The 55,410-nt window shown below is 60.6% G+C and carries 54 protein-coding genes, 1 pseudogene and 1 riboswitch (2 of these 56 running past the window's edge); of the genes and pseudogenes, 23 read left to right on the top strand and 32 right to left on the bottom strand.

Annotation, left to right across the window (positions count from 1 at the left end; genetic code table 11):
* From ogt to ACUTQY_RS00490, 5 genes and pseudogenes are all read right to left on the bottom strand, one after another.
* On the bottom strand, positions 1-470 hold the 5' portion of the coding sequence (gene ogt / locus ACUTQY_RS00510; protein ID WP_004938274.1) for a methylated-DNA--[protein]-cysteine S-methyltransferase. 55 nt of this gene lie to the left of the window's left edge; only the first 470 of its 525 coding nucleotides appear in the window; the start codon lies at positions 468-470; the stop codon falls past the left edge of the window.
* Positions 471-689: 219 nt separating this feature from the next.
* Positions 690-1,001: a hypothetical protein gene (locus ACUTQY_RS00505; protein WP_033643206.1), complete on the bottom strand. Its 312-nt coding sequence runs from the start codon at positions 999-1,001 to the stop codon at positions 690-692.
* Positions 1,002-1,307: 306 nt separating this feature from the next.
* Positions 1,308-2,162, bottom strand: coding sequence for a tagatose bisphosphate family class II aldolase (locus ACUTQY_RS00500; RefSeq protein WP_033650298.1), 855 nt, complete (start codon positions 2,160-2,162; stop codon positions 1,308-1,310).
* Positions 2,163-2,171: 9 nt separating this feature from the next.
* Positions 2,172-3,338: an SIS domain-containing protein gene (locus ACUTQY_RS00495; protein WP_046687120.1), complete on the bottom strand. Its 1,167-nt coding sequence runs from the start codon at positions 3,336-3,338 to the stop codon at positions 2,172-2,174.
* Positions 3,339-3,364: 26 nt separating this feature from the next.
* Positions 3,365-3,516, bottom strand: a pseudogene (locus tag ACUTQY_RS00490) (transcriptional repressor AgaR); the annotation flags it as partial.
* Between the two features lie 798 nt (positions 3,517-4,314).
* Here ACUTQY_RS00490 and ACUTQY_RS00485 point away from each other — a divergent pair.
* The 3 genes from ACUTQY_RS00485 to ACUTQY_RS00475 all read left to right on the top strand — a co-directional run bounded on the left by ACUTQY_RS00485 (position 4,315) and on the right by ACUTQY_RS00475 (position 7,710).
* A complete protein-coding gene (locus tag ACUTQY_RS00485; protein ID WP_033643203.1) occupies positions 4,315-6,036 on the top strand; it encodes a lysophospholipid acyltransferase family protein in 1,722 nt (573 codons plus the stop codon).
* Positions 6,037-6,137: 101 nt separating this feature from the next.
* Complete coding sequence (locus tag ACUTQY_RS00480; protein WP_042784616.1) at positions 6,138-6,920, top strand: N-formylglutamate amidohydrolase; 783 nt, start codon at positions 6,138-6,140, stop codon at positions 6,918-6,920.
* 76 nt (positions 6,921-6,996) lie between these two features.
* A complete protein-coding gene (locus ACUTQY_RS00475; protein WP_033643201.1) occupies positions 6,997-7,710 on the top strand; it encodes a flagellar brake protein in 714 nt (237 codons plus the stop codon).
* 43 nt (positions 7,711-7,753) lie between these two features.
* Here the strand turns inward: ACUTQY_RS00475 and ACUTQY_RS00470 are convergent, their stop codons facing one another.
* From ACUTQY_RS00470 to ACUTQY_RS00460, 3 genes are read right to left on the bottom strand one after another with little or no spacing between them, the layout of a single operon-like run.
* Positions 7,754-8,596, bottom strand: a complete 843-nt coding sequence (locus tag ACUTQY_RS00470; protein WP_128868463.1) for a PfkB family carbohydrate kinase — start codon at positions 8,594-8,596, stop codon at positions 7,754-7,756.
* 3 nt (positions 8,597-8,599) lie between these two features.
* Complete coding sequence (locus tag ACUTQY_RS00465; protein WP_046687117.1) at positions 8,600-9,316, bottom strand: glutamine amidotransferase; 717 nt, start codon at positions 9,314-9,316, stop codon at positions 8,600-8,602.
* Entirely contained in the window at positions 9,313-9,567 is a 255-nt protein-coding gene (locus tag ACUTQY_RS00460) for a hypothetical protein (protein ID WP_046687116.1), read from the bottom strand. The genes ACUTQY_RS00465 and ACUTQY_RS00460 overlap by 4 nt, the downstream gene beginning before the upstream one ends.
* 66 nt (positions 9,568-9,633) lie before the next feature.
* Here ACUTQY_RS00460 and ACUTQY_RS00455 point away from each other — a divergent pair, with 66 nt between their 5' ends.
* On the top strand, positions 9,634-10,938 hold the full coding sequence (locus ACUTQY_RS00455) for an aminotransferase class I/II-fold pyridoxal phosphate-dependent enzyme (RefSeq protein ID WP_046687115.1): 1,305 nt from the start codon (positions 9,634-9,636) through the stop codon (positions 10,936-10,938).
* Here ACUTQY_RS00455 and ACUTQY_RS00450 read toward each other — a convergent pair.
* The 3 genes from ACUTQY_RS00450 to nudI form a co-directional block, all read right to left on the bottom strand.
* The gene (locus ACUTQY_RS00450) at positions 10,935-11,921 is read right to left on the bottom strand and encodes an MsnO8 family LLM class oxidoreductase (protein WP_046687114.1); all 987 of its coding nucleotides are present in this window, start codon (positions 11,919-11,921) and stop codon (positions 10,935-10,937) included. The genes ACUTQY_RS00455 and ACUTQY_RS00450 overlap by 4 nt on opposite strands.
* A 139-nt stretch (positions 11,922-12,060) precedes the next feature.
* The gene (gene pbpG / locus ACUTQY_RS00445; protein WP_046687113.1) at positions 12,061-12,897 is read right to left on the bottom strand and encodes a D-alanyl-D-alanine endopeptidase; all 837 of its coding nucleotides are present in this window, start codon (positions 12,895-12,897) and stop codon (positions 12,061-12,063) included.
* 93 nt (positions 12,898-12,990) lie between these two features.
* Positions 12,991-13,416: a nucleoside triphosphatase NudI gene (gene nudI, locus ACUTQY_RS00440; RefSeq protein ID WP_046687112.1), complete on the bottom strand. Its 426-nt coding sequence runs from the start codon at positions 13,414-13,416 to the stop codon at positions 12,991-12,993.
* A 235-nt stretch (positions 13,417-13,651) separates the two neighbouring features.
* On the opposite strand from nudI, the gene ACUTQY_RS00435 reads away from it, so the two are divergent.
* On the top strand, positions 13,652-15,082 hold the full coding sequence (locus tag ACUTQY_RS00435; RefSeq protein WP_033643193.1) for an SH3 domain-containing C40 family peptidase: 1,431 nt from the start codon (positions 13,652-13,654) through the stop codon (positions 15,080-15,082).
* Positions 15,083-15,150: 68 nt separating this feature from the next.
* Here the strand turns inward: ACUTQY_RS00435 and ACUTQY_RS00430 are convergent, their stop codons facing one another.
* The gene (locus tag ACUTQY_RS00430; protein ID WP_046687111.1) at positions 15,151-15,903 is read right to left on the bottom strand and encodes a hypothetical protein; all 753 of its coding nucleotides are present in this window, start codon (positions 15,901-15,903) and stop codon (positions 15,151-15,153) included.
* A 256-nt stretch (positions 15,904-16,159) separates the two neighbouring features.
* Here ACUTQY_RS00430 and ACUTQY_RS00425 point away from each other — a divergent pair, with 256 nt between their 5' ends.
* Entirely contained in the window at positions 16,160-17,188 is a 1,029-nt protein-coding gene (locus ACUTQY_RS00425) for a transporter (protein ID WP_033643191.1), read from the top strand.
* On the opposite strand, the gene ACUTQY_RS00420 is transcribed toward ACUTQY_RS00425, so the two are convergent.
* From ACUTQY_RS00420 to ACUTQY_RS00380, 9 genes are all read right to left on the bottom strand, one after another.
* Positions 17,189-17,722 carry an SRPBCC family protein gene (locus tag ACUTQY_RS00420; protein ID WP_033643190.1) on the bottom strand — a complete coding sequence of 178 codons (534 nt, stop codon included), beginning with the start codon at positions 17,720-17,722 and terminating at the stop codon, positions 17,189-17,191.
* A gap of 3 nt (positions 17,723-17,725) precedes the next feature.
* Positions 17,726-18,073 (bottom strand): ArsR/SmtB family transcription factor, encoded by a 348-nt coding sequence (locus ACUTQY_RS00415; RefSeq protein WP_004938187.1) that lies wholly within the window; start codon positions 18,071-18,073, stop codon positions 17,726-17,728.
* A gap of 82 nt (positions 18,074-18,155) precedes the next feature.
* A complete protein-coding gene (locus ACUTQY_RS00410) occupies positions 18,156-19,382 on the bottom strand; it encodes a Zn-dependent hydrolase (protein WP_033650317.1) in 1,227 nt (408 codons plus the stop codon).
* Positions 19,379-19,870: an L-2-amino-thiazoline-4-carboxylic acid hydrolase gene (locus ACUTQY_RS00405; protein WP_033643188.1), complete on the bottom strand. Its 492-nt coding sequence runs from the start codon at positions 19,868-19,870 to the stop codon at positions 19,379-19,381. The genes ACUTQY_RS00410 and ACUTQY_RS00405 overlap by 4 nt, the downstream gene beginning before the upstream one ends.
* Positions 19,871-19,888: 18 nt before the next feature.
* Positions 19,889-20,998, bottom strand: a complete 1,110-nt coding sequence (locus ACUTQY_RS00400; protein WP_346405209.1) for a branched-chain amino acid ABC transporter substrate-binding protein — start codon at positions 20,996-20,998, stop codon at positions 19,889-19,891.
* 76 nt (positions 20,999-21,074) lie between these two features.
* The gene (locus ACUTQY_RS00395; RefSeq protein ID WP_046687109.1) at positions 21,075-21,788 is read right to left on the bottom strand and encodes an ABC transporter ATP-binding protein; all 714 of its coding nucleotides are present in this window, start codon (positions 21,786-21,788) and stop codon (positions 21,075-21,077) included.
* Entirely contained in the window at positions 21,781-22,551 is a 771-nt protein-coding gene (locus ACUTQY_RS00390) for an ABC transporter ATP-binding protein (protein ID WP_033643185.1), read from the bottom strand. Before ACUTQY_RS00390 ends, ACUTQY_RS00395 begins: the two co-directional genes overlap by 8 nt.
* A complete protein-coding gene (locus tag ACUTQY_RS00385) occupies positions 22,548-23,660 on the bottom strand; it encodes an ABC transporter permease subunit (protein WP_033643184.1) in 1,113 nt (370 codons plus the stop codon). The genes ACUTQY_RS00390 and ACUTQY_RS00385 overlap by 4 nt, the downstream gene beginning before the upstream one ends.
* A 10-nt stretch (positions 23,661-23,670) precedes the next feature.
* Positions 23,671-24,621, bottom strand: a complete 951-nt coding sequence (locus tag ACUTQY_RS00380; protein WP_046687108.1) for a branched-chain amino acid ABC transporter permease — start codon at positions 24,619-24,621, stop codon at positions 23,671-23,673.
* A gap of 170 nt (positions 24,622-24,791) precedes the next feature.
* Here ACUTQY_RS00380 and ACUTQY_RS00375 point away from each other — a divergent pair, with 170 nt between their 5' ends.
* The 4 genes from ACUTQY_RS00375 (at position 24,792) to ACUTQY_RS00360 (ending at position 29,189) form a co-directional block, all read left to right on the top strand.
* The gene (locus ACUTQY_RS00375) at positions 24,792-25,721 is read left to right on the top strand and encodes a LysR substrate-binding domain-containing protein (protein WP_046687107.1); all 930 of its coding nucleotides are present in this window, start codon (positions 24,792-24,794) and stop codon (positions 25,719-25,721) included.
* A 256-nt stretch (positions 25,722-25,977) separates the two neighbouring features.
* Positions 25,978-27,858 (top strand): potassium transporter Kup, encoded by a 1,881-nt coding sequence (locus ACUTQY_RS00370; protein WP_046687106.1) that lies wholly within the window; start codon positions 25,978-25,980, stop codon positions 27,856-27,858.
* A 190-nt stretch (positions 27,859-28,048) separates the two neighbouring features.
* Positions 28,049-28,768, top strand: coding sequence for a glucosamine-6-phosphate deaminase (locus tag ACUTQY_RS00365; protein WP_046687105.1), 720 nt, complete (start codon positions 28,049-28,051; stop codon positions 28,766-28,768).
* Between the two features lie 118 nt (positions 28,769-28,886).
* On the top strand, positions 28,887-29,189 hold the full coding sequence (locus ACUTQY_RS00360) for a cupin domain-containing protein (protein WP_047026060.1): 303 nt from the start codon (positions 28,887-28,889) through the stop codon (positions 29,187-29,189).
* On the opposite strand, the gene ACUTQY_RS00355 is transcribed toward ACUTQY_RS00360, so the two are convergent.
* Positions 29,186-30,343 (bottom strand): alpha/beta fold hydrolase, encoded by a 1,158-nt coding sequence (locus ACUTQY_RS00355; RefSeq protein ID WP_197705153.1) that lies wholly within the window; start codon positions 30,341-30,343, stop codon positions 29,186-29,188. The two genes, ACUTQY_RS00360 and ACUTQY_RS00355, sit on opposite strands and share 4 nt — an antisense overlap.
* Positions 30,344-30,407: 64 nt before the next feature.
* On the opposite strand from ACUTQY_RS00355, the gene ACUTQY_RS00350 reads away from it, so the two are divergent.
* Entirely contained in the window at positions 30,408-31,301 is an 894-nt protein-coding gene (locus tag ACUTQY_RS00350; RefSeq protein ID WP_046687103.1) for a LysR family transcriptional regulator, read from the top strand.
* Between the two features lie 39 nt (positions 31,302-31,340).
* Here the strand turns inward: ACUTQY_RS00350 and ACUTQY_RS00345 are convergent, their stop codons facing one another.
* Positions 31,341-31,934 (bottom strand): TetR/AcrR family transcriptional regulator, encoded by a 594-nt coding sequence (locus tag ACUTQY_RS00345; RefSeq protein ID WP_033643177.1) that lies wholly within the window; start codon positions 31,932-31,934, stop codon positions 31,341-31,343.
* 140 nt (positions 31,935-32,074) lie between these two features.
* On the opposite strand from ACUTQY_RS00345, the gene ACUTQY_RS00340 reads away from it, so the two are divergent.
* Genes ACUTQY_RS00340 through ACUTQY_RS00330 form a run of 3 tightly spaced genes read left to right on the top strand, consistent with a single transcriptional unit; the run spans position 32,075 to position 34,942 of the window.
* Positions 32,075-33,130: a sugar phosphate isomerase/epimerase family protein gene (locus ACUTQY_RS00340; RefSeq protein ID WP_042784599.1), complete on the top strand. Its 1,056-nt coding sequence runs from the start codon at positions 32,075-32,077 to the stop codon at positions 33,128-33,130.
* Positions 33,131-33,156: 26 nt separating this feature from the next.
* On the top strand, positions 33,157-34,053 hold the full coding sequence (locus ACUTQY_RS00335; protein WP_046687102.1) for an alpha/beta fold hydrolase: 897 nt from the start codon (positions 33,157-33,159) through the stop codon (positions 34,051-34,053).
* Positions 34,040-34,942, top strand: a complete 903-nt coding sequence (locus tag ACUTQY_RS00330) for an alpha/beta hydrolase (RefSeq protein ID WP_197754745.1) — start codon at positions 34,040-34,042, stop codon at positions 34,940-34,942. Before ACUTQY_RS00335 ends, ACUTQY_RS00330 begins: the two co-directional genes overlap by 14 nt.
* Before the next feature lie 428 nt (positions 34,943-35,370).
* Here the strand turns inward: ACUTQY_RS00330 and ACUTQY_RS00325 are convergent, their stop codons facing one another.
* Positions 35,371-36,804 (bottom strand): NAD-dependent succinate-semialdehyde dehydrogenase, encoded by a 1,434-nt coding sequence (locus tag ACUTQY_RS00325; RefSeq protein ID WP_046687101.1) that lies wholly within the window; start codon positions 36,802-36,804, stop codon positions 35,371-35,373.
* A 196-nt stretch (positions 36,805-37,000) separates the two neighbouring features.
* Between ACUTQY_RS00325 and ACUTQY_RS00320 the strand changes: the two genes are divergently transcribed.
* Together ACUTQY_RS00320 and ACUTQY_RS00315 are read left to right on the top strand one after the other, a co-directional pair.
* Positions 37,001-37,828 (top strand): AraC family transcriptional regulator, encoded by an 828-nt coding sequence (locus tag ACUTQY_RS00320; protein ID WP_046687100.1) that lies wholly within the window; start codon positions 37,001-37,003, stop codon positions 37,826-37,828.
* A gap of 98 nt (positions 37,829-37,926) precedes the next feature.
* Positions 37,927-38,895: a DMT family transporter gene (locus ACUTQY_RS00315; protein WP_096242278.1), complete on the top strand. Its 969-nt coding sequence runs from the start codon at positions 37,927-37,929 to the stop codon at positions 38,893-38,895.
* Between the two features lie 27 nt (positions 38,896-38,922).
* Here ACUTQY_RS00315 and fusA read toward each other — a convergent pair whose 3' ends face one another.
* Together fusA and ACUTQY_RS00305 are read right to left on the bottom strand one after the other, a co-directional pair.
* Positions 38,923-41,028: an elongation factor G gene (gene fusA, locus ACUTQY_RS00310; protein ID WP_046687098.1), complete on the bottom strand. Its 2,106-nt coding sequence runs from the start codon at positions 41,026-41,028 to the stop codon at positions 38,923-38,925.
* Between the two features lie 239 nt (positions 41,029-41,267).
* Complete coding sequence (locus tag ACUTQY_RS00305) at positions 41,268-41,516, bottom strand: glycine zipper domain-containing protein (protein WP_004938127.1); 249 nt, start codon at positions 41,514-41,516, stop codon at positions 41,268-41,270.
* A gap of 221 nt (positions 41,517-41,737) precedes the next feature.
* Here ACUTQY_RS00305 and ACUTQY_RS00300 point away from each other — a divergent pair, with 221 nt between their 5' ends.
* On the top strand, positions 41,738-43,234 hold the full coding sequence (locus ACUTQY_RS00300; RefSeq protein ID WP_046687097.1) for an alpha/beta hydrolase: 1,497 nt from the start codon (positions 41,738-41,740) through the stop codon (positions 43,232-43,234).
* Between the two features lie 45 nt (positions 43,235-43,279).
* Here the strand turns inward: ACUTQY_RS00300 and ACUTQY_RS00295 are convergent, their stop codons facing one another.
* From ACUTQY_RS00295 to ACUTQY_RS00275, 5 genes are all read right to left on the bottom strand, one after another.
* Positions 43,280-43,825: a cysteine hydrolase family protein gene (locus tag ACUTQY_RS00295; protein WP_046687096.1), complete on the bottom strand. Its 546-nt coding sequence runs from the start codon at positions 43,823-43,825 to the stop codon at positions 43,280-43,282.
* Positions 43,826-44,039: 214 nt separating this feature from the next.
* Positions 44,040-45,077 carry an ABC transporter ATP-binding protein gene (locus ACUTQY_RS00290; RefSeq protein ID WP_046687095.1) on the bottom strand — a complete coding sequence of 346 codons (1,038 nt, stop codon included), beginning with the start codon at positions 45,075-45,077 and terminating at the stop codon, positions 44,040-44,042.
* A complete protein-coding gene (locus ACUTQY_RS00285) occupies positions 45,074-46,657 on the bottom strand; it encodes an ABC transporter permease (protein ID WP_046687094.1) in 1,584 nt (527 codons plus the stop codon). Before ACUTQY_RS00285 ends, ACUTQY_RS00290 begins: the two co-directional genes overlap by 4 nt.
* Before the next feature lie 33 nt (positions 46,658-46,690).
* Complete coding sequence (locus tag ACUTQY_RS00280) at positions 46,691-47,707, bottom strand: iron ABC transporter substrate-binding protein (RefSeq protein WP_033650336.1); 1,017 nt, start codon at positions 47,705-47,707, stop codon at positions 46,691-46,693.
* A 274-nt stretch (positions 47,708-47,981) separates the two neighbouring features.
* A complete protein-coding gene (locus ACUTQY_RS00275; protein WP_033643163.1) occupies positions 47,982-48,557 on the bottom strand; it encodes a hypothetical protein in 576 nt (191 codons plus the stop codon).
* A 708-nt stretch (positions 48,558-49,265) separates the two neighbouring features.
* Between ACUTQY_RS00275 and ACUTQY_RS00270 the strand changes: the two genes are divergently transcribed.
* From ACUTQY_RS00270 to ACUTQY_RS00245, 6 genes are all read left to right on the top strand, one after another.
* Entirely contained in the window at positions 49,266-49,535 is a 270-nt protein-coding gene (locus tag ACUTQY_RS00270; RefSeq protein WP_033643162.1) for a hypothetical protein, read from the top strand.
* A 174-nt stretch (positions 49,536-49,709) separates the two neighbouring features.
* The gene (locus ACUTQY_RS00265) at positions 49,710-51,329 is read left to right on the top strand and encodes an ABC transporter substrate-binding protein (RefSeq protein WP_046687093.1); all 1,620 of its coding nucleotides are present in this window, start codon (positions 49,710-49,712) and stop codon (positions 51,327-51,329) included.
* Positions 51,330-51,472: 143 nt separating this feature from the next.
* Positions 51,473-51,646: riboswitch (M-box (ykoK) riboswitch) on the top strand.
* Positions 51,647-51,719: 73 nt separating this feature from the next.
* Complete coding sequence (locus tag ACUTQY_RS00260; protein ID WP_033643160.1) at positions 51,720-52,742, top strand: magnesium transporter; 1,023 nt, start codon at positions 51,720-51,722, stop codon at positions 52,740-52,742.
* A 132-nt stretch (positions 52,743-52,874) separates the two neighbouring features.
* Positions 52,875-52,967 carry a protein MgtS gene (gene mgtS / locus ACUTQY_RS00255; RefSeq protein ID WP_004938109.1) on the top strand — a complete coding sequence of 31 codons (93 nt, stop codon included), beginning with the start codon at positions 52,875-52,877 and terminating at the stop codon, positions 52,965-52,967.
* A 107-nt stretch (positions 52,968-53,074) separates the two neighbouring features.
* Positions 53,075-53,254: a hypothetical protein gene (locus ACUTQY_RS00250; protein ID WP_004938106.1), complete on the top strand. Its 180-nt coding sequence runs from the start codon at positions 53,075-53,077 to the stop codon at positions 53,252-53,254.
* Positions 53,255-53,280: 26 nt separating this feature from the next.
* The gene (locus ACUTQY_RS00245) at positions 53,281-54,657 is read left to right on the top strand and encodes a cation diffusion facilitator family transporter (RefSeq protein WP_033650337.1); all 1,377 of its coding nucleotides are present in this window, start codon (positions 53,281-53,283) and stop codon (positions 54,655-54,657) included.
* Here the strand turns inward: ACUTQY_RS00245 and ACUTQY_RS00240 are convergent.
* On the bottom strand, positions 54,600-55,410 hold the 3' portion of the coding sequence (locus tag ACUTQY_RS00240) for an inositol monophosphatase family protein (RefSeq protein WP_046687092.1). It continues 35 nt past the right edge of the window; the window shows 811 of its 846 coding nt (coding positions 36-846); its start codon lies beyond the right edge, outside the window; its stop codon occupies positions 54,600-54,602. The two genes, ACUTQY_RS00245 and ACUTQY_RS00240, sit on opposite strands and share 58 nt — an antisense overlap.

Genomic DNA, 55,410 nt, shown 5'->3' with positions numbered 1-55,410 from the left:
TGTACGCCGCCGGCATAGCCGGTCAGTGCGCCTTGCGAACCGATCACTCGGTGGCAGGGCACGACGATGCTGATCGGATTTGAACCGTTGGCCATGCCGACTGCGCGCGAGGCGGTCGGACGGCCGATGCGTTGCGCGAGCTGGCCGTAGGTCAGGATCTCGCCGCAGGGGATTTGGCGCAGCTGTTGCCAGACGGTGCGTTGGAACTCGGTGCCGGCGGTCATCACCGGCAACCGATCGATAATGCTCAGTTCACCGGCGAAATAGCGCTGCATGGCGTCGGTCAGCCCGCTGGGATCGCGCTGTTCGCGCAGGGTGAACCGATCGGCGCGGTAGTGGGTATTCAGCAGCTTCATCAGGCGCGCTTCGTGATCGGTCCAGTCAATCGCCCGCAGGCGCCCCTGTTCATCGGCAATCAGCACCAGTTCTCCCACCGGCGTGGCGGTACGATCAATCAAAAAAGTCTGCATCTGGATCACTCCTCGGTTTGGTAGGGCGATTATCGCATGAAACGCAAGGGAGCGATGGCGGATTTCGGACATGCTGATGGGCAACCGCAGGGTTGCCCGAATAGCCGGCTTACGGTAAGGCGGGGAGTTATTGTGCGATAAATTTATAAAATAAATTTATAAGTCATCAAGTCAAGTTGTGTCTTGTTTATTATTTCAGCAGGCAGTAACGCTTTGTGGTTACTTATAGCTGATGGTCACGCGTTTTAAATGGGGATCGTTATTCACCATCTCACTGCTGACGGCAGAAACTAATTCTTTTGGCATCGCTTTTAACGAAGAGGATATATACCCGTTCTGATATTCCGTCACTTTACCGAAGCAGCTGGAGATAAGCTTTTCATCCTGATGTTTGACGGTGCATGCAGGCGTGGTAATGGCGCCGGTGAAGCGGACGACGCCAGAGGCGACCTGGCTGCCGGAAAGCGGTTTTGCTTGCAGAGCGAAGGGCAGAATGACCAATGCGCTTAATACGGCTAAGTAATGGTTCATACGCTGTTCCTTTCAGAGTAAAAACACTGCCAATTAAAAAACAAGCGCGCTTGTTTTCATCAAATAAGCTATTTCGCTTGGCGAAATAAAAACGAATGGGCAAAAATCCTACTGCCTGCATTCAATGGATTTGATAATAGAGAGGTAGGATGAGTAAAACCATGATTTGGATCATAGTGAAGACCGGTTAATGGTTTCAGGCGCGGGCGGGATAACAGGCTGTGATCGTTCTCTCAGGAAAGCGGAAAATGGCGGGATGTTTTCGCCCCCGTGGTGCAGCCACTGAAACCGGGGGCGGGCGTGGGGTTACAGCATGCCGCTGCTGCCGCAGATGCGGATCTTTTCCGCCACCACTTCTTTCATCGCCAGCTTGCCGGGGACGATGTATTTGCGCGGATCGTTGGCATCCGGGTGCTGTGAAAAGTAGCTTTTCACCGCATCGGCGAAGGCGATTTTCAATTCGGTGGCGACGTTGACCTTGCAAACGCCGAGCGAGATCGCGCGCTTGACCATCGCTTCCGGAATGCCGGAGGCGCCATGCAGCACCAACGGCACGTCCACCTGTTCGCGGATCAGCGCCAGGCGTTCGAAGTCCAGCTTCGGTTCGCCGTGATACAGGCCGTGGGCGGAACCGATCGCCACCGCCAGCGAATCGATGCCGGTGGCGGCGACAAACTCGCGTGCCGCCACCGGGTCGGTATAGAAGCTGTCCGCCGTATCGACGATCAGATCGTCCTCTTGCCCGCCCAGGCGGCCCAGCTCCGCCTCCACGCTGGCGCCGTAGCGATGGCACAGGGCCACTGCGGCGGCCACCTTGGCGATATTCTGCTCGAACGGCAAATGGGAGCCGTCGATCATGACCGAGCGGATGCCGCTTTTCACCTTGTGCTCGATGTCATCGAGCTCTTCGTGATGATCCAGATGCAGCGCCAGCGGCAGATCGTAGCGGTGCGCGGCCGCCTGACAGATACCGATCAGGTAGTCGGTGCCGGCATAGCTGAAGGTGCCGGGCGTGCCGGCCATGATCACCGGCGAGCGCAGTTCGGCGGCGGTCTCCGCCACCACCTGCACGGTTTCCAGATTGTGAACGTTAAACGCCGGAACGGCGTAACCCTGGCGCTGCGCCTTGAGCAGCATGTCTCGGTTGGCTATCAGATACATGGGATCTCCTTACTGCACGGGGGAAGGAAAACGGTAAATCGTCACGCCTTTCACCACCCGGTTAACCTCGCCGGTCGGGCAAGGGTTGTCTGGGGTCAGCCCCAGCGCCAGCGAACTCTCGAAGGCCAGCATTTGGGTGAACAGCAGATACGGGAACAGCAGCCAGATATCGTCTGCCGCATCGTGCATATGCAGCAGGGTATCGGCGAGGGGTTGGCGCCCGCCGGTCAATCCGACCAGCTGCATCGCCTGCCCATCGCGCTGCAGTTCGTTCCACAGATCGCGGTCATACTGGCGGGCGTAGTCGTCGCGCGAGAACATCAACACCACCAGCGTCTGGCCGTCGACCATGAATTTCGGACCATGACGCAGGCCGAGCGGCGAGTCGTAGCGCGTCACGATGCGCCCGGCGGTCAGCTCCAGCATCTTGAGCGAGGCCTCTTCGGCGAGGCCGGTAAAGCAGCTGCCGCCAAGGGTGATGTAGCGGCGGAAACCGCCGGCGGCCAGCGCCTTCACCTGCGGCGGCAACGTTTCTCGCAGAGCGCGGCAGCGCTGCACCATGGCGTGCAGCGGCGCCTGGGCGGCCTCGAGCGACAGGGGGCCGAGCAGCAGCGCGGCGCTCAGCATCATGCAGCTGAAGCTGGAGGTCATGGCGAAGCTTTGATCGTTAGAACCTTGCGGCATCACCAGCGAACAGACATTGTCGCGCCGATGCGCATACTGCGCCAGCTTGCTGTCCGGGTTGCACACCAGCATCAGGTGGTAGCTTTCCGGCAGCAGTTGGTCGGCCAGCTCCACCGTCGCCACGCTCTCCGGGCTGTTGCCTGAGCGGGCGAAGGAGACCAGCAGCGTCGGCCGCTCAGGGTCGAGATACTGCAGCGGGTTGGCGACGATATCGGTGGTGCCGTAGGCCACCACGTCGCGGCCGGTGCGTTCGCGCAGCCAGGGGGCCAGGGCGCGGCCGGCGAACGCCGAGCTGCCGGCGCCGCACAGCACGATCTGCAGGCGCGGATTGGCCAGCAGCGGCGCCAGAAACGGCTGCCATTGCGCCTGTTTATCCTGCAGCTGCCGGTGCAGCGCCGCCCACAGATCCGGCTGTTGCCAAATTTCTGCGGCGGTGTGCCAGGCGTTGCGCTGCTTCAGCCAATTCGCCTCGTAAGAGAAATACGCGTTCATGATGACAGCTCCTTAAAAAGCCTCGGTTAACGGTCGGCGATAATCACGTCGATCCCTAAAGGGTGTAGCGCCTGCAGACAGTGTTCCGGAATGCGGCTGTCGGTGACCAGGCGGTGGATCTGGCCGATGTCGCGATCGTGCAAAAACTTGTGCGGCCGAATTTGCTGGCGTCGGCGAGGGTGTGTTTGACGTCGCGATTGATGTGGATGGTGACGCTGGAGACCGAAAGCAGCTGGCTGAGCGGTTCCACGCGCGACGCGCCTTCGCGGCACAGCGGGTCGATAATTAATTCCCGGCGTTTTGCGGTAGTGATCATTAACGCAGACTCCTGATTTACCTGTAGCCGTGCCCGACCGCGGCTTAATAAGCCGCAGCGATACCGACCGGAGCGCTTTCAGTTGTTCGTGGCGAATTACAGCAAACGAAACACTGAAATGCAATCGATTAATTTTAAAATATCTATATCTATCAGTTGGTTATATTTGATTTTGCTTTCGTTTGAGCGCCAACCGAAAGCAGCGTCAACGCAAAGTGAAAACGGCAAATTCGTTATTTTTCAGTCGACAATTCCCGGCATTTAATTATTCAGTCCGTCGAGGCCGAAAGCCGCAGCGATAATTCGGCAGCCGCCGGGCTTTCACTGTTTTTTTATGCCGGCGCGTGTAATAGCGCCGCATTGCAGCGGGTGAGGGTGAACGACAGCGGCCATGCGTTTCCCTCCGGCGATCCGTTCGTGGCCCATCCCGGCGAGGATCTGCAGCCGATAGCGCCTGCGTGAGGCGGTGAACCGCCGCATTGAAGCGTTGCTGGCGCCGATGTGAGGGGAAGTGGGGGCGAAAATGCGTCTTTCGCTCCCAAATCGCCATTACTTTGCTATACCTGATAGTCGATGGATTCATTTTATTGTCATGTGACTGACATGTCAGAGTCATGGCTCTGGCTTAAGTTTGCAGCGACTACGTCAGGAGATAACGCGATGTTCAGCCTGGATTCTCTGTTGCAAGATGCATTTCCACACCGCAATACCCCTGCCTGGCAGCGCAGCCTGCTAAGAACCCTTCTCTTCGAAAAAGAATTCAAACAGTTCGCCGCCGACTATCCCCACCTGAAAGGGCTCGATCTGATCGAGCAGGTGGTGGACTACTTTAACCTCAGCTGCGAGCTGGTGGACGGCGATCTGGAAAACATCCCCAGCCAGGGGCCGGTGGTGCTCGTGGCCAATCACCCGATCGGCTCGCTCGACGGACTGGTGCTGTTGCGCGCCGTCGCGGCGGTGCGTCCGGATGTGAAAGTGGTGGCCAGCCAACTGCTGACTTACATCGAACCGCTGCGCAACCTGTTCGTGCCGGTGGATAACGTCGCTTATAAAACCAGCCGCAAACAGATAGAAGGCATGCAGCAGCAGCTGGACAATCAGGGCGCGCTGATCCTGTTCCCGGCCGGCGAAGTGTCGCGCATGAGCCCGAAAGGCATCCGCGACGGCCACTGGCATACCGGTTTTCTGCGTCTGGCCGCCAAGGCGCGCGCGCCGATCGTGCCGATTCATATCAGCGCGCGCAACAGCAACCTGTTCTACTTTACCTCGCTGGTCTATCGTCCGCTGTCGACGCTGCTGCTGGTGCGTGAAATGTTCCAGCAGCGGGGCGGGCGCATCAGGATCCGCATCGGCGGCCGCGTGCCGTTCGCCAACTGGCACGATGGCCACACCAGCGCCAAGGATCTGGCGGAGCGCTTTCGCCGCCACGTGTATCGCCTGGGCCAGGGCAAACCGGGGCTGTTCGCCAGCGAATCGCCGATCGCGTTGCCGGAAGAGCGTCTGGAGCTGAAAAAGGCGCTGGCGAACTGCGAAAGACTGGGGGTGACACCGGACGGCAAAACCATCTATCTCTATCGCCGTCACGATGAAGCGCGCACGCCGATCCTGCGCGAGCTGGGGCGCCTGCGCGAGATCGCTTTCCGCGCGGTGGGGGAAGGATCCGGCCGCCGCCGCGATCTGGACAGCTACGACGACGATTATTATCACCTGGTGCTGTGGGATGAAGAGGAGCTGGAGATCGTCGGCGCCTATCGTTTTATCCCCACCGCCGAACAAATCGCGCGTAAGGGCCTGGAGAGCATCTACAGCAACAGCCTGTTCCACTATGACCGCGATATGGAACCGATCCTGGCGCAGGGCATCGAACTGGGGCGCAGCTTCATTCAGCCGGCCTATTGGGGCAAGCGCGGGCTGGATTATTTGTGGCTGGGCATCGGCGCCTATCTGTCGAAATACCCGCAGTATCGCTATCTGTTCGGCCCGGTATCCATTTCCGGCGGCATGCCGCTGGCGGCGCGGGATCTGTTGATCGCCTTCTATCGACTCTATTTCTCGCCGGACCACGCCTTCGCGCAGTCGCGTCGTCCTTATCCGGCGTCGTTGCCGCAGGTGCTGGCGCAGTTTGCCGGGGATAACTACCAGGAAGATCTGGTGCGGCTGAAGAGCCTGCTCAGCAACATCGGCTGCTCGATCCCGACGCTGTACAAACAGTACACCGAGCTGTGCGAACCGGGCGGGGTGCAGTTTATCGACTTTGGCACCGATCCGGCCTTCAACAACTGCATCGACGGCCTGGTGCTGGTGGATACCTCGCGGCTCAAGCCGTCGCGTTATCAACGTTATATTGCGGTGCATCAGCCGCAGGAAGCCGAGACGGCATGATCGGCGTCTGACTCATGCCTTTTTGATCTAAGTACGACCTTGGGGCCGGCGACGGGATAGCGCTACGATAAACGTTTTGCTTTCCACCGCCGGAGCCTTTCATGCCTCATTCGTTTATCCCGCCGTTATTGTCCGCCGATGAACCGCCCGCCGCCGCCGTTGAAACCCCGCGCGGCAAAGCGCCATTTTTGCTGCTGTGCGATCACGCCGGCAAGGCGATACCGCAATCCCTCGGGGATCTCGGCTTACCGCCGGGGGAGATCGAGCGCCACATCGGCTGGGATATCGGCGCGCTGGGCGTATCGCGCCATCTGAGCCGCCAACTGGACGCCACGCTGATTCATCAGCGTTACTCACGGTTGGTGATCGACTGCAACCGGGCGCCCGGCATCGCCAGCTCGATCCCGCATTTGTCTGAACTGACGCCGATCCCCGGCAATATCGGCATCGACGCCGAACACGCGCTGGCGCGTGAGCGCGAGGTATTTTTGCCGTATCACCACGCCATCGACGAGCATCTGGGGCAACGCCAACTGCGCGAACTGCCGACGGCGGTGATCGCCATGCACAGCTTCACGCCGGTGTTCAAGGGGCAATCGCGCCCCTGGCAGGTGGGGCTGCTGTTTAACCGCTACCCGGAATTTGCGCTGCTGTTGGCTGAACTGCTGCGTGAAGAGGGGGATCTGCAGGTGGGTATTAACGAACCTTATGCGATGACGGACGCCACCGATTACACGTTGCCGGTGCACGCGGAGCGCCGCGGTTTGCCTTACGTCGGCATCGAAATTCGCCAGGATTTGGTCGCTGACGAACGCGGGCAACAGGCATGGGCGAAACGTTTCGCGCGCCTGCTGCCGCAGGCCTGGCAACGCTGGCAAATTTGACTTTAGGAATATTCCCAGAGATGATAACCGTAAGGAATACGTAAGACGTCATTAGAAAAAAAGTCAGGAGACACGTGTGGAGCACAGCGATAACGGACTGTTTATCAAACGGGAGCGTTTTGAAGTTCTGGCGATTCTGCGAGAAATTTGCAAACAACGCACGCCGCTGCGCGTAGAAAATCAGCAGCACCGGTTTCAAAGTCTGTTATTGAGCGTCGGGCCGGACAATATCGTGTTTAGCGGTGAGGAAGCCTCGAGCGCCATCGACGGCGCTTGCACCATCGTGATTGAAAGCAACGACGCCAAAATCGAGTTTTCCGTCCCCCAGGCGGAGCTGACCGAACATCAGGGCGTACAGGCCTGTTCGACCCGGCTGCCGCAGGAGCTGGTCTATATCCAGCGTCGCCGTCAATTCCGCATCACTACGCCGCACTGGCGCCAATTCTTTTGTACCGGCGAATACCCGGACGGCACGCCGTACGAGCTGCGGATCCACGATCTCTCAGCCGGCGGCGTCGGTTTACGCTTCGACGGCCCGCTGCCGGATTTCTTCCAGCCAGGCTTGCAGTTCAAGAAAGCGGAGCTGGATCTGGGCAGCTACGGCAGCTTCAAGGTCAACATGGAGCTGGTGGTGGTCAACGACGATCAGGAAACCGACGATAACGACCAGGTGGTGCACTTCTCGCGCCTGTCATGCCGCTTTCTTAAGCTCGGATTGGCGATGGAGCGCAAAATTCAGAGCGCGGTGTTCGCCTTCGAGCTGGATTTCAACAAAAAGAAAAAACGCTGATATTTATCAGGGGCGGCACGCTGCCCCTGACTCTCCACAGGCCTTACGGTTTTAACGCCCGCAGGCTGCCGATCTCTTCCCAACCGAAATGCGCCGCTTCGGCCAGCACGTCGCACACTTCGTCCCCGGCGGCGACCACGGCTGCGTCAAGCGCAGCACCGTGCAGCAGATGGCTGACCAGCAATGCGGTGAACAGATCGCCGGTGCCTTTGACCGCCGATTTGACCTTCGGATGAGTAAAGCACTGCGTTTCCTGCCGGGTGACCAGCATCAATCCCACTTCGTCTTCGTGTTGCGCTACGCCCGGTGCGCTGGTGACCAACACCCATTCGGTGGTGTCGTTCAACAGCGCCTGCGCGGCGTGTTGCGTCTGCTCGCGGTTGCTCAGTTGCCGGCCGCACAGCTGCTCCAGTTCGAAACCGTTCGGCGTCAGGCCGTTGGCCAGCCGCAGGAACGGCGAGCGATAGCAGTTGACGATGCGTTCATCCACGTAGATCCCTTCACCGTAATCGCCCATCACCGGATCGATATAGATGTTTATCTGCGGATTGAGCGAGCGCACCCGCTGCAGCCAGTTGGCCAGAATATGGCACTGCATCACGTCGCCCAGGTAGCCGACGATCACCGCCCGTGCGCGCTTCATGACGCCGCGGGCGATCAGGTCGTCGAGAAAACCGCCGAACCAATCGCCGGAGATGACACCGCCGTGCGGTTTGCCGTAATAGGGCGGGCAGCCGAACAGCACGCTGGGCACCTGCAGCGCCTCCAGTCCCTTTTTCAGCAGAGCGCGGTAGGCGATGCCGTTGCCGACGCTGCCGTAGACCACCTGAGATTGAATGCTGATCACGTCGATAGACGGTGACCGCAAAGGTGAAGCCTGTTGCATGAGTTACTTCCTTGGTTCGTTGTTATCCAGCCAGCGCGCGAACACCTGCCGCGCGCGCTGTTCCAGCTGCGCGCCGTGGCGCGCGGCCTGGTCGCGCAGGGTCTGGGGCGCGATGCCGACCAGTTCCAGCTCGCAGGCATGGCCAATCAGCCAGCGTTCGATATCGCGATAATCCGCCTCCAAATGGAACTGCAGGCCGAGCGCGAACCCCTGATAGTCGAAGGCCTGATGCGGGCATACCGCCGTGCCGGCCAGGCAGCGGGCGCCGTCCGGGATCATGAACATATCCCCGTGCCAGTGCAGTACCGGCGTGTCGGCCAGCGGCGCCAGCACCGACTCCTCTTCCGCCGGCGGCGTGGTCAGCGGGGCGAAGCCTATCTCTTTCACGCCGAGCGAAATAACCTCAGCGCCCAGCGCCTGGGCGATCACTTGCGCGCCGAGGCAAACCCCGAGGGTCGGCCGCCGCTGCGCCAGGCGCTGTTTGACCAGCGCGAATTCATGGTCGAGAAAATCATATCGCTGCTCGCCGGAAAAGTGCTGAGCGGCGCTGATCGGCCCGCCGAGCACCACCAACAGATCGGTCTCTTCATTATTGATAGCACGAATATCATCGCGGCCGGCATCGTAATAATCGATCTGATAGCCGCGCAGTGACAGCAGGGAACCGAGGATGCCCAGGTTTTCAAAGTTGACGTGCCGAATGGCGACGGCTTTTTTCATTGTTTAACCTCGCTAGCGTGAGTGAAGGGGATCAGCGCCAGCGACTCGCCCAGCACCGTGATGCCCTGCGCGCCGCTCTGGTAGACGATGCGGCGTTCGCTGACCTGGCTGAGCTGCACCTGATAACCCTGTGCGGCCGGGAACAGCGCGCAGGCCTGCTCCAGCTGCTCGGCTGCCCACGGGGTGAACAGCTGCAGGCGGGCAAAGGCTTTTCCTGCATACTGAATGTCGAGCACGTAATGTTTATCCATGGAACCCCTTACTTTTGGCCGCAGAAGCTGCTAATCTTATTTGAACTAGTACAAAAGGATTTATGTATGACTTCATTGTATGCAAAAGGCGGCGGCGCTGTCCAGATTGCCGAGCAGATCGCCGCACGCATCAAAAACGGCGCGCTGCGGCCGGGCGAACTGTTGCCGCCGGTACGCCAGCTGGCGGCGGAGCTGGAGGTCAATCCGAATACCGTGGCTAGTGCATACGCCAGATTGCGCGATGCCGGCCTGGTGGCGACGCGCGGGCGGGCGGGTACGGTGGTGCTGGAGCGGCCGCTGGCGGCGGTGAGTGCGGCCTATGCGCCGCGCCAGGTGCCGGCGGGGATGTGCGATCTGGCCAGCGGCAACCTGGATGCCGCTTTGCTGCCGGCGCTGAGGCTTGGCGCGGCGGAGGTGTTCCCTCAGCAAAACGGCTATGACATCAGCGGCGACCTGCCGGTATTGACCGGTCTCGGGCGTGAGTGGCTCGGGCGCCAGGGCGTGGCCCTGGGGGAACCGGCGGTGTTTTCCGGCGCGTTGGACGCGATGGAAAAGGCGCTGCGCTGCCATGCCCAGCCTGGGGCGGCGGTGTGGGTGGAAGATCCCTGCTGGCCGCCGCTATTGACGCTGCTGCGTCACCTGCGCCTGCGGCCGCTGCCGCTGGCGGTGGATGAACAGGGCTGTCGGCTGCCGGAGAGCGGCGCGGCCGACGCGGTGATCCTGACGCCGCGCGCCCATAATCCGACCGGCGCTTCGCTTTCAGCGCAACGTGCGCAGCAGTGGCGAGGTTTTCTGCGCGGCCATCCGCAGTGTCTGGCGATCGTCGACGATTTCTGGGGGCCGCTGTCGCAGCAGCCGCTGCATCTGCCGTTCGACGGCGATCGCGGCCTGTACGTGCTGTCGCTCAGCAAGTTTCTCAGCCCGGATCTGCGCATCGCGTTGGCCTGCGGCAGCCCGACCTTGCTGCAGGCGATGCGCGCCGATCAGTACATCAGCGAACGCTGGGTCAGCCATATCTTGCAGCAGATCGCCGCCAGACTGTGGGAACAAGCCTTGCAGGAAGGGCAATTGCAGCGGGCGCAACAGGCGTATCAGGCCAGACGGGACGAGCTGGTCCAGCGGCTCAATGCGTTGAATCACACGGCGCTGGCGGTAGGTGAAGGGCTGCATCTGTGGGTGCCGGTGCGTTCGGAAACCGCCGCCGCGCAGCTGATGGCGCAGCGGGGATGGCTGGTGCAGGGCGGTGAACCTTTCCGCCTGAAGGGCGGTCCGGCGCTCCGCGTCAGCCTGGCGAACGTCACGCCGTCGCAGTTGGCGCCGCTGGCGCAGGATCTGTCCGAAGCCATGCGGGCGGCGGCGGCGATCAACTAAGCCGGCGTCAAACTCTCCTCCGCCAGTAACTGCAGCGAGGCTAACCGGGCGGCCGGTTCGGCGATCGGCGTGTCGATGATGAACTCTTCCACGCCGTACTGTTGCTGCAGCTGCGCCAGTTGCTGATGCACCTGCTGCGCGGTGCCGAGCAGAATATGGCTTTCCCGCGGCTCGATGCGGTAGTCGGTGGCGCCGGCCTGCTGCACGAAACTCTCCGCCTGCGCCAGGCTGCCGACGGTCACACTCTGCTCACCGGCAATGTGCACGCGGTATTGCCGAATGTCGGCCGCCAATGCCGCGGCCTGTTCCTCGCTGGGGGCCACGATCGCCGCCACCGCCAGCAGCGCCTTGCGGCCGCCGCTGTGTGCGGCGTAGTGCTCCAGCGCGTCGCGGATATCCTGCGGATTGCCGTTCAAATGCGCGGCGAACACGAAGGCCCAGCCGGACTCGGCCGCCAGCGTCGCGCTTTCTTTACTGGCGCCGAGCAGAAAACGCTGCGCGCCCTGCGGCGGCAGCGGTGTGGCGCTCAGGCCGGGCTCGGCGTCGTCGTTCAGATAGGCGGTCAACTGCGACAGCTGCTGAGGAAAGTCCGGCTTGCGTTGCCGATCGTGGGCCGCCTGCAGCGCCTGGGTTGCGAGCGGCAGCCCGCCGGGCGCTTTGCCCACCCCGAGATCGACGCGTCCCGGCGCCAGCGCCGCCAGCAGGTTGAAGTTTTCGGCCACCTTGTAGGCGCTGTAGTGCTGCAGCATCACGCCGCCGGAGCCGATGCGAATGCGCGTCGTCTGGCCGAGCAGGTAGCCGATCAGCACTTCCGGCGACGGGCAGGCGAGCTGCGGCGTGTTGTGGTGCTCCGCCAGCCAGAAACGCCGATACCCCCAGCGTTCCGCCCGTTGCGCCAGCTGCAGCGTGCGCGCCAGCGCCTGCGCGGCGCTTTCCCCGTCGGCGATCGGACTTTTTTCCAATATGCTCAAGGCATAAGCCATTTTTCCCGCTCCTTTCATCATCAGATATGCCTGACAAATACCATGCGGGCGGCGCGCGGCTTAATACTGATTGGCGATAGGATATTCCATTGATCCAAAACGGATTTGGATATGCGCAGAACGGTAAAGCGCCGCGATTTTACCGCTCCAGCCAGGCCTTCAGACGAATGGCGTCACGGTAGTGGCCGTAGCGCGGCTGCGCGCCAAGCAAGATCATCACCACCGGCTGCCCTTTGATGGTGGTGCGCATCACCAGGCAGTGACCGGCCTCGTCGGTAAAGCCGGTTTTCTGCAGCTGGATCTTCCAGGCCGGGTTGTTGATCAGACCGTTGGAACTGCGATAGACCAGCTGGCCGCGGCCAGGACGCACGATCTGCTGCTTGTCGGTGCTGAAGCGGCGAATCAATGGATAGCGATAGGCGTGATTGGCCATTTTCAGCAGATCGCTGGCGGTGGCTACGTTGCGCGGCGTTAGCCCGGTCGGATCGTAGAAACGGGCGCGTTTCATGCCGATGGCGCGCGCTTTCTGATTCATTTTCGCCACGAAGGCCTTGCGCCCGCCGGGATAACTGCGGCTCAGCGCCGCGGCGGCGCGGTTTTCCGAAGACATCAGGGCGATGTGCAGCATGTCGCGGCGGCTGAGCACCGAGCCGATGGTCAGCCGCGAATGGGTTTTTTTCAGCAGATCGCGATCGGCGGCGGTGACTTTGAGTTGACTGCCCATGGGGCGTTTGCTGTCCAGGGCGACCATGGCGGTCATCAGCTTGGACAGAGACGCGATCGGCAGCACGCGGTTCGGTTGCTTCTGATAGAGCGTTTTTCCGGTACGCTGATTGACGACCAGCACCGATTTGGCATTCAACACCAATGGCGGCGCGGCGGCATGGGCGGGTGCCAAAACGAACAGCAGGCTGAACAGGGCGGCGGCGCCGAAGCGCCGGACGGACAGACGGAGAACAGGGAGAAATAAAAGCATAGCGACGGCAATAGTGACCCTAAGTGATTAAAAAATATCAAAAGAGTCTGCCCGGCAAATGTGAAGGAAATAGGGTGATAATCGCTCAAACTGTTACAGCAATCCCTTTTGCCGCAGCGTGAAGCGGGTGGCTTCGTTCAGATCGTAGTCCGCCAGGCGTTCGCGCGGCACCCAGGCGTAGTCGTCGAATTCATCGTTGATCGTCACGTCGCGGTTGGCGGCGTGGCAGTCGAAAATCAAGTAAATCATGTAGATTTGTTCCCGGCTGCCGTCGGCGTAGGTTTTGATGCGCACGTCGTCGCGGAAGGTCCAGGGCGTGATGCTGTCGAGGATCAGTGCGGGGCCCAGCTCTTCGCGCACTTCGCGCCGCAGCGCTTGCTCTATCCGCTCACCCGGCTCGACGCCGCCGCCGGACAGCGCCCACTGGCCGGGAAATACGCCCTTGTGCGCGGCCATTTTGCACAGCAGGAAGGCGTTATCGTTTTCAATCAGCGGGCAGACAATGATGCGTTGGCGCATGGAGGACTCCTGTCAGAAAGCAAAGCCGCAGGATAGCAGATTTGGCGGCGCAGGGCGGGAAGGTCGATCGCATTCTGTGCGGCGGCGGGAAATCCGGTCGGCATTTGTCATGGGGTTGCCTCCGGCTTTGTTTTCTTCAACGGGAAATCAATCGCAGGTGTTATTAAGTATCAATTCGAATAATTTCGCGTCAGGATAAAGCAGGGATTTTAACCTATCATGGAGTTGATAACGTATGCCTAATGGAATAAAACCGCTGTGCCTGATGACTCTGCTGCTGCTGTCGGCCTGCCACAGCGCGCCGGTCAGCCAGCCCCCTCAAGACGCCACGGCGACAGCCCCTATCGATGCCACCAAATCGTTGTTCCCGCTGGGGAACTATTCGCAGTCTGTCGATAAATGGTTGCCGCCTGGTCCGCAGCAGCGGATGCCTGTGATGGATGCCGCCACGCAGCAACGTCATTTTTCCGCCCTCAAATCTCACTATTTTGGCATGGGGCCGAACGATGAATCCCCCTGGAATCCGCATTACATCGCTGCCGTCCTGAACCGCGAAGCGGAAAGCCACCGTGATGCCGCAATGGATAAATACCTTGGCCGTGGAAGTGTCTCCTGGGGGGAAAACTTCAGGACTCACACCGACCGCTGGAAACAGCAAGTCAGAGATAACGCGTCTACGGACATTAGCCAGGTTTATCATTCTTCGGCCCGAGGCATTGCGGTCAGGGAGACGCTGGTCAGGATCCTGCCGACGGACGATCCGGCTTATGACGACCCTCGCCTGGCTGGACAAGGTTATCCCTTTGATAATCTGCAGGATTCGTCTATCCGCCCCGGCACTCCGGTATACGTTATTACGCAAAGCCGCGATAAACGCTGGAAATACGTCATGTCGCCTACGGTGATCGGTTGGGTGCATAGCGAAGACATCGCGGCGGCGGATCAGCGGTTTGTCTCAGAATGGCTGGCGCTGGCGGGGAAAAATCTGGGGGCATTCATTAAACAGCCGGTTTCGGTGCAAACGGGCGGCCAGTTTTATTTTACGGCGCGCCACGGCACGATTCTGCCATTTTACCGTCACCGACAGGGCCTTTTTGTGGTCGCCGTGCCGGTACGCCGAGAGGATGGCCGCGCACAGATGCGCCGGGTCGTTGTCAAGAAGGGGGAATTTGCCGCCATGCCGTGGAAAATGACGCCCGAACATCTTGCCGTACTGATGCGGTCAATGAGCGGCAGGCCTTATGGCTGGGGGAACTATAACTTCAATAATGACTGCTCCGCCGAACTGCGCAGTCTGTTGATGCCTTTTGGCCTCTTTCTTCCCAGAAATTCCGCCGCGCAGATACAGGCGGCCACCCGGGTGGTTGATCTTGCTCAAGCGAACACCAGTGAACGGTTGCGCTATCTCAAAGATCACGGCAAACCCTTCACCACGCTGGTTTACATTCCGGGCCATATCATGCTGTATATCGGCAATGCGCTCATTGACGGCCAGGTCGTGCCGATGACGTACCAGAATATCTGGGGGCTGCGCCCGGCAGATTCAAAGCGCCGCAGCATTATCGGCGGCGCAGTCTTTTTCCCGCTGCTGGCGACCTATCCTGAAGATGCGAGCCTGATGTCGCTGGCGGGCAAGGCGCAGTTTAAACTGGGATTTATTGAATAGCCCTTTCTTTAGCTGATAAAGCGACCGCGAATGCGGCCGCTCTTTGTGCGGTGACAAATCGAACGGCGCTAATTGCCTAGCCGGCGCTGGATAATTTTATCGTGCTCATCCGTCAGGTTAGCGTAATTCCAAATAAATAATCCGCCAAGGTTAAAGTCCAAAACCTGATCGATAAAGTAATTTAAATTCCAGTCGGTCAATCCTTTGGTCGTCAGGGCCAGAATGCATTTTTTATTTTCGGCCCCGTTCGCCAACGATTGTTTTAATGCCGGGATCACATTAGCGAGAATATCGTCATTGCTCCACATCGCTGCCGCATAACAGTAATGGATAAAGCGGTCGCATTGGTCTGATTGAATGATTTTTCTGACTTTCTCGTTGAGCTTGTTGCCATTTTCCGTATTGGGGTGGTTGTAAGAATAACCGGCAATAAAACCAAAGCTGGTCTCTTTCCCGGCCTCTTTTAGCCGTTTCATGGCTTCGATGACCCGTTCGGTGTTCATATTGCATTCGTCATCAAAATCGACGCCATCCCAGCCCCGATCGACCGTGGCCGCGACGATCCTCAACACTTCATCCTCATTGGCCGGCTTTTGCTGCGGGGAGCATCCGCCGCCGCCGTAAACCCATAGCGTCTTTCCGTTAAAGCCGGGAAGCGTATCGGGTTTGTTTTGTTTTTCCGGACTCCATCCTGGCTGGGCTGAGCTGCCTGTGGTTAATCCATCAAGGTTGGTTACCATGCCGTACATCATGACATCGAACGCTTTATGCGGTTGGCCAGCCAGAGACTGGCTCCATCCGCCCGTAATAAACTTGTTCATTGTCGTTGTCTCCTTATTGAGCGTGTTCCTTAAATGAATGTGTCTTGCATGATGGAGGGTATCAGCCGCTATATTCATTTAGCCATTGTGCGGTTGCTGAACGGGCAAGGGATGAAAACTTTTTAAAATGAAATGACGTTTTTATGACGGAAATATTAATGAGCAAGAGCGTTGAAAATCATTAACGCCGAGCGATAAAGATTGTTATAACAGCGTGGACGATCTGGGCTAACGGCAATAGGCAGGATAAGGCGTTATGGTGCAAAGGGCAGCGGAAAAGATGCACAAGCTGGATTTTGATGATGAAGTGACCGGGCTGATCTACGGCCATGCGTTTCGCTCCGGCGAGCCGCCGGCGCGCCTGAACTCGCAGCAGGTTTGCCTGGCTTACCAAACGTTGTCGCCCGGCGACGGTTTTATCTGGCTGCACCTCAATCTCAACCACGCGGCGGCGGAGAAGTGGCTGAAAAACCATTTCGCCATTTCCGATTTTTTCTTTCACGAAATTCGCCACGGTTCCCACACTACGCGCATCGAGCGGCAGGGCGACGATCTGTTCGCCGTGCTCAACGACGTGATCTTCCACCCTGAAGACAACAACCCGGAAACGGCGACGCTGTGGCTGTATTGCCGCCGTGGGCTGGTGGTGACCGTGCGTCATAAACCGGTGCGATTGATCGAGCGGTTGCTGGGCCGCCTGACGGCGCTGCAGCTGGCGTCGTCCACCGAACTGCTGGCGCACCTGCTGGAAGAGCAGGAGGATGTGCTGGAGCAGGTGGTGCGGCAGGCCAACCAGTATGTCGATACCATCGAGGATCGTCTGCTGACGAGCCGCGTTAAACGCAACCGCGCCGAGCTGGGGCGCATGCGCCGCATGCTATTGCGCTTTCAGCGCCTGTTGGCGCCGGAGCCGGCCGCGCTGTTTCGCCTGTTGAACCGGCCGCCGAGCTGGCTGAGCCGTGAGGTGGTGCAGGATCTGCGGCAGTTTACCGAAGAGTTCACCGTGGTGTTGAACGATCTCGCCAGCCTGACCGAACGCATTCGGCTGCTGCAGGAAGAGCTGGGCGCCAAACTGATGGAGCAGAATAACCGCACGCTTTACACCCTGACGGTGATCACCGTGCTGGCGTTGCCTATCAACATCGTCGCCGGTTTTTTCGGCATGAACGTCGGAGGGATACCGCTGGCCAGCAATCACCACGGTTTTATCCTGCTGGTGTTGCTGGTCGGCAGTTTTACGCTGATCGCCGGTTATCTGGCGTTCAGGCGCAGGGACGAGTCGTAATTACAGGCGGGCGCGGTACTCTTCTTCCAGCCGGGCATGGGTGCTCCAGAACGGCTGCGGAGCCCGATCGTGCAGGCGATCCAGCAGAATATCCAGATGGGTATGCCAGCCGCCGGCGACGCTGAGCATCTCGTCGCGGTTAGCCAGGCGCCGGTGGGTGACCGTTAGCAGCACCGCGTTTCCCTGTTCCGTCAACTCGAAGGTCACTTCGGAAGGGCGCCCCTGCTCCTGTTCGGCCCAGGTAAAGCTCAGCAGGCGCGGCGGGAACAGGCAGGTGATGTGGCCGCGGTTGCTGACGCAGCCGCCGTGCTGTTTGTACTTGGCCGGCGGTTGCTCGTGCTCGCCCGCCAGATCGGAGTTGCGAAACTCCAGCTCCAGCGGCGCGCCGTTTTCCAACTTCATGGCGCCGGCCGCCAGCCAGGTGGCGCGCTTGTCGGATTCGGTCAGGTAAGCCCACACCCGCTCGATGGGGCCGGGCAGCAACCGCTGGATGCGCAGCGTACCGGGTTCGATAATCATGCCGTAATCATTCATGGTTCACTCCTTGGGAGGAAGCTGTTCGGGCTGCAGCAGCGCCTGTTCGAGCGCATCCAGCCGTTCAGTCCAGAAATGTTCATAGGTTTGCAGCCAGTGCATGGCCTGCGCCATAGGCTCGGGTTCGAGCCGGCAGATATGGTTTCTTCCTTGCACGGTGCGTTGCACCAGGCCCGCATGTTCCAGTGCTTTCACGTGCTTGGAGGCGCCGGCGAACGACATCTGCAACGGCGCGGCCAGTTCGCCGATGCTGCGTTCACCGCCGGCCAGCGCGCGTAACATCGAGCGGCGGGTCGGATCGGCCAGCGCATGAAAAATGGCGTCCAGCTGTGAGGAAGATAATTCAACCATATGGTTGAATATAGATCAGGCAGGCTAATATTCAACCGTTTTGTTGAATATTTTTTGCCCCGGCGCCAAACCGGGGCGAGGATCAGGCGTCGGCGTGCGCCAGCAGGGCGTTGAGCAACACATCGGCGCCGGCGGCGGCCCAGGCGGGGGTGATATCTTCCCGCTCGTTGTGGCTGATGCCGTCCACGCAGGGAATGAAGATCATGGCGGTCGGGGCGACGCGATTAAGGTAACAGGCGTCGTGGCCGGCGCCGGAAATCATGTCGCGATGGCGATAGCCCAACGCCTGTGCGGCGTGACGCACGCTGCCAATACACCCCGGATCGAAGGCGACCGGGGGATACTGGAAGATGCGCTCGGCCCGGGCGGCCAGGCCGCCGCCGTTGACCTCGTTTACCGCCGCCAGTAGGCGCTGCTCCATCTGCGCCAGAATAGCCTCCTGCGGATGGCGGAATTCGACGCTGAAAAAGACGCGCCCCGGCACCACGTTACGCGAATTGGGGGTGATTTGCGCCATGCCCACCGTGGCGCGCGCGTCGGGCGCGAAATCCCAACCGATGCGGTTGACCGCCGTGACCAGCGCCGCAAAGCCAAGCAGGGCGTCGCGGCGCCGATCCATCGGCGTGGTGCCGGCATGGGCGCTGAAGCCGACGACCTCCAGTTCATACCAGCGCTGCCCTTGTGCGGCGGTGACTACGCCGATGTCGAGATGCTCCGCTTCCAGAATCGGCCCCTGTTCGATGTGCAACTCGAAGGCGGCATGGATCGGCGTACCGCCCACCGGATACTCGCCGGCGTAGCCGATGCGCTCCAGCGCGTCGCCGAGGCTGACGCCGTGCTCGTCGCGGCGCGTCAGGCCGTATTCCAGGTCGAATACCCCGGCGAACACGCCCGAGGCGATCATCGCCGGCGCGAAGCGCGCGCCTTCTTCGTTGGTCCAGTTGATCACTTCAATCGGGCGTTCGGTGACGATCTGCCGATCGTTAAGGGTACGAATAACCTCTAATCCGGCCAGCACGCCGTAGATGCCGTCGAAACGGCCGCCGCGGGGCTGCGAATCACCGTGCGAGCCGGTGACGACCGGCGCCAGCTCGGGGCGAGCGCCTTCACGCCGCAGGAACATGTTGCCCATTTTGTCGACGCGTACGGTGCAACCCGCCTCCAGCGCCCAGGCGCGCAGCTGATCGCGCGCTTGCCGATCTTCTTCACTCAGCGCCAGCCGGGTGACGCCGTTATTGGCGATGGCGCCGAACTGCGCCATCGTCTGCAGGCTTTGCCACAGGCGCTCGCCGTTGACTCGATACGTCATTGATCTTCTCCCGGCGTTTTAGCGGTGTAGCGGAAATCGCAGCAGGGGGCGCCGGACATGATGGTCTGGCTGCGCTGCAGGTCGACGTCAGGGGCATAGCCAACGATAAACTGACTGTCGCGAGCGCAGGAGAGCAGGTGACCGATCTCCCCCAGCCCCATCTCGTGATACATCTCGGCGTAGCGGCAGCGGGTGACGTTATAGTCGAAGTGCTGCGCGTCCTGATTGATCACCTCGACGCGCAGCGCATCGTCTTTTTCCCACAGGTACTGCAAGGCGGCGAAGCTGCGCAGATCCGCGCCGTTCGGTTCCTGGGCGGCGAACTGTTTGCCCGCCTCGATGGCGGCATTCTCGATGGCTTCGCCGATTACCGCCTGAGCGCGCGCCTTGCCGATTTCACGCACCAGAATCTGGTAGATCGGCTTGATGATCTCCGCCTCGATCTTTCTGCGGGCCAAAATGCCCAATTCGTTTTTTGCACAGCTCATCGCCTTGCTCCTCTTGATTTATTGTGACTTGGCGCCGCCCAACACGGTTTGCGGCTGCCATTTGCCGTCAACCACCCGGTACAGGGTGAAGCTCGGCTGTTGCAGGTTGCCTTGCGCATCGAAGGCGATGTCGCCGGTGACGCCCTGGTAATGTATGGCGCGCAGTTTCGGCAGATAATCGGCCGGATTGGCCGAATCGGCTTGCTCAATGGCGGCGATCAGCACCCGGGTGGCGTCGTAGGCGAAGGGCGCATGCAGTTCGATGTGGGTGTGATAACGATCGCGGTAGGCTTGTTCAAACGCCTTGCCGCCCGGCATCTGTTCCAGCGGTAGCCCCGGCTCCAGCGCGACGACGCCTTCGCCTTCCCGCTGCGCCAGCGTCAGGAAGGTTTGGCTGACGAAGCCGCCGGCGCCCATCAGCTGCGCGTTCATGCCCAGCTGTTTCAGTTTGCGCGCCAGCGGCGCCGCCTGCGAATCCACGCCGCCGAAGAAGATCAGATCGGCGTTTTTACTGCGGACGGTGGTCAGTACGGCGCTGAAATCAACGGTCTTGTCATCCACATACTCACGGGTGACCGGCTGCACGCCCTGGGCCTGCAGCGATTTGATAAACTCGTCCGCCAGCCCCTGGCCGAAAGCGGTGCGATCGTCTATCACTGCGATGCGCTTGGCTTTCAGCGTCTTCACCGCATATTGCCCGGCGTAGTTGCCGCCGTCGTCGTCGTGGCCCATCACGCGAAAGCTGGTGTCAAAACCTTGCTGCGTGTAGCCGTGACCGGTCGCCACTGGCGCCACCTGAGCGATGCCGGCGTCGTGATAGATGCGCGCCGCCGGGATGCTGGTGCCGGTGTTCCAGTGGCCGACCACGCCGGCGACGCCTTCGTCGACCAAACGCTGCGCCACGGCCACGGCGGTGCGCGGGTCGGACTGATCGTCCTCGGACACCAGCTTGAAGGTGACCGGTTTGCCGTTCAGCGTCGGTTTCTGTGCGTTAGCGTCGGCGATCGCCAGCCGTGCGCCGTTTTCGAGATCTTTGCCGATGCGCGCGGAAGGGCCCGTCAGCGGCCCGGCAAGACCGATCAACACGGTGTCGTCCGCCAGCGCCGGGAGGCTCAGGATCATTGTCATGGCGGCCAGCGCCAACGGCTTGATGCGAATGTTCTGCTGCATGTCATACTCCTGGTGCGGTTAAAGGTAACAACGGTTATTCACCCAAATAGACCCGTTTGATTTTTTCATCGTCCAGCATGTCGGCGGAGCGGCCGCTGTGGCTCAGGCTGCCGCTGTCCAATACGTAGGCGCGATCGGTGGACGCCAGCGCCAGGCGGGCGTTCTGCTCGACCAACAGCAGCGTGACGCTGTCACGGGCTAACTGCTTGATGACCGAGAAAATGGCCTCCACCACAATCGGCGCCAGCCCCATCGACGGTTCGTCCAATATCAGCAGCCGCGGGCGGCTGAGCAGCGCGCGGCCCATCGCCACCATCTGTTGTTCACCGCCGGAAAGCAGCCCGGCCGGTTGATGCAGGCGCTCGCTCAGCCGTGGGAAGGTGGCGCACACGCGTTCAAAATCTTGCCGCACCGCCGATGCGTCACGCCGCGCATAGGCACCCAGCTGCAGGTTTTCTCGCACCGTCAGGCGGGTGAAAATGCCGCGTCCCTCCGGCACCATCACCAGCCCTTGTTGCAGCAAGCGGTGCGGCGGCATGCCGCGAATCGAACGGCCGTCGAACAGGATGTCGCCCTCAAACGGCTGCAGGCCGGTCAGCGCCCGCAGGCTCGAGGTTTTGCCCGCGCCATTGGCGCCGATCAGCGTCACCTGTTCGCCGGCGCTCACCGTGAAATCGATGCCTTTGACCGCATGAATGCCGCCATAAGACACTTTGAGTCGTTTAACGCTCAGCAGGGCTTCAGACATGCGCGCCGCCTCCCAGATAGGCTTGAATGACCGCCGGTTCGCGCCGCACCTGAGCCGGTTCGCCTTCGGCGATCGCTTTGCCGTAATCCAGCACCGTCAGCCGATCGCACAGACCCATCACCAGCTTGACGTCGTGTTCGATCAGCAGCAGCGTTTTGCCGCTGTCGCGGATGCGCAGCAGCAGTTCGCGCAGCGCCACTTTTTCTCCGGCGTTCATGCCGGCCGCCGGTTCGTCCAGCGCCAGCAACCGGGGCTCGGTCGCCAGCGCGCGGGCGATCTCCAGCCGCCGCTGATGGCCGTAGGCGAGATCGCCGGCGCGGTAATGGGCGAATTGGCTGATGCCGACGTACTCCAGCAGCGCATGAGATTTATCGCGCACCGCCTGTTCCTCCTCCCTGGCGCGACGGTGCCGGGCGATCGCCGCCCACAGGCCGTTGCGGGTGCGCACGTGGCAGCCGACCATCACGTTTTCCAGCACGCTCATTTCATTGAACAACCGCAGGTTTTGGAAGGTGCGGGCAATGCCGGCCTGCGCCACTTTGTCGATCGCCTGGGGCTTATAGCGCTGGCCCGCCAGGCGGAACTCGCCCGCGTCGGCGCGATACAGGCCGGTGATCAGGTTGAAGCAGGTGGTCTTACCGGCGCCGTTCGGCCCAATCAGGCCGTAGATTTCCCCCTGGCGGATGCTCATGCTGACGTCATCCACCGCCGTCAGGCCGCCGAAGCGTTTGCTGATATGGTGTAAAGCGAGCAGCGGCGTCATGCGGCGTTCCCCCGTGCGTGGCGGGCCGGCCACAGGCCCGCCGGGCGATACAGCATCACCAGGATCAGCGCCAGGCCGTAAAACAGTTGGCGGATGATTTCCGGGTCGATCAGCACCTGGCCGAACAGCGCCTGCTGCAGCGGCCCCATGCTGCTGCGCAGCAGCTCCGGCAGGGCGGCCAGCAGCAGCGCGCCCAGGATCACGCCGGGGATGTGCCCCATGCCGCCGAGCACCACCATCGCCAGTACGGCGATCGATTCCTGCAGGGTGAACGATTCCGGCGACACGAAGCCCTGAAACGCGGCGAACAGCGCGCCGGCCACGCCGCCGAAGGTGGCGCCGATGGCGAAGGCCAGCAGCTTGAAGTTGCGGGTGTTGATGCCCATCGCCCGCGCGGCGTCCTCGTCTTCGCGGATCGCCGTCCACGCGCGGCCGATGCGCGAGTTCTGCAGCCGCAGGCTGATAAACAGGATCGCCAGCAGCAGGGCGGCGAACAGGTAGTAATACAGGTACAGGCCGGAAAAACGCACGCCGAACCACTCATGCATGCCGGAAAACTTCAGGCCGAACAGGCTGACCGGATCGATGCCGGAAATGCCTTTGGGGCCGTTGGTGAGGTTGACCGGGCGGTCGAGATTGCGCATCAGAATGCGCACGATTTCGCCGAAACCGAGCGTGACGATCGCCAGATAATCGCCGCGCAGCCGCAGCGTCGGCGCGCCGAGCAGGATGCCGCACGCCGCCGCCAGCAGCGCCGCCAGCGGGATCAGACCCAGCATCGACAGGTGCAGCCCGTCGGGGAACCACTGCAGCAGCAGCGGGAATTGCTGTGTCAGATGCGGTGACGACAGCAGCGCGGCCAAATAGGCGCCGACGGCGTAAAAGGCGATAAAGCCCATGTCCAGCAACCCGGTCATGCCCACCACGATGTTCAGCCCGAGCGCCAGCATCAGGTACAGCAGGGCGAAATCGACGACCCGCACCCAGTAGTTGCCCCCGGCGGCGCCCGCCACCCAGGGCGCCAGCAGCAGCGCGAGAATGAACAGCGTCAGCCCCAGCCTGGCGCGGCGCGGCGTGGCCAGAGGAACGGGAGGAGTCAAAACGGTCATGGTGATGTCCTTATGCGCGCGTGGCGATGCGTTCGCCCAAGAGCCCGGAGGGGCGGAAGACCAGCACGGCGATCAGCACCAGAAACGCGAACACGTCCTGGTAGTTGCTGCCGAACACGCCGCCGGTCAGCTCGCCGAGATAGCCGGTGCCCAGCGATTCGAACAGGCCCAGCAGCAATCCGCCGAGCATCGCGCCGCGCAGGTTGCCGATGCCGCCAAGCACGGCAGCGGTAAACGCCTTGATGCCCGGCAGAAAGCCCATCGAGAAACCGGCGTTGCCGTAGTTGCTGGCCATCATGATGCCGGCCACCGCCGCCAGCGCGCCGCCGAGCGCGAAGGTCAGAACGATGATGCGGTCAGGACTGATGCCCATCAGGCCGGCGACCTGCGGGTTTTCCGCCGTGGCGCGCATGGCGCGGCCGAAACGGCTGTGTTCGACCAGCAGCCATAAGCCGGCCATGACCGCGACGGCCACCGCCAGCGTGACGATCGCCGTGCCGGTGATCACCGCCGGCGCATGCCCGCCGCTGCCTGCGGTCAGGGCGATGGGGGTCATTGGCAGCAGCTGCGGAAACATCAGGGGATTGCGTGACCAGATCAGCATCGCCAGGGTTTGCAGCAGCAGCGAGACGCCGATACCGCTGATCAGCGGGGCCAGGCGCGGTGCATTGCGCAACCGGCGGTAGGCGAGATGCTCGATCGCCATCGAGGTGATGGCGCAGACCGCCATGGCGAACAGGGCCGCCAGCAGCAGCGTGGCGTACGGTGGTAACGCGGGAAAGTGGTGTTGCAACAGGCTTATCGCCGACAACGCGCTCAGCGCACCGACCATCAGCACGTCGCCGTGCGCGAAATTGATGATGCGCAGGATGCCGTACACCATGGTGTAACCGAGCGCGATCAGCGCATAGATGCTGCCGAGCATCAAACCGTTGACGGTTTGCTGTACCAGCGTATCCATAGAGAGAGTCCGGAGATAATGAGTCAGGAGGGTCACAGTAGAGAATTTAAAAAAATTGTAAAATACGGAAAAATACTTTCTTATACAAAAAACGAGTGATTTTAATGCGTTGATTTTTATGTATATTGAATCCATTCCTTCAGTGTTGATTTCCCAAAAACAGTCAATATATGAAAAAAACAGAACAGTACGATGAGCCATTGCCGATGCTGCAGAACGATCCGCCGCTGCGCGCCGTGCGGGCGTTCGAAGCCATCGCGCGCCTGGGGGGCATCAGCGCGGCGGCTAACGAGCTGATGATTTCGCCTTCGGCGGTCAGTCATCAACTCAAAACGTTGGAGGCATTTTTGCAGATGCCGTTGACCGAACGGCAGGGGCGTAACCTGGTGCTGCGCAGCGAGGGGCGGGAGTATTACCGTTCGATTCGCTCGGCGTTCAACGTGCTGCGCCAGGCGACCGAACACGTGCGCGAGCAATCCGCGTCGCGGCAGGTGACCATCAGCCTGATCCCGCTGTTCGGCATGGGTTGGTTCATTCCGCGGCTGCGCGGTTTCCTGCGCGAAAATCCGGATATCGACATCAATGTGGTCTACGCCAACCACCGCAATTACCTGAGCGACGCCGCCGACCTGTCGATCCGCTTTGGGGTCGGGCAGTGGACCGGCTATCGCAGCGAGAAGCTGATGTCCGGCAAAATGGTGCCGGTGTGCAGCCGGGCATTCAGTAAACTGCATGGTTTGCTCGATACGCCGGAGCAGCTGGCGACGCTGCCGCTGCTGCACGACGAGGAGCGCAATACCTGGATGCAATGGTTTCAGCAGGCCGGCGTCAAGCGTCCGCTGCGCAGTATCGGCCCGATGTTTGAGGACGGATTGTTGACGTTGGCGGCGGTGCAGGCGGGGTTAGGGTGCGCGTTGATGCGTGAACCGTTAATCGCCCAGTACCTTGAAAGCGGTGAGTTGATCAAAATGTTCGATCTGTCGATCGACGACGGCCGCGATTATTACCTGTGCGCTCGACTGGATAGCGAGCTGTCGCAGGAAGGCGAAAATCTGCGGCAGTGGCTGCGCCGCGAAGCCGATGAGAGCCGGCTCGCGTAACGCCGGGCGGAAACAGGGGGGAGCCGGACGTTCATTTCACTTTCCCACGACGCACGCCACGCCAACAGGAAAGTAATAGGCCCTCCGGGGTGGGCGTTTTTAAACCGTTGCTCACCGGCGATGATTGCTGAAGCTTCAACGCGCGATGCTGTCACTGGCGAAGATGACGGCTATGCTTAACTTGCCGATCACGTGGCGCGACGGCCACAAAGTGACAATAATTCCCACTCTCAGCGCAACGTCAAGGAGCGAGCAGATGTCTGTCGGCAATGATACGGAAACCGTGAATAAGACGGGGCTGGCGCCGCTGGCGTTGGGCGCATTGGGCGTGGTGTTCGGCGATATCGGCACCAGCCCGCTGTACACCCTGAAAACCGTGCTGTTTCTCTCCGGCGACGCGCCTTCAGCGCCGGTGATCCTTGGCCTGCTGTCGCTGATATTCTGGACGCTGGTGATCGTCACTTCTCTCAAATACGCCATGTTCGCCATGCGCATCGGCAACCGCGGCGAGGGCGGCATCATGGCGCTGATGTCGCTGCTGGTCAGCAAGCGAAAATCCCGGCCGCTGGTGTTGTTCGCCGGCCTGTTCGGCGCCGCGCTCATTTACGGCGACGGCGCCATCACGCCGGCCATTTCGGTGCTCTCGGCCCTCGAAGGGCTGAACATCGTGCTGCCGGCGTCGCAGCCCTATATTCTGCCGGCGGCGGTGGTGATTTTGCTCAGTCTGTTCGCCATTCAGCCGCTGGGTACCGCGCGCATCGGCCGCGTGTTCGGGCCGATCATGGCGCTGTGGTTCCTGTCGATCGCTGCGTTGGGCGTGTGGGGTATCATCCAGCATCCGGCGGTTTTGCTGGCGCTGAACCCGCTCTACGGCATTCACTTCCTGTTCTCCAACGGACTGACCAGCTTCCTGGTGCTGGGCGGCGTGTTTTTGTGCGTCACCGGCGCCGAAGCGCTGTATGCCGACATGGGGCATTTCGGCAAACGGCCGATTTGGCTGGCCTGGTTCGGCATCGTTTTTCCCAGCCTGTTGCTTAACTACGCCGGTCAGGCCGCGCTGATCCTGAGCGGCGCCGATGTCACGCAGAACATCTTCTTCCGTTTATGCCCGCCGGCGATGCTGATCCCGCTGGTGATCCTGGCCACGCTGGCGACGATCATCGCCAGCCAGGCGATCATCAGCGGTGCGTTTTCCATGACCCGGCAGGCGATCCAACTGGGGTGGCTGCCGCGGCTGCGGGTCAAACAAACCACCGAGGAAAGTTACGGGCAGATCTACATTGGCGCCATCAACTGGCTGCTGATGGTGGTGACGCTGTTCCTGACCGTGTTCTTTAAATCGTCGGACAATCTGGCCGCCGCCTACGGCATCGCCGTCTCGTTGACCATGATCATGACCACCGGCCTGCTGTTCGTCGCCATGCGCGAGGTGTGGCGCTGGGGGCCGATCGCCAGCCTGTTGGCGGCGGGCGGTTTCTTCGTGGTCGATTTGAGCTTCCTGACGGCCAACATGACTAAAGTGCTGCAGGGCGGTTATATCCCGCTGCTGTTGGCCGCCGCGGTCTATACCGTGATGCTGGTCTGGCATCGCGGGGTGCTGGCGGCCGCGCGCACCCTCGGTGAAACGACAGTGCCGGTAGAGGATTTCCTGGAGAAAATCCGCCGTGAATCCGTGCCGCGCGTGCCGGGCACCGCAGTATTCCTGACTCGCAGCCTGCAGGGGACGCCGCCGGTGATGAAATGGCAGGTCAAGCGTAACGGTTCGCTGCACGCCAACGTGCTGGCGCTCACCATTGCCATCGTCAATGAGCCGCGGGTCTCGAATGCTGAACGGTTGGTGATGCGCGAGCTGTCGCCGGGCTTTTGGTGCGGCGTGGCCAGCTATGGCTTTATGGAGCGGCCTAACATCCCGCAGCTGTTGCAGCACGTCGAGGCGCAGAAATCCGGTCTGAACTTCGACGAGGCGACCTACTATCTCGGGCACGAGACCGTGGTGCGCCGCGAAGCGAACGACCGGTTGCCATCCTGGCAGCGCAACCTGTTCGCGCTGATGGTGCGCAACGGCATGCACGTCACGGATTATTACTACCTGCCCAGCGATCAGGTGGTGGAGATTAGCCGCCGCGTGCCGGTATAGGGCGCGAAAAAGGCATCGCCGCAATTGCGGCTTGCATCACACAACGCGGTTTGCATTTCATTCCTGGCCGCCATAACCTGACAAGAAACGGATTGTTACTGACGCGATCAGGCAAAACCTAACTTCTCTCCCGGCATCGAACATGGCCGGATGGGCGGTTAGGTTTTTTTTTTGCAAAAAGGAGAAGGGAATGAAACTTGTCGTCGCTAATGATTACCAGGAAATGAGTGAGCTGGCCGCCAGCCTGTTGTTGAGTTACATGCTGCGCCCGCAGCGCGTCAATCTGGCTATCACCGCCGGCTCGACGCCTAAACGGATGTATGAGTTGTTGGCTCCGCGCGTCAAGGGCCACGCGGAATTCGCCAACGCGCATTACTATAATTTCGATGAAATTCCTTACGCCGGCCGATCGGGCTATGGCGTCACCATGGAGAATCTGCACCGTATGTTCTTTGGCCCGGCGGCGATCCCCGAGCGGCAACTGCACGTCTTGAATTCGGACAACTACCTGCAGCACGATCGGCGTATCGCCGAAGATGGCGGGCTGGATGCGATCGTGATGGGCGTCGGGGCGGACGGGCATTTCTGCGGCAATCTGCCGGGCACCACCGCCTTCGAAGACCGCACCTGTCGGGTGCCGGTTTCCGCCAGGCCGGATATGGCGGACATTTTGCTCAAAGAGGTGGGCGGCCGCACTGAATGGCTGCCCGATCATTACGTCACCCTGGGGCCTGCAAGCGTGATGGCCGCCAAAAAGCTGGTGCTGCTCGTCAACGGTTCGCACAAAGCGGACATTTTGCGGCGCATTGTCAGCGGGCCGGTGGAGAGCGGGGTGCCCGCCAGCATTTTGATGCTGCATCCGGGCCTGTTGATTATCGCCGATCGGGAGGCCGCGGCGCTGCTGCCTTAAGCGTTCATCCGGCGCGTCTCGCCTCAGAACCAACGGTCATAACCTGCAACCAAAGCGTCTTTCCCTGCGGCGCAGAATCAGGCTAGAGTGCGTTTTTTCATGCACCTGGGGGATTCCGATGCTGTTCGATTTAAACCAGCAGGCGGCCGAACTGCCTGAGGCCTGGCGCTCTGCCGTGCTGGGCCGCGTCGGTGCGGCCAATATCAAAGTGCTGCGCATGGATGCGCGCAGCATTGCGGATGAAGTGCATGATTACAGCGAAGGGTTGCTGGTGATCAGCGGCCACCTGCGGCTGCAGGTGGCGGGGGAAGAAGTGGTGGTGCGGGCCGGTCAGCTGTATCAGGCCGCGGCCGGCGTGCCGCACCGCGTGTTGCCGGGCAGCGAAGGCACGCTGGTGATTGTCGATTTGCCGGAGGATTAAGTGCCGTCGTTGGGCTGAGGCTGTGCCAGAAATCTGACAACGCCCTGGAGAAAGCGTTGTCTGCCGGCGTTATCTCTATCGAGATGGACAAAATGTGTCGCTTCAGGAATGACCAGCTTTTCGGCTGAAGGGGCATCTTTCATGATGGCGTCAACATCCTCGGGCCGGCTCCAGAAATCCCGCCCCGAGCGAACAACCAATACGGGAACGGTTGTTAAGGCTGTTGCGGACCACTGTTTTCTGCCCATCGCCAGTTCAAAGCTGTCAGCCATTGCACCGGTCGGTGCGCGGAAGCTGTGTGGCGTTCTGCGCTGCGAGGTATTGTCCGATGCCAGTGCGGCATCACCGTAAGCGCGTTTAACTGTTTCATCACGCCACTGTGTTTTATCCGCCACGGGAATGCTGTTATCCCAGGCGACAAACAGACTGTCTCGCGTGTTGAGGCTCCAGCCGCCAAATTTGGCGGCGTTGAAGTGCCCGGGATTTTGAGGATCGTCCAGCGGCGATCCCTGGCCCAGCAGCGGGTGGTGGGCGGTTCCGCCATAAAGCGTGTTATAGAGCACCAGCCGTTCCACATTCTGTGGATATTGGGTTGCATAAGCGCCCGCCCAGTGCCCTCCCGTCGCCCATCCCAGGATATTAATGCGGGGCGCTCGACTCCATGCCTGAATAGCCTGCACGGCGCGATCGATATCGGTTATGGCGTCCGCAGTGCGGATCAACGGCGCTGACTGGTTAGGAGGGCTGTCCATCGCGGCCGGCCGGCTGGATAACCCATATCCCCGCAGATCGAGGATATATACCCGAAAACCGGCTAACGCCAGATCTGCAGCCAAAGAGCCGCCCTTGACGGGCAAATCAAAAGAGGCCAGGCCGGGAACCCGTGCGCCATGAATCAGCAGTACAGGTTTGCCCTCAGATTTCAGGCTGACTTCCCTGACGTGCAGTTGCTCTCCGCCCGCAAGCAAAATGTATCTGTCTGTTCGATTTACCGGTGTGGGGATTTCATTTTCTTTTGATGCAGCCAGCGTTGACGACGCTGACATGATAAGGAGGGCTAGCAACGTATTTAGGTTTCGATAAGTCAGTGACAACGATCTGAGTATGTTCATTGTTATTTCTGCTCCACGAATATATACAGGAAGCATCTTCATGTGCTCCCCTTGACGTGTCTAATACTATTGTGGCGCTTTCTTAATATATTTTAGGTATCACGACATGCTTACTCTGCGTCAGCTCCGCCAATTTCTTGTGGTCGCGGAAACAATGAATGTCCGGAAAGCGGCCGAGCGTTTGCATATGGCTCAACCCCCGCTGACAAAAGCGATCCGTCAAATGGAAGAGGTTTTGGGCACCCGGCTTTTTGAGCGAACCAATCGAATAACGGCATTGACTCCCGCAGGGGCAGTGTTGCAGAAGGAAGCGGTTACGACGCTCATGCAGATGGAACGGTCGATGTTACTGACACGACGCGCTGGCCAGGGAATGACGGGGGCTTTGCGCATCGGTTTTGTCGCTTCCGCCGTCAGACATCTGCTTCCCGAAATGGTCGCCCGTTTTCACTTTTCCTGTCCGCAGGTTGTTCTTGAATTGAAAGAAATGACGACGGCGCGACAGGTTGCGAGCCTTTTGGAAGACACGATTGATATTGGCATTGCGGTTTTACCTGTTCCTGAATACGCCATACCGAAACTGTCTTGCCATCCATTTTTTAGCTGCCCGCTGATTGCCGTTTTGCCGAGTAAACATCCTGCCGGAACAAGCGGCGTTCTTTCGCTTTCTGCCTTGGCCACGGAGCCGTGGGTATTGTTTCCTGGGCAAGAAGGGCCAGGTCTCTATCGCGCTATCATTGAGGCCTGCGAAAAGGCAGGATTTGCTCCTGAGGTTGTTCAGCGAGCCGTGCAGATGGAAACGATAGTCGGCCTTGTTGCTTCGGGATTAGGAGTCAGTCTGGTCCCTGAATTCATGCAAAAAAGCGGCTGGGCAAACGTTTCTTTTTGTCGGCTTAGTGGAGAACAGATCCCGTATCAGGTTGCTCTGATTCACAAGGCGGAAAATATCAATCCCCACGTCGCGGATTTTGTCAAAAACGCAGTTCCTCCACAGCCATAGGTAAAACGCGCCTGAGTTTGAACCGCATTCAAGAATCGATTAGGCGCGGTCGCCCAAGGCCGTCAGCGCCACGTTTACCGCCGCCAATAACCGCGCCTCGGTGACGCCGTCACGCGCCTGAATCGACAGGCCGTGCAAGAAGACGGCGAAATAGTCACCCAGGCTGTCGGCGTCGGTGTCGGCCGGCAATTCGCCGGTTTGCACCGCCTGCCGCAGCCGTTCGACGATCTGCTGCGTGCGCTGCAGCCGATGCTCTGCCAGCCAGGCTTTGAGCCCGTCGTTTTCCGCGCTGACGCTGGCGGCGGCGGAGACCACCATGCAGCCTTGCGGCAGATCGGGCCGGCTATAGAGCCGTACGGCGTCTTCCAGCAGGCGTTTGAGCGCCGGGCGAATGCCGCTTTCCGTCGCGAAGGCGCGATCGGCGAAGCCCCCTTCGGCGGTTTCATAACAGGCAATCGCCTCGCGAAACAGCTGCTCTTTGGAGCCGAACGCTTTGTAGATGCGTGCGGAAGCGATGCCCAACTCCGCCACCAGATCCGACATCGAAGTGCCTTCGTAACCTTGCCGCCAGAATAAGTTTCGCGCCTTCAATAGCGCCTGTTCGCGATCGAACTCGCGCGGTCTGCCTGCCATTCGCTGCTCCAATTTACCTGCCATTCAGCGACATAGGATCGCTTAAATCGACGGGAATACCAATGCCTTTATAAATTTCGCTTGCGGTCGCCGCGCTTTGCTCCTATTGTTTGTCAATCGACAACCAATAGGAGTTTACGATGAAAACCCTCAAAGGTCCAAGCCTGCATCTCGCGCAATTCAGCGATGACGCGGCGCCGTTCAACAGCTTGCCCGCCATTGCCGAGTGGGCGGCGCGGACCGGTTTTACCGCCTTGCAGATCCCGGCCTGGGATCGGCGTTTATTCGACGTGGCCACCGCTGCGGAAAGCCAAACCTACTGCGACGATTTGACCGGCATGTTGGCGGAGCAGGGGTTGGTGGTCAGCGAACTGACCAGCCATATCTTCGGCCAGCTGATGGCGGTGCACCCGGCTTACGATGCGCTGTGCGACAGCTTTGCGCCACCGGCGCTGCAGGGCGATCCCAAGGCTCGCGGCGAGTGGGCGCGGCAGCAAATGCTGTTGGCGGTGAAGGCGTCGGCGCGGCTGGGGCTCAGCGAACTGGGCACCTTTTCCGGTTCGCTGGCCTGGCCCTATCTGTTCCCGTTCCCGCAGCGCCCTGAAGGATTGATTGACACCGCGTTCAACGAGCTCGCCAAACGCTGGCTGCCGGTGCTCGACGCCTGCGAGGAGCAGGGCATCAATCTATGTTATGAAATTCACCCGAGTGAGGATCTGCACGACGGCGTGACGTTTGAGATGTTTCTGCAGCGCGTTGGCAACCATCCGCGTTGCCGGGTGTTGTTCGATCCGAGCCACATGGTGCTGCAGCAGCTTAACTATCTGGAGTTTATCGATATCTATAAGGACGTTATCGGCATGTTCCACGTTAAGGACGCCGAGTTCAATCCGACCGGTCGTCAGGGCATATACGGCGGTTATCAGTCCTGGATCGATCGCGCCGGCCGTTTCCGCTCGCTGGGCGACGGCCAGGTCGATTTCAACGGCATTTTCTCCCGTTTGACGCAGTATGGCTATCCGGGCTGGGCGACGCTGGAGTGGGAGTGCTGCCTGAAAAATCCACAGGACGGCGCTCGCGAAGGCGCGGCCTTCATTCGCGAGCGCATTATCCGTGTCACCGACAAAGTGTTTGATGACTTCGCCGGTGCGCCGGTCAATCCTCAGCAGATCAATGCATTGCTCGGCATTCGCTGAGCCTGACCCCACAGGGAGTTAACCCCATGAAACACAGTCAAAACGAGATCCTGTTGCAGGATCTCGCGGCGGAACACGTCTATACCCAGGTCAACGGCCGGCGCCTTCACTGCGTGGTGGCCGGCGAAGGGCGGCCGGTGCTGCTGATCCCCGGCTGGCCGCAAACCTGGTACACCTGGCGTTATGTGATGCGAGCCTTGGCGGCGGCCGGTTTTCAGGCGATCGCCGTCGATCCGCCGGGCATCGGCGACTCTGACAAGCCCGCCGGCGGCTACGACACCGGCAGCATCGGTGCGGCGTTGCACGCGATGATGGCGCAGCTGGGCCATCAACGTTACCAACTGGTCGGCCACGATATCGGCATGTGGATCGGTTACGCCATGGCGAGCGATTTCCCGCAGGCGGTGGAGCGTCTGGTACTGACGGAGGCGGTGATCCCCGGTCTGGCGCCGCCGCCGCCGATTTTCGTCGCGCCGGAGGAGAATATCTTCCTGTGGCATTTCATGTTCAACCAGCTGGCGGATTTGCCGGAGACCCTGACCCAAGGGCGCGAGCGGGAGTATCTTGGCTATATCTTCAACCGCTGGTCTTATCGGCGCGATCGGGTGGCGGCTAAGGTCTATATCGCCGCCTATTCGGCGCCGGGCGGCCTGCGCGCCGGATTCGACTATTACCGGGCGATCCCGGAGACCGTTCGCCAGAACCGGCTGCGCGCCGCCACGCCGTTGACGATGCCGGTGTTGACGGTGGGAGCGGAGCACGCCACCGGCGACGCGCCGCTGACGACGCTACGGGGCAATGCGCGCGATCTGCGGGGCGAAACGGTCGCCGGCTGCGGCCATTTCATCACCGAGGAGTGTCATGAGGAATTTATTGCCCTGATTACGCCGTTCCTGGCAGGAGAACCCCATGCCGCTCGATGAACGCATCGCTGCCTTTTTGACGGCGTCGGCCGATGCGTCGCCCCCCGCGTCGCTGGCGGAAATGCGCGCGGCCACGGAAACCGGTTTACGCCGGCTGCAGGGCGCACCGCAACCGAGCGGCGGCGTCAGGGATTTTACGCTGGTCGCCACCGATGGGCACCGGATTGCGCTGCGCGCCTATCTACCGGCGGGGGAAAGGCGCGCTGCCGCACAACCGGCGATGCTGTTCGCCCACGGCGGCGGCTGGTGCCTCGGTTCGCTGTCGCTGTATGACCAGCCCTGTCAGGCGCTGGCTAACGCCACCGATCGGATAATCCTGTCGGTCGATTATCGACTGGCGCCGGAGTTTCCTTTTCCACAGCCGCTGGAAGATGTCTATCAGGCGCTCTGTTGGGCGGCGCAACAGGCGCCGCAGTTAGGGATTGACGCTGACCGTCTGGCGGTGGGCGGCGACAGCGCCGGGGGCAATCTGGCGGCGGCGGTCGCGCTGTTGGCGCGGGATCGCGGCGGCCCGCACATTGAACGTCAACTGCTGCTGTACCCGGCGCTCAGCCGCGAAATGGCGACGAAGAGCTATCGCGAATTCGCCGAGGGGCATTTTTTGACGCGCGACGCGATGGTGTTTTGTTGGCAGCAGTACCTGGCCCAGCGACGCGATCCGAGCGCCGAGCCGCTGCACGCCGCCACGCTGCGCGGATTGCCGCCGGCCACTATCCTGAGCTGCGAATATGATCCGCTGCGCGATGAGGCCGAACTGTATGCGCAGCGGCTGCGTGAGGCGGGTGTGGCGGTACGCTGTGAACGGTTGCCGGGCATGGTGCATGCATGCATTCACATGTTGGGGCTGACCCCGGCGGCGCGGCGCCTGTTCGAGCTGGCTCGCGAGTAAAAAGTTCACGCTAAGACGCGATGAACCATTCTTATCCCATTCGTTTGATGTTGTGTTATGAAAGGCAATGAAAATAGTGAGATAAGCAGGGTGTTGGGCGCCCTTGAAGACGCCGAACGCAGGCATAGCGCATTAGGAGAAACCGCCATGGACGGCGGTTTCAGGTGAGACAGGCAGGGACGCCTGTCGCAACCGGCCTCAATGCGGTATGGCGGAGAGAGGGAAGTTGGCAAAGCCAACCGTCTGATAGGGCAAAGGCGCGGGTTGCCAGGGGCCGCGCCTTCGGCCCCTGGCTCGGTCGAAGCGTATGAGCTTCATGGCGCATCTCACCTTTATCGACCGAAAACTGCACAAATACGTTCAGAAAAACGCTAACTAACCAGGATTACCCGCATTGCGGGGCTTCTGGCTATTCATCCGACGTGCGATTAACGGCCGGCGACGGTGACAAAGCGCGTTTCCAGGTAGGATTCGATCGCTTCGCTGCCGCCTTCGGTGCCGTGGCCGGAGTCCTTCACGCCGCCAAACGGCGTTTCCGGCAGGCCGAAACCGATGTGGTTGATGCTCAGCATGCCGCTCTCCACGTCGCGCCCCAGCGCATTGACGGTGGCGATGTTGTGGCTGTAAGCGTAGGCGGCCAGCCCGTACGGCAGGCGATTGGCTTCGGCGATCGCCTCGTCGTAGGTGGCGAACGGGCGTAGCAGGGCGACCGGGCCAAACGGCTCTTCCGACATGGCGCGCGCGCTCAGCGGCACGTCACGCAGCACCGTCGGCTCGAAGAAGTTGCCTTTGCCCGCCACGCGTTTGCCGCCGGTGCTGGCCTTCGCCCCGTGGGCGATAGCGTCCTGCACCAGCGCCTCGATATTGTCGACGCTGCGGCCCAGCACCATCGGCCCCATCGTCACGCCGTCTTCCAGCCCGTTGCCGAGCTTGAGTTCACGCACCGCGGCGGTGAATTTCTCCACGAAGGCCTCATAAACGCCTTGCTGGATCAGGAAGCGGGTCGGGGCGATACAGACCTGGCCGGCGTTGCGGAACTTGGATTGCGCCAGCTCTTTGGCCGCCGCGTCGAGATCGGCGTCGTCGAAGATCAGCACCGGCGCGTGGCCGCCCAGCTCCATGGTGGCCTTTTTCATATGCTGGCCGGCCAGCGCAGCCAGATGTTTGCCCACGCGGGTGGAGCCGGTGAAGGAGATCTTGCGAATGGTCGGATGCGGGATCAGGTATTCCGAGATTTCCGCCGGGGTGCCGTACACCAGCGCGATCACCCCGGCCGGAATGCCGGCGTCGGCGAAGGCTTTGATCAGCTCAGCCGGTGAGGCCGGCGTTTCTTCCGGGCCTTTGACGATGATTGAACAACCCGCCGCCAGCGCGGCGGACAGCTTGCGCACGATCTGGTTGATCGGGAAGTTCCACGGCGTGAAGGCGGCCACCGGGCCGACCGGCAGTTTCAGGGTTTGCTGCTGCACGTCGCGAGCGCGGGACGGAATAATCTGCCCGTAGGTGCGGGTGGCTTCGCCGGCGAACCACTCGATCACGTCGGCGGCGTTGAGAATTTCGATTTTGGCCTGCGCCACTGGCTTACCCTGTTCCTGCGTCATGATGGCGGCGACGGCGTCGGCGCGTTCGCGCAGCAGCGCAGCGGCTTTGCGCATCAGGTTGGCGCGCTGGTGTGCGGCGGTGTTTCGCCAAACGTTAAACCCACGTTCGGTGGCGGCCAGCGCCAGATCGAGATCCTCTGCGGCGGCGTGCGCCACTTGACCGATGATCTCGTCGGTAGCGGGGTTGGAGACCGGCAGGGTTTTTCCGGCCAGCGCGCTGCGCCATTGTCCATCGATATACAGTTGAGTATCCGGATACATTGTTGCCTCTTGTTTGCGGAGTGTCAGGGGCCGATGAGCTTCGCGATGCGGCCCGTCTGAAAGGGACAGGGACCTTAACCCTACGCCGAATGGCGCCGATCGTCCAGGCGAGGGGCACGAAAGGACCAGGGCGGCTACTCAACCGGCGATGTTTTGGCTATGCTGAGCAGATTGTCAGCACGGATGAGGAGGTCGGGTGCAAGGGGTTCCACAACAGTTTCCGTTCGAGAAGGACTGCGCGCAGTTCCGGCATTTGTCGCATCTGCCCGGCGTCGAACTCTATCAGGCGCATATCGAACGCTATGCCTTCGAGCCGCATACCCACGACGCCTTCGCCATCGGCACCGTGGACACCGGGGCGGAGCGCTTCCGCTATCGCGGGGCACAGCACCTGGCGGCGCCGGGCGCGCTGGTGCTGATGAATCCTGACGAGCTGCATACCGGCGAAGCTGAAACGCCGGGCGGCTGGTGTTATCGCATGCTCTATCTGGCGCCCGAGGCGCTGGAGCAGCTGTCCGGCGATCGGAGCCAGTGGTTTACCGATGCGGTGCGCCACGATCCGCGGGCGGCGCAGCGCCTGTCCGCCATTCTCGCCGCGCTGTGGCAAACCGACGATCCGCTTATGCTCGACGGCCTGCTGTTGGAAGCGGTGGCGTTGCTGCAACCGCACATCCGCACCGGGCGCCGGGAGAAAGCCGAGGCGGCGCACCGTTTCGAGGTGGTGAAAAGCTACCTGCACGATAACTTCGCCGAGGCTATAACGCTCAACCAACTGGCCGAGCTGGTGTCGCTCAGCCCGTACCATTTCCTGCGCAAGTTCAAGGCCGAATATCACGTCTCGCCGCAGCAGATGCTGATGGCGATCCGGCTGTCGCAGGCCAAACGCATGCTGGAGCGCGGCATGCCCGCCGCACAGGTGGCGGCGGCGGCGGGGCTGACCGATCAGGCGCACCTGACGCGCGCCTTCGCCAACCGTTACGGCGTCACGCCAGTGCGTTTCCAGAAACAGGTGAAATTGGGCTAAAACAGCAACCTGCTACAATAATTCCTCCCCGCGTTTTCGTTACTCTGCCGCTGTCTTGTCGGGCGGGTTGGCCGCACCGGCCGTTTGTCGGAGTTGTTATGTTCATTGGCGTTGTGTTTGCCCTGGCCGCCGGGCTGATGTGGGGATTGATTTTCGTCGGTCCGTTGCTGGTACCGGACTATCCCGCCGCGCTGCAGTCCACCGGGCGCTATCTGGCCTTCGGGCTGATCGCCTTGCCGCTGGCGTGGTTCGATCGTCGCCGCCTGCGTAAGCTGCAGCGCCAGGATTGGTGGGAAGCGCTCAAGCTGACGGCTATCGGCAATCTGCTGTACTACCTGTGCCTGGCCAGCGCCATTCAGCGCACCGGTGCGCCGGTGTCGACCATGATCATTGGCACCTTGCCGGTCGTGATCGCCATTTGCGCCAATCTGTTTTACGGCCGGCACGACGGGCGCCTGGCCTGGGGCAAACTGGCGCCCGCACTGCTGTTGATCGTCTGTGGATTGGCGTGTGTGAACGTCGCCGAGCTGCGCGGCAATGCGGTGCCGATCGACGGCTGGCGCTATCTCAGCGGTCTTGGGCTGGCCGTGTTGGCGGTGGCGTGCTGGACCTGGTTCCCGCTGCGCAATTCACGCTGGCTGCGGGAGAATCCGACGCAGCGTCCGGCCACCTGGGCCACGGCCCAAGGGCTGGTGACGCTGCCGCTGGCGCTGCTGGGCTATCTGGCGGTCTGCGGTCAGTTGGCGCTGAGCGAGCCGGCGTTCGCCTTGCCGTTCGGCCCGCGCCCTGAGGTGTTTATCCCTCTGATGCTGATCATCGGCGTGTTCTGCTCCTGGCTGGGGGCGCTGTGCTGGAACGAAGCCAGCCAGCGGCTGCCGACGGTGTTGGTGGGGCCGCTCATCGTGTTCGAAATTCTGGCGGGGTTGGCGTATACCTTTCTGTTGCGCCAGGCCTGGCCGCCGCTGCTGACGCTGGCGGGCATCGTCTGTCTGATCGCCGGCGTGGTGTACGCCATGCGCATCAAACCGCAGCCAGTGGTGGTGGCGCTGGAGGACAAGCCGAGGTGACGCCCGCCGTGGCGGCGGGCGTGAGGGTTAACGCTTGCTGTGGTGAATGATCTCTTCGGCCACGTTGCGCGGCGCTTCGGCGTAGTGGCTGAATTCCATGGTGTAGGTGGCGCGGCCCTGCGACATCGAACGCAGGGTGGTCGAGTAGCCGAACATCTCGGACAGCGGCACCTTGGCGCGAATTTCCTTGCCGCCGCCGCCCGGGATATCTTCCATACCCTGCACCAGACCGCGGCGTGAGGAGAGATCGCCCATCACGTTGCCGGCATAATCCTCCGGCGTTTCCACTTCCACCGACATGATCGGCTCGAGGATCACCGGATCCGCCAGGCGGCAGGCGTCCTTGAAGCCGAAGATCGCCGCCATGCGGAACGCCTGTTCCGACGAGTCGACGTCATGGTAAGAACCGAAGGTCAGGTGCACCTTGACGTCCACCACCTGATAACCGGCCAGCACGCCGTTATTCAGCGCCTCGAGCACGCCTTTTTTCACCGCCGGGATAAACTCGCCGGGAATGACGCCGCCCTTGATCTCATCGAAGAACTCGAAGCCTTTGCCGGGTTCGTTCGGCTCGACGGTCAGCACCACGTGGCCGTATTGCCCTTTACCGCCGGATTGGCGCACGAACTTGCCTTCCACGTCGGCCACCCGTTTGCGGATGGTTTCGCGGTAAGACACCTGCGGTTTGCCGGTGGTGGTCTCCACCCCGAACTCGCGGCGCATGCGATCGACGATAATCTCCAGGTGCAGCTCGCCCATGCCGTAGATAATGGTTTGGCCGGATTCTTCATCGGTGCGCACGCGGAACGACGGATCTTCCGAAGAGAGCCGCTGCAGCGCGATGCCCATTTTCTCCTGGTCGCCCTTGGTCTTCGGCTCGATCGCCTGGGCGATCACCGGCTCGGGGAAGGTCATGCGTTCCAGCGTGATGATGGCGCCGGGGTCGCACAGCGTATCGCCCGTGGTGACGTCCTTCAGGCCGACGCAGGCGGCGATGTCGCCGGCGTGCAGCTCGTCGATGTCCTTACGATCGTTGGCGTGCATCTGCACGATGCGGCCGATGCGCTCCTTTTTGCCCTTGATCGGATTGTAAACGCTGCTGCCTTTGGCCAGCACCCCGGAGTAGACGCGCACGAAGGTCAGCTGGCCGACGAACGGGTCGGTCATCAGCTTGAACGCCAGCGCCGAGAATTTTTCGTTGTCGTCGGCTTTGCGGGTGATGATTTCATCGTGTTCGCCGTGGCCCTCCATCGGCGGCACGTCGAGCGGCGAGGGCATCAGCTCGATCACCGCATCCAGCATGCGCTGCACCCCTTTGTTGCGGAACGCCGACCCGCACAGCATCGGCTGGATTTCGCCGGCGACGGTGCGCACCCGCAGCCCGTGGACGATCTCCTCTTCGCTCAGCGGTACCTGGTTGAGGTATTTCTCCATCAGCTCTTCCGAGGCTTCGGCGGCGGCCTCAATCATGTTTTCGCGCCACTCCTGCGCCGAATCGCGCAGCTCGGCCGGGATCTCTTCGAAGCTGAAGTTCATGCCCTGCGAGGCTTCGTCCCACAGGATGGCCTTCATCCGCACCAGATCCACCACGCCGCTGAAGTGGTCTTCGGCGCCGATCGGAATGACGATCGGCACCGGGTTGGCTTTCAGGCGCTCGATCATCATTTTGCGCACGCGGAAAAAGTCCGCGCCGATGCGGTCCATCTTGTTGACGAACGCCAGCCGCGGCACCTTGTATTTGTTGGCCTGGCGCCAGACGGTTTCCGACTGCGGCTGGACGCCGCCCACCGAGTCATAGACCATGACGGCGCCGTCCAGCACGCGCATCGAGCGTTCCACTTCAATGGTGAAATCGACGTGCCCAGGGGTGTCGATGATATTGATGCGGTGCTGCGGATAATTATGCTGCATGCCGTTCCAAAAGCAGGTGGTGGCCGCCGAGGTGATGGTGATGCCGCGTTCCTGTTCCTGCGCCATCCAGTCCATGGTCGCCGCGCCGTCATGCACTTCACCCAGCTTGTGGCTGACCCCGGTGTAAAACAGAATCCGCTCGGTGGTGGTGGTCTTGCCGGCATCGATATGCGCGGAGATGCCGATGTTGCGGTAACGTTCGATAGGGGTGGTGCGAGCCATAATCAACCTTTCTTAGCCGCGTGAAAGAGAGCGGCTTAAACAGCATGGATAATGGTGATAATCCTCAGAGGGTTATCTGCCGGATCGCAGAGCCTCGCTCTGGTCACAAACTAATCGTAGTTGAAGGCGTTGGTTTTTTTAAGCGATGGCTGTGATAGATGAAAGTTTGCGCGCAGGGGGAGAAATGGACGAAAAAAAAGGCCCGTAACGGGCCTATTGTCGTAGGGCGCATTCGCCGCTTATTTGCGTCCCAGCAGGAAGCCGAAAACGATGCCGACTGCCGCCGCAACGGCCACGCCGGCCAGCGGGTTGGCTTCCACCTGCGTTCTTACGCTGTCCGCTGCGTCACGGGCGGCATAGCTGGCCTGGGAGGCGTACTTGCGCGCCGCGCCGCGCACCTGATGCTCCGGCGAATCGACGGCTTTACCGAACGCTTCTTCTACCGCGCCTGCGGCTTCATTGGCTTTGTCTTCCGCTTTACCAAACATGCTGCTCTCCTGTTCCTTGTGGGTTAACGAACTCTAAGCCTAGCAGGTGAACGGCGTTTTTTGCAGCATTCTGTGCGTTATAAGATCAATCCGAGCAAAGAAAAGTCTTTCCATACGCACGGCGTCGGCTTCACCCGCGCGTTTTTTTATGTTCTATTGGCTAGCGGTTTAACCGAGTATCGTTACCCTTTGACCGATTCGTTGAGTTGAAAGGACTCCCCATGTCAGTACTGCGTATTCTGGCGCTGCTCGCCGCGACCGCCGCCGCGTTGCCCGCCCAGGCCAAACCTGCGGCTCACGGCGCGGCGCCCGAGAACGGCGTTCGTTGGCAATCTTGTCTCAACAGCGGCTTTCAGCGTTGGTTCGATGAAGCGCCGCAGGCGGGGCTGCGCTGCGGCTACCTCGACGTGCCGTTGGTTTACGCTACGCCTCCCGCCCATTCGGCGCAGGCGGGGGAACCGACCGTGCGTCTGGCGCTGACCCTGCTGCCCGCCACCGGGCCGAAAAAGGGCAGCGTCGTGGTGATCAGCGGCGGGCCGGGCCTGCCGGGGATCAATCCTTATCTCGGCAACGACGCCCACGTCGCCAAACTGCGTAAATCCTACGACATCATCGGTTACGATCCGCGCGGCGTCGGTCAATCGACGCCAAAAATTTCCTGCCAGGTGGCCGAAGGTGACGAACTCCCTGAACCGGACGACAATGACGTGGCCGGCGCGGAGAACCAGACGCGCACCCTGATCGCCGCCTGCATCAAACAGACCGGCGCGGACGTGCTGCAACACATCGGCACTGACGAGGCGGTCAACGATCTGAACGCGATCCGCCATGCGCTGGGCGAACCGGGGCTGACGGCGGTGGCGTACTCTTACGGCACCAAGGTGGCGGCGCTGTATGCCGAACGTTTTCCGAAGAAAACGCGCGCGCTGGTGCTGGACGGGGTGGTGGATCTGGCGGAGGACGATTTCACCCAGCGCCTGAATCAGGAGCGAGGCTTCCAGCAAAGCTTCCTGCGTTTCGCCGCCTATTGCGGAAAAACCGACAGCTGCCAGCTTGGCGGCGGCGCCAATCAGGCGCTTCAGCGTTATCACGCTTTGCTGCGCAAGCTGCATGAGCAGCCGTTCGTCACTGCGGCGGGCTATGAGATCTCCGCCGACGATGTGCTGACGGTGACGCGTTCGCTGCTGTTGTGGCCGGAGCGCTGGCATGAACTGGCCACCGTACTGCGCCAGCTCGATGCCGGCATCGCCGGGCAACAGGTTTCCGATCTGATCGACGAAAGCTATTCTCCGGATGCCGATGATGCCCTGAACGTCATCACCTGCGCCGACGTCGCCAACCCAACGGCCGATCCGCAGCTGTTGCGCAGGCAGCGGCAGGAGATTAATACCGCCGCTTTATATGCCCACTATCTGCCGCTGCACGAGTATCCGCTGGAAATGTGCGATCTGTGGCCGTACCGCGGCAAAGATCGGCCGCACATGCCGGTGGCGTCCGCCGCGCTGCCGCCGCTGCTGTTCGTCGCCCAGCGCTACGATCCAACCACGCCGTACCGCAATGCCCAGGTGATGGCCTCGGCCTTTAAAAGCCCACTGATCACCCGCGAACGCGACGGACATACGTTGGCGCTGAACGGCATCGACAGCTGCGTCGACGAAAGCGTGGTGGAGTATCTGCTGGCGCCGAAAAAGCCGCGCCGCGACAAGGTTTGCCGCTGAGGAGGCCGGGCGTTGGCCCGGCCTGACAGGCAAATCGCGCGTGTTTTAGAATTTCACCTCTTCCGCCAGCGCCAGCGTCACGAACGGCCCCGACAGGGTCTGGTTATGGTGACGAATAATGGCGTCGGCGCCGAGCGCCGCCGTGTCCGAACAGCTATGGGCATCGGCGGCCAACACCAGGTCAAATCCCAACTCCGCGCCGCGCCGACACGCGGTGTCTACGCAGTATTGCGTTTTCATTCCCGAAATCACCAACCGACCGATGCCGGCTTGCTTAAGCCGCTCCGCCAGGCCAGTCCGGTAAAAACAGCTGGGATGGGTTTTATCGATGAACCAGTCGGCTTGCACATCGGTGTCGAGATCGGGGTGAACTTGCCACAGCGGACTGTTTACGGCGATAGGTGAACCTGCCGGGCCGGTGTGGCGAATAAACACCACGAGCGCATTCGCCACGCGTGCGGCGCGTATCAACGCATGGGTCTTTGCCAGAAGGGTTTCGGCGGCGAACGGCGGATCGTCCGGCGAGGCGAACAGGCCGACTTGCATGTCGATAATCAGCAGGGCGCTGCGCGGTGCGGGGATAGTTGGCATAGGTCTTCTCCGTAATGAAATTGCCGGCGGGCACGGAGAAATAAAAAACCCCGGCCATGGCTGGCGGGGCTTGGATACGTCGTTAGCTGATGCGCACCCGTGCAGCCCGCCATTGCGTGGCGGTTGCGGTGGTGGTGAGGACGTGCGCGAAGCGTTTCATAGCGTTGATAATGCGCGGTGGTGAGGGGGACGTCAAGAGGTTCCCCCCGCAATGTCAACCGGCGAAAATATGCGCCTGGCCCATCACGTTGAGAGTGACCTGAGAACCGGGCTGCAGGCCTTCGCGGCTGACGGTTTTGATCTCGAGCTGCGCGCCGTCGGCGGCCATTTGCAGATTGAGGGTGGAGACGAAGCCGGCGAAATCGATGCCGGTGATCACCGCCTGGCCGTGCTGCGCCGGATCGGACAAACCGATTTGAATCTGCTCCGGACGCAGCATGATGCGCGCCGAGCCGCTGCGTTGGCGATCGTCGACGGCGATGCGCCCCAATGCGCAATCGGCCCAGCCGTGCGCCAGCTCGGCGGTCAGCACCAGCGTTTCGCCAAGGAAGCTGGCGGTCGGCTCATCGACCGGCCGCAGATAGAGATCTTGCGGCGCGCCCACCTGCGCCAGCCGGCCGTTGCGCATCACCGCTACCTGATCGGCGAATGACAGCGCTTCGCTCTGATCGTGGGTGACCAGAATCGACGCCACCTTGGCCTCCGTCAGCAGTTCGGCGACCGCTTTGCGGGTGGCGGCGCGCAGGCCGGTATCCAGCGCCGAGAACGGTTCGTCCAGCAGCATCAGCCGGGGTTGCTGCGACAGGGCACGCGCCAGCGCGACCCGTTGTTGCTGCCCGCCGGACAACTCGTGCGGCCACAGCGCGGCCAGACGGCGATCCAGCGCCACCATCTCCATCAGCGCCTCGATGCGCCGCTGTTTCTCACGCTTGCTGCCTTTAAGGCCAAAACCGATGTTGCCGGCGACGGTAAAGTGCGGGAACAGCGCGCCATCCTGCGGGACGAAGCCGATGCCGCGCAGATGCGCCGGCACCCAGCCGCCGCCGTTGCCCATGGCTTGCCCCTGCAGCAGGATCTGGCCGCCGTCAGGAATTTCAAAGCCGGCGATGATGCGCAGCAGGGTGGTTTTGCCGGAGCCGGAAGGGCCGACGATCGCCGTGCGGCTGCCGGCGGCAACCTGCAGGTCGATGTGTTCCAGCACCCTGATGGCGTTATAAGATTTTTCGATACCGTGCAGTTCGAGCGTGCTCATAGTCCCGCCGTGCGTTTAGATTGAGAATAAAGAAGCCAGGTGAGCGGCAATGACAGCGCCACCATAATCAGCGCATAAGGTGCGGCGGCGACGTAGTCTATCTCGCTGGTCAGCGCCCAAAATCCGGTGGCCAGCGTGCGGGTGCCGTTCGGCGCCAGCAACAGCGTGGCGGTCAGTTCATTGGCGATCGCCAGGAACACCAGCGCCGCGCCCGCCGCGGCACCCGGCGCCGCCAGCCGCAGCGTAGTGCTCCACAGCGCCTGCGCCGGCGATTTACCGAGGCTGCGCGCCACGTTTTCCAATTCCACCGGCGCCTGTGCGATGCCGGCGCGCAGGTTGATCAGCGCCCGCGGCATAAACATCAGCAAATACGCCAGCAGCAGGGTGATTTCGGTTTGGTAAATCGGCCGGAAGCTGTGAATGGTGATGGTCACCAGGGCCAGCGCCACCACGATGCCGGGCAGCGAGCTGGTCACGTAGTTACAGCCTTCCAGCACGCGGTACAGCCGGGCCGGATAGCGCACCGACAGCCAGGCCATCGGAATGGCGCACAGCGTAATCAGCAGCGCGCCAGAGGCGGACAGCGACAGCGTTTGCCACAGCGCGGGCCACAGATCGGCGTTGCGCCATACGTCGAGGCCGCCCAGCCACAGCCAGCGGGCCAGGGTGATGAAAGGCACGCCCAGCGCCAGCGCGGTCAGCGCGATCGGCAGCAGCAGCGCCAGCGCGGCGAGCGGCGCTGACAGGCGACGCGGCGTTTGGCTGCGGGCGCTGCCGGAGCCGACGCGGGCATAGCGCGCGCGGCCGCGGCTTATCGCTTCAAGCAACAGCAGCCCCAGGCAGCACAGCACCAATACGCCGGCCAGCATGTTGGCCGCCGGACCGTTGAAGGTCGACTGGAACTGATCGAAGATGGCGGTGGTGAAGGTATCGAAACGGATCATGGCGTACAGGCCATACTCCGCCAGCAGGTGCAGCGCGATCAGCAGCGAACCGCCCCAGACCGCCAGCTTCAGCTGCGGCAACACCACGCGGAAAAACACCGCCGGCGGCCGGGAGCCGAGCGAGGTGGCGACGTCTTCGATACCGGGATCCAGACGGCGCAAGACCGCGGCGGCCGGCAGGTAGATAAACGGAAAATAGGCGAGCACCGAGATGAAAACGCCGGCGCCCAGGCCGTGCATCGACGGCACCAGACTGATCCAGGCATAGCTTTGCACAAAGGCCGGCACCGCCAGCGGCGCGGTCGCCAATACCGCCCAGAGACGGCGGCCCGGCAGCGTGGTGCGTTCGGTCAACCAGGCCAGGGCCACCCCCAGCACGGCACAGATCGGCAGCGTCAGCACCACCAACAGCAGGGTATTCAACAGCAGCTCCGCCACGCGCGGGCGGAAAACCAGAGCTTTGACCGTTTGCCAGCCGGTTTCAAACGCTACGCCGATAACGAATCCCAGCGGCAGCAGCGCCAGCAACGACAGCAACACGGCGCAGGTCACCACGATCGGCCCCGGCCGCGGGTGATGAGGGATAGTGGAATAACGCCGCGCGGTCTGCGCGGCGTGGGTACTCAGGTTTGACATAACGATCAAAAACTCTCGGTTTGCCGGCGGGCCTTACAGCAGGCCGGCCTCGGTCATCAGTTCGACAACTTTCTTACTGTTCAACTGCGCGGCGTCTACCTTCGGCGCGTCCAGATCTTTCAGCGGCACCAGTTTCGGGTTGGAGGCCGCACCGACGCCGACGGCGTATTCGAAGGCATTGTTGGTGCGCAGGATCTCCTGGCCCTGTTTGCCGGTGATCCACTTGATGAACGCCTGCGCCTGCTGCTGATGCTTGCTGGAAGCCAGCACGCCGCCGCCGGAGATGCTGACGAATGCGCCCGGATCCTGATGTTTGAAGTAATACAGCTTGATGTTTTTGCTGTTCTCGCCGGTTTTAGCGCCGTCGACGAACGGGTAGTAATGATAGATCACGCCGCTGTCGATCTGGCCGGCATTGACCGCTTTCATCACCGTGCTGTTGCCTTTATAGGCGGTAAAGTTGGTTTTCATCGCTTTCAGCCAGTCCAGCGTTGCTTTCTCGCCTTTCAGCGCCAGCAGCGCGCTGACGATCGCCTGGAAATCGGCGCCCGATGGCGAAGCGGCCCAGCGGCCTTTCCATTCCGGCTTGGCCAGATCCAGCAGCGACTTCGGCAACTGCGCGTCGGTCAGTTTGGCCGGGTTATAGACGAATACGGTAGAGCGGGCGGCGATGCCGATCCAGCGGCCGTGGCTTGGGCGATATTGTGGCTCTACCTGGGCCAGCGTGGCGGCGTCGAGCGGGGCGAACAGCTTGGCGTTATCCACCAACACCATCGCCGGGGAGTTTTCCGTCAGGAACACGTCGGCAGGCGAGGCGCTGCCTTCCTGCACCAGCTGATTGCCCAGTTCGCTGTCGCCGCCGTTGCGCAGCGTGACTTTGATGCCGGTGTCTTTGGTAAAACCGTCGACCCAGGATTTCACCAGATTTTCGTGCTGGGCGTTGTAAATAACGATGCCCTGGTCGGCGGGGGCCGCCTGAGCGCCGAAGGCCAGCATCATCGAGGAGGCGAGCAGGGCCACGGGGCCGAGGGATGAAATACGCAGCTTCATGCAGTTATCCTTTTTAGCGTTCGAATGAGGAAAACGAATATCGCCTGGCAAGCGCAAGCAGCCCGATTTTAGCCAAGAACATCCATAATGATAGTGAAAACGATTCGTATTAAATTATTTTTGACGATCGCTCACAAAATGAATTGCCCTAAGGATAAGTTAAGTTTCGGCTGGAATAATCTGTTTTGATTGTCTGAATAGAATTGGGGCGCGTTACCTCACAGTGAGCGGCCACCTGCCATCGCAGGCAGCCGCCCGTCAGGCTTGCTTCTTGTCACGCCAGCACAAACTCACCGTTGCCAACGCCGAAGAACTGCCCGTTGATGCTGCTCGCCCACTGCGGCGGATGAACCAAAGAGGCCAGCACCCGGCCATTCTCCAGCAGCGTCAGGACGATCGAACCGGGGTTGATGGCCAATTGTAGGGTTAACGGAACGCCGATCAGATTTTCGGCATCGGGTACGGTGCCTTGCAAATAAATCGTCGGGATGTTGATGTTACCGTCTGAGCCAGTGCCGGTGGCCTGGCCGACAAAACGCACCGATGTACCGTTTGATGGGGCATTGGGACCAATATTGGCAGGCTGCGCGGAAATTTGCACGGTCTCCGCATGTGGCGCGCAGCCACACCCACAGCCACAGCCCTGGAAGCTGAAGTAGCCGCAGATATTTTGTTGGCACCCGCATCCACACAAGGATTGCGGATGCACTTGCTGGTTGAACGCCGGTTTCAATTGCGGATGTTGGTTGAGCAGCGCCTGACGGCTCTGCACTTCCGCGTTATAAGCGTCACGTGATTGTTTATTCAATGCGTTAGCCTGTTCAGGCGTAATATCTTGCAGTGAAGGCATATGTAAACCCCTATGATTTTTGCTGAGTTAGTCTGAAATGCATATCACGCTGAATCCGGTTAGCCACCAGACAGGTAATTGCATCTGAATGGAAATAGTTATTGCCGTCGGCAGAAGAACGGTATGGCAACCAAACCGTTACATCCTATCCTTTCGGCACGCGTTTATATATTTGGATTTGTCTTCTGGTAATTATTTCTTATTAAATCATTCGCCAGTTATTGGTTTGATAACCAACGGCGGCCTCGTGTTAGTCTCGAAGCCATTTAAAGGTAGTTAGGTGTCACGGAGATATCAAGTGGGTTCCCTACTGTTATTTTTACATTGAAAAGCAACTTATTTGGCATGTCCATTATTTTGATTTTAACCTTTTTCGTAACCGATTAATTAATATAGGGTAAGTGAGGGTGTTTTTTAATTAATTGATTTTTATGAAGTTAAACTGTAGTTATCTTTTTTTGTGAATATTCTTAATATATTCATTGAGGTAACGGGTAAACGCGGGTTTGCATTTGACTTATATCAGTTCTTTGTCGAATCTGTAATGGTTATTAACCTGTTTCAATATTGACGACTTGTTATCCACTGGCGATCTTTTTCTTCAGTCTTTTCATGTCGTTCTTCAGCGTTTCGCACAGGCATTAATAACACGGGCCGCCAACGCGAATTAAGAATTATATTCACCAAAAAATAGTGAGAGAGGTGTCTATGTCTAATGGACCGTTTTATACCAATCCGATCGTGGTTATCGATGTAGCTAATGATTGCGTGCATGTGGAGATGGCGATCGATGGAGGACTATACGAAAACGTATTTCCGTTATCGGTAGCGGCTAATGAACCCTATCCGAAATTGCTGGTGAATCTGGCGATCCAGGCGCAAGCGAGCGGTAAATCATTAATGGTGTGGGGGGAGCCCGGCCCAGAACCGGTTAAAGGCCTGCCGCTGTTTGGTATCACGACCGTGAACATCAAGTAGGGGACGGCAACGCGCATTGTGTTGAAAGCGGGAAGCGCGGTGAGGGATATTCCTTTGATAATGAAAGAAATTCAACACCGCTTTTGGTTATGACTCATAGCGATTAATGATTTAATTTATTCCACTGCCACATTGCATATTGAACGCGATAAAACACTAATCAGGGATATCGACGTGAAATATTCATTCAATGGCAAGAAACTGGCTGGTTTAATCCTCCTGGCTTTAAACGCAACGATCGCTCAGGCGGCGGAGGTGCCAACGGGCGCTAAACTGGCGCCGGTACAGGAATTGGTGCGCGCCAACGGGTATGAACCGGCGACGCTGGATCCGAACCTGGCCGAGAGCAATGTGGAGTTCTACATCTTCAACGATCTGTTCGAAGGTCTGCTGCGAGTCGGAAAAGAGGGCGAAGTGATCCCGGCGCTGGCGCAGAAATGGGAGCACCAGGGCAACGTCTGGACTTTCCATCTGCGGCCGCAGGCCAAATGGTCGAACGGCGATCCGGTGACCGCCGACGATTTCGTTTACAGCTGGCGGCGCCTCACCGATCCGAAAACCGCGTCGCCTTACGGCAGCTATCTGGCCTCGGCCTATGTGCTGAATGCGGCGGCGATCAACGCCGGCAGCAAACCGCCGAGCGAGCTGGGCGTTAAAGCGCTGGACGCGCACACCTTGCAGGTGACGCTGTCTGAGCCCAACGCCTACCTGCTCAAACAACTGGTGCATTTTCCGGTTCTGCCGGTCAACCGCAAGGTGGTTGAGCAATACGGCAAAAACTGGACTCAACCGGCGCATTTTGTCGGCAACGGCGCGTTTCGTCTCAGCGAGTGGGTGGTGAACGAAAAAGTGGTGGTGGAACGCAATCCGCAGTATTGGGATAACGCCAACACCGTGCTCAACAAGGTGACCTTCCTGCCGATTCAGGGGTTCCCGGAGGTGGCGCGTTTCCGCGCCGGCGAGGTGGAATTGGGCTATACCACGCCGCCGGAACTGTATCAGCAGCTGAAAAAAACGCTCGGGGATCAACAGTTGGTGACCTATCCGCTGCTCTCCACCAGCTATTTCGCCTTCAACAACCGCCAGACGCCGTTTAACGACGTGCGGGTGCGCCAGGCGCTGAACCTGGCGCTGGACAAAGAGATTATCGCCGGCAAGGTGCTGGGATACGGCCAGCAGCCGGCCTGGACCTTTACTCCAACGGGGGCGGGCGGCTATCGCCTGCAGGCCGGCGCCGCGGCCGGTTTGACGCCGGAACAACGCCACGCCCAGGCGAAAAAGTTGTTGGCGGAGGCCGGTTTCAACGCCGAGCATCCGCTGCGCTTTACCGTGTTGTACAGCAATGACGCCACCATCAAGAAGATCGTCATCGCCGCCGCCGCCATGTGGAAAAAGAACCTCGGGGTGGAGGCCGGCTTGCAAAGCCAGGAGCGCAAAGTGACGCTGGATAATATCAACCGCGGCCAGTACAGCGTAGCCTTTACCCGCTGGCTGGCGGATTACGACGATCCTTCTACCTTCCTGAATGTGTTCCGCGCCGACAGCAGTGAGAACAGCCCCAAATACCGCAACCCGGAATACGATCGCATTCTGCATCAGGCGACGGCGGCGCCGACACCGCAGCAGGTGCAGCAGTATTTCCAGCAGGCCGAGGCGGTGCTGGCCGTCGATACGCCGGTCGCGCCGGTGTACTACGAAGCCAACGCCACGCTCATCAAACCCTACGTCAAGGGGATCGACTTCACCCGACAGGGCGCCCTATACGATAAAAACGTCTACATTCTCGCGCACTGATAAATAAAAAAAACGGCTGATTTATATCAGCCGTTTTTATAGATTCGCGTTTAATAAAAATATCCTAAATACTCCATAAACGACGGGCAATCTTTTCTTCCCGCCGGATAAAACAACGCCTATACTGCGCCGGTAGTTTATATGCAGTATCTCGTTTGGCGAGGCTCCTATACAAACACAGGTTACTGATCTGACGACATCGAGAGATGCCCAAGGTTAAGACAGGCTTTATCGGATTAAGGTTCAGCCCAAAGTAACTTCCGAGCAACAATTCGGATACGTTGTATAGTGCTAAAACCTGGACGCGGAGATAGGCAGTCTGCACTCCCTCTGTGGTTACGCCCCTATGCGATTCGCTGTTGAAGTTCACAACAGAAATAGGGACTGACAATGATCAAGTCACATCAATACTCTTCTTCTCCGGCGCTGCGCGCGACTGAAACTCTCGATGAAACTTCGGTCGCCGGTTATATGAACGCCGATTTTATTACCGTTCCCGCGACGATGACGGTCACGCATGCCCGGGAATATTTACTTTCACAGCTAAAAACGGACGAAATTCCCACCCGGGTATTTATTACCGCGGACGATTATCATTTGCGCGGCACGCTGTCGGTGAAAAAACTGCTGCAGTGCGAAGAACAGGATAAAGCGGTCGGCGTAATGATGGATTACAGTTATTTCCAGGTTTCACCCGACGACGATCGCAACGACGTGGCGCATCTGCTGGGCAAAGGCGGTTTGGACGTGGTGCCGGTCGTGGCGAACAACACGCTGGTCGGCGTGCTGGGCGAGCGCGAGATCGCTCGGCTGGTCGAAGATGAAAACACCGAAGACGCGCAGCGTCAGGGCGCGAGCCTGCCGCTGGACAAGCCTTATCTGGAGACCAGCCCGTGGGCGCTGTGGCGCAAACGCTCGGTGTGGCTGCTGATGCTGTTCGTGGCCGAAGCTTACACCGGCAACGTGCTGAAAGCGTTTGAAGATCAGCTCGAAGCGGCGATTGCGCTGGCGTTCTTCATCCCGCTGCTGATCGGCACCGGCGGCAACAGCGGCACCCAGATCACCTCGACGCTGGTGCGCGCCATGGCGCTGGGCGAGGTCAGCCTGCGCAATCTGGGCGCGGTGATCCGCAAAGAGGTCACGACCTCGCTGCTGATCGCCGTCACCATTGGTCTGGCGGCCTGGGTGCGCGCCTGGATCATGGGCGTCGGCATGGAGGTGACGCTGGTGGTCAGCCTGTCGCTGGTGGCGATCACCGTATGGAGCGCCATTGTTTCGTCGATCATCCCGATGCTACTGAAACGGCTCGGTATCGATCCGGCGGTGGTGTCGGCGCCGTTTATCGCCACCTTTATCGACGGCACCGGCCTGATTATCTATTTCAAAATTGCCCAGCACGTCCTGGGAATTTAAACGGGTCCCGCGCTTGAAAGAGCGGGAATGTTGCAAAAAAGAGGAGGACGTTAAAAAACCATGGATACCGACCAACCCCGATATTTAACGCAAGGGGATTTTATCGATAACATTTAACCTGAGGACAAAACAATGGGAAACATGACTATTTTTATGGGATTCCTGGCAATGATCAGCTCACTGGGCCTGTTGGCGGCCTATATGAGCACCAAATGGGATGATTGATGAACGCTAAAGATCCGCCTAGATGCATCCTCCCCGTAACCGCTATTTATTATGGGGAGGATTTAGCGGCGCGCTGAACGCGCGGCCTGATACGGGAGTTGATAATAATGACGATTCTTATTCTGGGATTGCTCTACGCCATTTTAATGATTTCGGTGGGGGTGAATGAGATTTATTTTTATTCCACCGGAAAATCCAATTTTCTTACTAGCCTCATGCTGACTTTCTCTGGCAGTATGCTGCTGATCGCCTTTGTCTGGCAATTATCCTCTAAAGTAAAAAAATAAATCACCGTCCGAATGTGAGCAGCATAATGCAAAATGAAAAACAGGCCGTGGCCAGAAACTCGATGATCGCCAGCGGGTTGCTGGCCACGGGCAAATTCGTCGCCGGCATTTTTACCGGCAGTATTGGCCTGATATCCGAAGGGATCCACTCTTTCACCGATTTTATCGCCACCAGCATCACCTGGCTGGCGGTGCGCATCAGCGATAAACCCGCCGATGACGATCACCACTTCGGCCACGGCAAGGTGGAAAACCTGGCGGCGCTGTTCGAGGTGTTGCTGTTGCTCGGCGCCGCCGGTTGGATCGTCTACGAGGCGGGCAGCAGCCTGCTCGGGCAACCGCATGAGATAGTCGCGGCGCCGGTGGTGATCGCGGTGCTGTTGATTTCCATCTGCGTCGATTTTTTCCGCGTGCGGGCGCTCAACCGCGTCGCCAAGGCGACCGACAGCGCGGCGCTGGAGGCGGATGCGCTGCATTTCTTCTCCGACATGCTTTCGTCCGGCGTGGTGCTGCTGGGCATGGTGTTTGTGCTGCTGGGCTTTGGCCGTGCGGACGCCATCGCCGCGCTGATCGTCGCCGGTTTTATCTTTGTCGCGGCAATCAAACTGGGTAAACGTTCCTTCGACTCGCTGATGGATGCCGCGCCCGCCGGGGCCACCGAGGCGATTCGCGCCACGCTGGACAGCTTCCCGGCGGTGCTGGCCTGCGACAGCGTGCGTATTCGCAACGCCGGCGCCGTACTGTTTGTCGAGATCACGGTGGCGGTGTGCCGCACCTTGCCGCTGGAGCGCATCGATGCGTTGAAGCGAGAAATCGTCGAACGGCTGCGGCAGCAGTATGCCAAGGCGGAGTTTACCGTCATCGCGGTGCCGCAGACCCGCAGCGACGAAGACATGGCGACGCGCATTCGGGCGATCGCCGCCAATCACGGCGCGCAGGTGCAGAACGTCACCTTGCAGCAGTTGCCGACGCACATGGCGATCGGCATGGATCTGGCGGTGCCGGCCAACGCCAGCGTGGCGCAGGCGCATGATATCGCCACGGAGATAGAAGGGATCCTGCGTCAGGCGATCGGCGAGGACACCGAGATAGAGACCCATCTGGAGCCGCAGACGCCGCACTGGCTGGCCAGCGAGGATGTTTCCGCCGCCGAGCTGGCCGATATCCGGCTGATTTTGCAGTCGGCGCTGGAGCAGGGGGATAAGGTGCAAGACGTGCACAACATCCGGGCGCGCAGAACCGACGGCGGCATCATCGTCAACTTCCACTGCCGGGTGTCGCCGGCGGTAACCATCGCCGCCGCGCACGATGCGGTCGATCGGGTCGAGCGGCGGCTGCGCGCGCTTTATCCGGCCATCTCACGCGCGATAGGGCACGTCGAGCCGATCAAGCCCGGCGTTTGAATCAGCTCGGCCAATTGCGGATAGAGCGCCGCGTTGGCCAGCAGCAGCGGGTTGCCGCGTCGCAGCCCGTTGTGGTGCATAAAGTCATTCGCCACGCCGCCGGCTTCGCGCGTCAGCACCAGCCCAGGCAGGCTGTCCCAGGCATTCATGTGCGGTTCGTAATAGCCCAGCAGCCGACCGGCGGCCACCTGGGCGGTCATCAACGCGCCGGAGCCGCTGCGCACAAACATCCCTCCCGCCTGCAGCAGGCGACAGAGAAAGCCGCTGAATTCCGCCGCTGAAGCGCGCGGTGAAATCCCGACGCCCATCACGCCATCCGCGACGCTGCGCCCGGCATGCACGCCGATCGGTTCCCCGTTGAGAAAGGCGCCGTGGCCGCGACAGGCGCGGAACATCTCGCGGTGGTTGGGATCGTAGACTACGCCGATCGTCGGCTCGCCGTCGATCACCACGCCTATCGCGATACACCAGGTATGCAATCCGTTCAGGAAGCAGGCGGTGCCGTCAATCGGATCGACGACCCAAACGCAGGCGGCGTTTTCGCCGGTGCTGCCGCTTTCCTCGCCGAGAAACCCGTCCTGAGGAAAGCGCCGGCTGATCATGCGGCGGATCAGCGCTTCGACGCGGCGATCGGCCTCGCTGACCACGTCCTGCAGCCCCTGTTTAAACTCGACGGCCAGGCTTTGCCGGCGTTGGTAAAAGCTGAAGGCGAGATCGGCGGCGGCGCGGGCGATCTCACGCGCGAAGCGGTAG

This window comes from Serratia sp. TSA_130.1 (assembly GCF_052691795.1).
Note: the sequence above shows the minus strand (reverse complement) of the source record. Positions and strands in the feature narration are given on the sequence as shown.

Coding starts and splice junctions, on each gene's coding strand:
- ACUTQY_RS00505 (WP_033643206.1), bottom strand. CDS start 1,001: ATGAACCATTACTTAGCCGTATTAAGCGCATTGGTCATTCTGCCCTTC.
- ACUTQY_RS00500 (WP_033650298.1), bottom strand. CDS start 2,162: ATGTATCTGATAGCCAACCGAGACATGCTGCTCAAGGCGCAGCGCCAG.
- ACUTQY_RS00495 (WP_046687120.1), bottom strand. CDS start 3,338: ATGAACGCGTATTTCTCTTACGAGGCGAATTGGCTGAAGCAGCGCAAC.
- ACUTQY_RS00485 (WP_033643203.1), top strand. CDS start 4,315: ATGTTCAGCCTGGATTCTCTGTTGCAAGATGCATTTCCACACCGCAAT.
- ACUTQY_RS00480 (WP_042784616.1), top strand. CDS start 6,138: ATGCCTCATTCGTTTATCCCGCCGTTATTGTCCGCCGATGAACCGCCC.
- ACUTQY_RS00470 (WP_128868463.1), bottom strand. CDS start 8,596: ATGCAACAGGCTTCACCTTTGCGGTCACCGTCTATCGACGTGATCAGC.
- ACUTQY_RS00465 (WP_046687117.1), bottom strand. CDS start 9,316: ATGAAAAAAGCCGTCGCCATTCGGCACGTCAACTTTGAAAACCTGGGC.
- ACUTQY_RS00460 (WP_046687116.1), bottom strand. CDS start 9,567: ATGGATAAACATTACGTGCTCGACATTCAGTATGCAGGAAAAGCCTTT.
- ACUTQY_RS00455 (WP_046687115.1), top strand. CDS start 9,634: ATGACTTCATTGTATGCAAAAGGCGGCGGCGCTGTCCAGATTGCCGAG.
- ACUTQY_RS00450 (WP_046687114.1), bottom strand. CDS start 11,921: ATGGCTTATGCCTTGAGCATATTGGAAAAAAGTCCGATCGCCGACGGG.
- pbpG (WP_046687113.1), bottom strand. CDS start 12,897: ATGCTTTTATTTCTCCCTGTTCTCCGTCTGTCCGTCCGGCGCTTCGGC.
- nudI (WP_046687112.1), bottom strand. CDS start 13,416: ATGCGCCAACGCATCATTGTCTGCCCGCTGATTGAAAACGATAACGCC.
- ACUTQY_RS00435 (WP_033643193.1), top strand. CDS start 13,652: ATGCCTAATGGAATAAAACCGCTGTGCCTGATGACTCTGCTGCTGCTG.
- ACUTQY_RS00430 (WP_046687111.1), bottom strand. CDS start 15,903: ATGAACAAGTTTATTACGGGCGGATGGAGCCAGTCTCTGGCTGGCCAA.
- ACUTQY_RS00425 (WP_033643191.1), top strand. CDS start 16,160: ATGGTGCAAAGGGCAGCGGAAAAGATGCACAAGCTGGATTTTGATGAT.
- ACUTQY_RS00420 (WP_033643190.1), bottom strand. CDS start 17,722: ATGAATGATTACGGCATGATTATCGAACCCGGTACGCTGCGCATCCAG.
- ACUTQY_RS00415 (WP_004938187.1), bottom strand. CDS start 18,073: ATGGTTGAATTATCTTCCTCACAGCTGGACGCCATTTTTCATGCGCTG.
- ACUTQY_RS00410 (WP_033650317.1), bottom strand. CDS start 19,382: ATGACGTATCGAGTCAACGGCGAGCGCCTGTGGCAAAGCCTGCAGACG.
- ACUTQY_RS00405 (WP_033643188.1), bottom strand. CDS start 19,870: ATGAGCTGTGCAAAAAACGAATTGGGCATTTTGGCCCGCAGAAAGATC.
- ACUTQY_RS00400 (WP_346405209.1), bottom strand. CDS start 20,998: ATGACAATGATCCTGAGCCTCCCGGCGCTGGCGGACGACACCGTGTTG.
- ACUTQY_RS00395 (WP_046687109.1), bottom strand. CDS start 21,788: ATGTCTGAAGCCCTGCTGAGCGTTAAACGACTCAAAGTGTCTTATGGC.
- ACUTQY_RS00390 (WP_033643185.1), bottom strand. CDS start 22,551: ATGACGCCGCTGCTCGCTTTACACCATATCAGCAAACGCTTCGGCGGC.
- ACUTQY_RS00385 (WP_033643184.1), bottom strand. CDS start 23,660: ATGACCGTTTTGACTCCTCCCGTTCCTCTGGCCACGCCGCGCCGCGCC.
- ACUTQY_RS00380 (WP_046687108.1), bottom strand. CDS start 24,621: ATGGATACGCTGGTACAGCAAACCGTCAACGGTTTGATGCTCGGCAGC.
- ACUTQY_RS00375 (WP_046687107.1), top strand. CDS start 24,792: ATGAAAAAAACAGAACAGTACGATGAGCCATTGCCGATGCTGCAGAAC.
- ACUTQY_RS00370 (WP_046687106.1), top strand. CDS start 25,978: ATGTCTGTCGGCAATGATACGGAAACCGTGAATAAGACGGGGCTGGCG.
- ACUTQY_RS00365 (WP_046687105.1), top strand. CDS start 28,049: ATGAAACTTGTCGTCGCTAATGATTACCAGGAAATGAGTGAGCTGGCC.
- ACUTQY_RS00360 (WP_047026060.1), top strand. CDS start 28,887: ATGCTGTTCGATTTAAACCAGCAGGCGGCCGAACTGCCTGAGGCCTGG.
- ACUTQY_RS00355 (WP_197705153.1), bottom strand. CDS start 30,343: ATGAAGATGCTTCCTGTATATATTCGTGGAGCAGAAATAACAATGAAC.
- ACUTQY_RS00350 (WP_046687103.1), top strand. CDS start 30,408: ATGCTTACTCTGCGTCAGCTCCGCCAATTTCTTGTGGTCGCGGAAACA.
- ACUTQY_RS00345 (WP_033643177.1), bottom strand. CDS start 31,934: ATGGCAGGCAGACCGCGCGAGTTCGATCGCGAACAGGCGCTATTGAAG.
- ACUTQY_RS00340 (WP_042784599.1), top strand. CDS start 32,075: ATGAAAACCCTCAAAGGTCCAAGCCTGCATCTCGCGCAATTCAGCGAT.
- ACUTQY_RS00335 (WP_046687102.1), top strand. CDS start 33,157: ATGAAACACAGTCAAAACGAGATCCTGTTGCAGGATCTCGCGGCGGAA.
- ACUTQY_RS00330 (WP_197754745.1), top strand. CDS start 34,040: ATGCCGCTCGATGAACGCATCGCTGCCTTTTTGACGGCGTCGGCCGAT.
- ACUTQY_RS00325 (WP_046687101.1), bottom strand. CDS start 36,804: ATGTATCCGGATACTCAACTGTATATCGATGGACAATGGCGCAGCGCG.
- ACUTQY_RS00315 (WP_096242278.1), top strand. CDS start 37,927: ATGTTCATTGGCGTTGTGTTTGCCCTGGCCGCCGGGCTGATGTGGGGA.
- fusA (WP_046687098.1), bottom strand. CDS start 41,028: ATGGCTCGCACCACCCCTATCGAACGTTACCGCAACATCGGCATCTCC.
- ACUTQY_RS00305 (WP_004938127.1), bottom strand. CDS start 41,516: ATGTTTGGTAAAGCGGAAGACAAAGCCAATGAAGCCGCAGGCGCGGTA.
- ACUTQY_RS00300 (WP_046687097.1), top strand. CDS start 41,738: ATGTCAGTACTGCGTATTCTGGCGCTGCTCGCCGCGACCGCCGCCGCG.
- ACUTQY_RS00295 (WP_046687096.1), bottom strand. CDS start 43,825: ATGCCAACTATCCCCGCACCGCGCAGCGCCCTGCTGATTATCGACATG.
- ACUTQY_RS00290 (WP_046687095.1), bottom strand. CDS start 45,077: ATGAGCACGCTCGAACTGCACGGTATCGAAAAATCTTATAACGCCATC.
- ACUTQY_RS00285 (WP_046687094.1), bottom strand. CDS start 46,657: ATGTCAAACCTGAGTACCCACGCCGCGCAGACCGCGCGGCGTTATTCC.
- ACUTQY_RS00280 (WP_033650336.1), bottom strand. CDS start 47,707: ATGAAGCTGCGTATTTCATCCCTCGGCCCCGTGGCCCTGCTCGCCTCC.
- ACUTQY_RS00275 (WP_033643163.1), bottom strand. CDS start 48,557: ATGCCTTCACTGCAAGATATTACGCCTGAACAGGCTAACGCATTGAAT.
- ACUTQY_RS00270 (WP_033643162.1), top strand. CDS start 49,266: ATGTCTAATGGACCGTTTTATACCAATCCGATCGTGGTTATCGATGTA.
- ACUTQY_RS00260 (WP_033643160.1), top strand. CDS start 51,720: ATGATCAAGTCACATCAATACTCTTCTTCTCCGGCGCTGCGCGCGACT.
- mgtS (WP_004938109.1), top strand. CDS start 52,875: ATGGGAAACATGACTATTTTTATGGGATTCCTGGCAATGATCAGCTCA.
- ACUTQY_RS00250 (WP_004938106.1), top strand. CDS start 53,075: ATGACGATTCTTATTCTGGGATTGCTCTACGCCATTTTAATGATTTCG.
- ACUTQY_RS00245 (WP_033650337.1), top strand. CDS start 53,281: ATGCAAAATGAAAAACAGGCCGTGGCCAGAAACTCGATGATCGCCAGC.